Annotated in this window: 60 protein-coding genes (2 of these 60 only partly in view); 44 read left to right on the forward strand and 16 right to left on the reverse strand. The window is 72.2% G+C overall.

Annotation, left to right across the window (positions count from 1 at the left end; genetic code table 11):
• The 10 genes from H4J02_RS03985 to H4J02_RS04030 form a co-directional block, all read left to right on the forward strand.
• On the forward strand, positions 1-543 hold the 3' portion of the coding sequence (locus H4J02_RS03985) for an ABC transporter permease (RefSeq protein WP_187675820.1). 402 nt of this gene lie to the left of the window's left edge; the window shows 543 of its 945 coding nt (coding positions 403-945); its start codon lies off the left edge, out of view; it ends in the stop codon at positions 541-543.
• A complete protein-coding gene (locus H4J02_RS03990; protein ID WP_187675821.1) occupies positions 540-1,334 on the forward strand; it encodes an ABC transporter ATP-binding protein in 795 nt (264 codons plus the stop codon). Before H4J02_RS03985 ends, H4J02_RS03990 begins: the two co-directional genes overlap by 4 nt.
• Positions 1,331-2,110, forward strand: a complete 780-nt coding sequence (locus tag H4J02_RS03995; protein WP_187675822.1) for an ABC transporter permease — start codon at positions 1,331-1,333, stop codon at positions 2,108-2,110. The genes H4J02_RS03990 and H4J02_RS03995 overlap by 4 nt, the downstream gene beginning before the upstream one ends.
• Positions 2,111-2,231: 121 nt before the next feature.
• Positions 2,232-3,404, forward strand: a complete 1,173-nt coding sequence (locus H4J02_RS04000; RefSeq protein WP_187675823.1) for an ABC transporter substrate-binding protein — start codon at positions 2,232-2,234, stop codon at positions 3,402-3,404.
• Between the two features lie 85 nt (positions 3,405-3,489).
• On the forward strand, positions 3,490-4,806 hold the full coding sequence (locus tag H4J02_RS04005; protein WP_187675824.1) for an aspartate aminotransferase family protein: 1,317 nt from the start codon (positions 3,490-3,492) through the stop codon (positions 4,804-4,806).
• 105 nt (positions 4,807-4,911) lie between these two features.
• On the forward strand, positions 4,912-5,442 hold the full coding sequence (locus tag H4J02_RS04010; protein WP_262406210.1) for a DUF177 domain-containing protein: 531 nt from the start codon (positions 4,912-4,914) through the stop codon (positions 5,440-5,442).
• A gap of 49 nt (positions 5,443-5,491) precedes the next feature.
• Complete coding sequence (rpmF, locus tag H4J02_RS04015) at positions 5,492-5,695, forward strand: 50S ribosomal protein L32 (RefSeq protein ID WP_187675825.1); 204 nt, start codon at positions 5,492-5,494, stop codon at positions 5,693-5,695.
• 49 nt (positions 5,696-5,744) lie between these two features.
• Positions 5,745-6,413 (forward strand): ribonuclease III, encoded by a 669-nt coding sequence (gene rnc, locus H4J02_RS04020; protein ID WP_262406296.1) that lies wholly within the window; start codon positions 5,745-5,747, stop codon positions 6,411-6,413.
• A 12-nt stretch (positions 6,414-6,425) separates the two neighbouring features.
• A complete protein-coding gene (gene mutM, locus H4J02_RS04025) occupies positions 6,426-7,370 on the forward strand; it encodes a bifunctional DNA-formamidopyrimidine glycosylase/DNA-(apurinic or apyrimidinic site) lyase (RefSeq protein WP_187675827.1) in 945 nt (314 codons plus the stop codon).
• 147 nt (positions 7,371-7,517) lie between these two features.
• Complete coding sequence (locus H4J02_RS04030; protein WP_187675828.1) at positions 7,518-8,321, forward strand: Bax inhibitor-1/YccA family protein; 804 nt, start codon at positions 7,518-7,520, stop codon at positions 8,319-8,321.
• A 60-nt stretch (positions 8,322-8,381) separates the two neighbouring features.
• On the opposite strand, the gene H4J02_RS04035 is transcribed toward H4J02_RS04030, so the two are convergent.
• On the reverse strand, positions 8,382-9,458 hold the full coding sequence (locus tag H4J02_RS04035; RefSeq protein WP_187675829.1) for a GNAT family N-acetyltransferase: 1,077 nt from the start codon (positions 9,456-9,458) through the stop codon (positions 8,382-8,384).
• A 241-nt stretch (positions 9,459-9,699) separates the two neighbouring features.
• Here H4J02_RS04035 and smc point away from each other — a divergent pair, with 241 nt between their 5' ends.
• The 3 genes from smc to H4J02_RS04050 all read left to right on the forward strand — a co-directional run bounded on the left by smc (position 9,700) and on the right by H4J02_RS04050 (position 15,412).
• Entirely contained in the window at positions 9,700-13,263 is a 3,564-nt protein-coding gene (gene smc / locus H4J02_RS04040) for a chromosome segregation protein SMC (protein WP_187675830.1), read from the forward strand.
• Between the two features lie 99 nt (positions 13,264-13,362).
• Positions 13,363-15,054: a hypothetical protein gene (locus tag H4J02_RS04045; protein ID WP_187675831.1), complete on the forward strand. Its 1,692-nt coding sequence runs from the start codon at positions 13,363-13,365 to the stop codon at positions 15,052-15,054.
• A gap of 73 nt (positions 15,055-15,127) precedes the next feature.
• Complete coding sequence (locus H4J02_RS04050; RefSeq protein ID WP_187675832.1) at positions 15,128-15,412, forward strand: hypothetical protein; 285 nt, start codon at positions 15,128-15,130, stop codon at positions 15,410-15,412.
• Here H4J02_RS04050 and H4J02_RS04055 read toward each other — a convergent pair.
• Positions 15,400-15,963: a histidine phosphatase family protein gene (locus tag H4J02_RS04055; RefSeq protein ID WP_262406211.1), complete on the reverse strand. Its 564-nt coding sequence runs from the start codon at positions 15,961-15,963 to the stop codon at positions 15,400-15,402. The genes H4J02_RS04050 and H4J02_RS04055 overlap by 13 nt on opposite strands.
• Positions 15,964-16,196: 233 nt before the next feature.
• Between H4J02_RS04055 and ftsY the strand changes: the two genes are divergently transcribed.
• Positions 16,197-17,066, forward strand: coding sequence for a signal recognition particle-docking protein FtsY (gene ftsY, locus H4J02_RS04060; RefSeq protein ID WP_187675834.1), 870 nt, complete (start codon positions 16,197-16,199; stop codon positions 17,064-17,066).
• Positions 17,067-17,156: 90 nt separating this feature from the next.
• Here the strand turns inward: ftsY and H4J02_RS04065 are convergent, their stop codons facing one another.
• Positions 17,157-18,809, reverse strand: coding sequence for an alpha-amylase family protein (locus H4J02_RS04065; protein ID WP_187675835.1), 1,653 nt, complete (start codon positions 18,807-18,809; stop codon positions 17,157-17,159).
• Complete coding sequence (locus H4J02_RS04070; RefSeq protein WP_187675836.1) at positions 18,806-19,771, reverse strand: TIGR03885 family FMN-dependent LLM class oxidoreductase; 966 nt, start codon at positions 19,769-19,771, stop codon at positions 18,806-18,808. Before H4J02_RS04070 ends, H4J02_RS04065 begins: the two co-directional genes overlap by 4 nt.
• A gap of 193 nt (positions 19,772-19,964) precedes the next feature.
• Between H4J02_RS04070 and H4J02_RS04075 the strand changes: the two genes are divergently transcribed.
• Positions 19,965-21,005, forward strand: coding sequence for a TIGR03617 family F420-dependent LLM class oxidoreductase (locus H4J02_RS04075; RefSeq protein WP_222942209.1), 1,041 nt, complete (start codon positions 19,965-19,967; stop codon positions 21,003-21,005).
• 7 nt (positions 21,006-21,012) lie between these two features.
• On the opposite strand, the gene H4J02_RS04080 is transcribed toward H4J02_RS04075, so the two are convergent.
• Both H4J02_RS04080 and H4J02_RS04085 read right to left on the reverse strand, forming a co-directional pair.
• Entirely contained in the window at positions 21,013-21,651 is a 639-nt protein-coding gene (locus tag H4J02_RS04080) for a hypothetical protein (protein ID WP_187675838.1), read from the reverse strand.
• Entirely contained in the window at positions 21,648-22,163 is a 516-nt protein-coding gene (locus H4J02_RS04085) for a gamma carbonic anhydrase family protein (protein ID WP_187675839.1), read from the reverse strand. Before H4J02_RS04085 ends, H4J02_RS04080 begins: the two co-directional genes overlap by 4 nt.
• Positions 22,164-22,272: 109 nt before the next feature.
• Here H4J02_RS04085 and ffh point away from each other — a divergent pair, with 109 nt between their 5' ends.
• From ffh to H4J02_RS04100, 3 genes are all read left to right on the forward strand, one after another.
• Positions 22,273-23,850: a signal recognition particle protein gene (ffh, locus tag H4J02_RS04090; RefSeq protein WP_187675840.1), complete on the forward strand. Its 1,578-nt coding sequence runs from the start codon at positions 22,273-22,275 to the stop codon at positions 23,848-23,850.
• A gap of 112 nt (positions 23,851-23,962) precedes the next feature.
• Positions 23,963-24,739 carry an LLM class F420-dependent oxidoreductase gene (locus H4J02_RS04095; protein ID WP_187675841.1) on the forward strand — a complete coding sequence of 259 codons (777 nt, stop codon included), beginning with the start codon at positions 23,963-23,965 and terminating at the stop codon, positions 24,737-24,739.
• A 17-nt stretch (positions 24,740-24,756) separates the two neighbouring features.
• Positions 24,757-25,563, forward strand: coding sequence for an LLM class F420-dependent oxidoreductase (locus tag H4J02_RS04100; protein ID WP_187675842.1), 807 nt, complete (start codon positions 24,757-24,759; stop codon positions 25,561-25,563).
• Positions 25,564-25,648: 85 nt separating this feature from the next.
• On the opposite strand, the gene H4J02_RS04105 is transcribed toward H4J02_RS04100, so the two are convergent.
• On the reverse strand, positions 25,649-26,131 hold the full coding sequence (locus H4J02_RS04105) for a hypothetical protein (RefSeq protein ID WP_187675843.1): 483 nt from the start codon (positions 26,129-26,131) through the stop codon (positions 25,649-25,651).
• 62 nt (positions 26,132-26,193) lie between these two features.
• On the reverse strand, positions 26,194-27,327 hold the full coding sequence (locus H4J02_RS04110) for a glutamate--cysteine ligase (RefSeq protein ID WP_187675844.1): 1,134 nt from the start codon (positions 27,325-27,327) through the stop codon (positions 26,194-26,196).
• A gap of 99 nt (positions 27,328-27,426) precedes the next feature.
• Between H4J02_RS04110 and H4J02_RS04115 the strand changes: the two genes are divergently transcribed.
• From H4J02_RS04115 to rimM, 4 genes are all read left to right on the forward strand, one after another.
• Positions 27,427-28,401 carry a DMT family transporter gene (locus H4J02_RS04115; protein ID WP_262406212.1) on the forward strand — a complete coding sequence of 325 codons (975 nt, stop codon included), beginning with the start codon at positions 27,427-27,429 and terminating at the stop codon, positions 28,399-28,401.
• Positions 28,402-28,574: 173 nt separating this feature from the next.
• The gene (rpsP, locus tag H4J02_RS04120) at positions 28,575-29,063 is read left to right on the forward strand and encodes a 30S ribosomal protein S16 (protein WP_187675846.1); all 489 of its coding nucleotides are present in this window, start codon (positions 28,575-28,577) and stop codon (positions 29,061-29,063) included.
• A 3-nt stretch (positions 29,064-29,066) separates the two neighbouring features.
• A complete protein-coding gene (locus H4J02_RS04125; RefSeq protein WP_187675847.1) occupies positions 29,067-29,306 on the forward strand; it encodes an RNA-binding protein in 240 nt (79 codons plus the stop codon).
• On the forward strand, positions 29,303-29,884 hold the full coding sequence (rimM, locus tag H4J02_RS04130) for a ribosome maturation factor RimM (RefSeq protein ID WP_187675848.1): 582 nt from the start codon (positions 29,303-29,305) through the stop codon (positions 29,882-29,884). The genes H4J02_RS04125 and rimM overlap by 4 nt, the downstream gene beginning before the upstream one ends.
• Before the next feature lie 511 nt (positions 29,885-30,395).
• Here rimM and H4J02_RS04135 read toward each other — a convergent pair.
• The 3 genes from H4J02_RS04135 to nirB are packed head-to-tail and all read right to left on the reverse strand — an operon-like array spanning position 30,396 to position 34,907.
• Positions 30,396-31,532 carry a uroporphyrinogen-III synthase gene (locus H4J02_RS04135; RefSeq protein WP_262406213.1) on the reverse strand — a complete coding sequence of 379 codons (1,137 nt, stop codon included), beginning with the start codon at positions 31,530-31,532 and terminating at the stop codon, positions 30,396-30,398.
• Positions 31,529-32,311 (reverse strand): uroporphyrinogen-III C-methyltransferase, encoded by a 783-nt coding sequence (cobA, locus tag H4J02_RS04140; protein WP_187675849.1) that lies wholly within the window; start codon positions 32,309-32,311, stop codon positions 31,529-31,531. Before cobA ends, H4J02_RS04135 begins: the two co-directional genes overlap by 4 nt.
• A complete protein-coding gene (gene nirB, locus H4J02_RS04145) occupies positions 32,304-34,907 on the reverse strand; it encodes a nitrite reductase large subunit NirB (RefSeq protein WP_187675850.1) in 2,604 nt (867 codons plus the stop codon). The genes cobA and nirB overlap by 8 nt, the downstream gene beginning before the upstream one ends.
• Before the next feature lie 211 nt (positions 34,908-35,118).
• Here nirB and nirD point away from each other — a divergent pair, with 211 nt between their 5' ends.
• From nirD to H4J02_RS04165, 4 genes are all read left to right on the forward strand, one after another.
• The gene (gene nirD / locus H4J02_RS04150) at positions 35,119-35,556 is read left to right on the forward strand and encodes a nitrite reductase small subunit NirD (RefSeq protein WP_187675851.1); all 438 of its coding nucleotides are present in this window, start codon (positions 35,119-35,121) and stop codon (positions 35,554-35,556) included.
• Complete coding sequence (locus H4J02_RS04155) at positions 35,553-36,287, forward strand: sirohydrochlorin chelatase (protein ID WP_262406214.1); 735 nt, start codon at positions 35,553-35,555, stop codon at positions 36,285-36,287. The genes nirD and H4J02_RS04155 overlap by 4 nt, the downstream gene beginning before the upstream one ends.
• A 25-nt stretch (positions 36,288-36,312) precedes the next feature.
• Entirely contained in the window at positions 36,313-37,020 is a 708-nt protein-coding gene (gene trmD, locus H4J02_RS04160) for a tRNA (guanosine(37)-N1)-methyltransferase TrmD (RefSeq protein ID WP_187675852.1), read from the forward strand.
• 156 nt (positions 37,021-37,176) lie between these two features.
• Positions 37,177-38,076: a formate/nitrite transporter family protein gene (locus tag H4J02_RS04165; RefSeq protein ID WP_187675853.1), complete on the forward strand. Its 900-nt coding sequence runs from the start codon at positions 37,177-37,179 to the stop codon at positions 38,074-38,076.
• Positions 38,077-38,196: 120 nt separating this feature from the next.
• On the opposite strand, the gene map is transcribed toward H4J02_RS04165, so the two are convergent.
• A complete protein-coding gene (gene map / locus H4J02_RS04170) occupies positions 38,197-38,967 on the reverse strand; it encodes a type I methionyl aminopeptidase (protein WP_187675854.1) in 771 nt (256 codons plus the stop codon).
• Positions 38,968-38,989: 22 nt separating this feature from the next.
• Here map and H4J02_RS04175 point away from each other — a divergent pair, with 22 nt between their 5' ends.
• The 10 genes from H4J02_RS04175 to H4J02_RS04220 all read left to right on the forward strand — a co-directional run bounded on the left by H4J02_RS04175 (position 38,990) and on the right by H4J02_RS04220 (position 45,580).
• Complete coding sequence (locus H4J02_RS04175; RefSeq protein WP_187675855.1) at positions 38,990-39,547, forward strand: hypothetical protein; 558 nt, start codon at positions 38,990-38,992, stop codon at positions 39,545-39,547.
• Positions 39,544-40,647, forward strand: a complete 1,104-nt coding sequence (locus tag H4J02_RS04180; RefSeq protein WP_187675856.1) for a type III polyketide synthase — start codon at positions 39,544-39,546, stop codon at positions 40,645-40,647. Before H4J02_RS04175 ends, H4J02_RS04180 begins: the two co-directional genes overlap by 4 nt.
• Complete coding sequence (locus H4J02_RS04185) at positions 40,644-41,333, forward strand: methyltransferase domain-containing protein (RefSeq protein WP_187675857.1); 690 nt, start codon at positions 40,644-40,646, stop codon at positions 41,331-41,333. Before H4J02_RS04180 ends, H4J02_RS04185 begins: the two co-directional genes overlap by 4 nt.
• Entirely contained in the window at positions 41,330-41,707 is a 378-nt protein-coding gene (locus H4J02_RS04190; protein WP_187675858.1) for a hypothetical protein, read from the forward strand. Before H4J02_RS04185 ends, H4J02_RS04190 begins: the two co-directional genes overlap by 4 nt.
• Positions 41,707-42,540, forward strand: a complete 834-nt coding sequence (locus H4J02_RS04195) for a nitroreductase family protein (RefSeq protein ID WP_187675859.1) — start codon at positions 41,707-41,709, stop codon at positions 42,538-42,540. The genes H4J02_RS04190 and H4J02_RS04195 overlap by 1 nt, the downstream gene beginning before the upstream one ends.
• 159 nt (positions 42,541-42,699) lie before the next feature.
• Positions 42,700-43,047, forward strand: a complete 348-nt coding sequence (gene rplS / locus H4J02_RS04200) for a 50S ribosomal protein L19 (RefSeq protein WP_187675860.1) — start codon at positions 42,700-42,702, stop codon at positions 43,045-43,047.
• A gap of 147 nt (positions 43,048-43,194) precedes the next feature.
• A complete protein-coding gene (gene lepB, locus H4J02_RS04205; RefSeq protein WP_187675861.1) occupies positions 43,195-44,043 on the forward strand; it encodes a signal peptidase I in 849 nt (282 codons plus the stop codon).
• Complete coding sequence (locus tag H4J02_RS04210) at positions 44,040-44,705, forward strand: ribonuclease HII (protein WP_187675862.1); 666 nt, start codon at positions 44,040-44,042, stop codon at positions 44,703-44,705. The genes lepB and H4J02_RS04210 overlap by 4 nt, the downstream gene beginning before the upstream one ends.
• A 163-nt stretch (positions 44,706-44,868) precedes the next feature.
• Entirely contained in the window at positions 44,869-45,192 is a 324-nt protein-coding gene (locus H4J02_RS04215; protein WP_187675863.1) for a DUF2469 family protein, read from the forward strand.
• 4 nt (positions 45,193-45,196) lie between these two features.
• A complete protein-coding gene (locus H4J02_RS04220) occupies positions 45,197-45,580 on the forward strand; it encodes a YchJ family protein (RefSeq protein ID WP_187675864.1) in 384 nt (127 codons plus the stop codon).
• On the opposite strand, the gene H4J02_RS04225 is transcribed toward H4J02_RS04220, so the two are convergent.
• The gene (locus H4J02_RS04225; protein WP_187675865.1) at positions 45,573-45,788 is read right to left on the reverse strand and encodes an SCO4848 family membrane protein; all 216 of its coding nucleotides are present in this window, start codon (positions 45,786-45,788) and stop codon (positions 45,573-45,575) included. The two genes, H4J02_RS04220 and H4J02_RS04225, sit on opposite strands and share 8 nt — an antisense overlap.
• Positions 45,789-45,930: 142 nt before the next feature.
• Between H4J02_RS04225 and H4J02_RS04230 the strand changes: the two genes are divergently transcribed.
• The 7 genes from H4J02_RS04230 (at position 45,931) to H4J02_RS04260 (ending at position 52,654) form a co-directional block, all read left to right on the forward strand.
• Positions 45,931-46,326: a VOC family protein gene (locus tag H4J02_RS04230; RefSeq protein WP_187675866.1), complete on the forward strand. Its 396-nt coding sequence runs from the start codon at positions 45,931-45,933 to the stop codon at positions 46,324-46,326.
• An 8-nt stretch (positions 46,327-46,334) separates the two neighbouring features.
• Positions 46,335-47,423, forward strand: coding sequence for a hypothetical protein (locus H4J02_RS04235; RefSeq protein WP_187675867.1), 1,089 nt, complete (start codon positions 46,335-46,337; stop codon positions 47,421-47,423).
• 71 nt (positions 47,424-47,494) lie between these two features.
• Positions 47,495-47,851, forward strand: coding sequence for a YraN family protein (locus tag H4J02_RS04240; protein WP_187675868.1), 357 nt, complete (start codon positions 47,495-47,497; stop codon positions 47,849-47,851).
• Complete coding sequence (locus tag H4J02_RS04245; protein WP_187675869.1) at positions 47,851-49,380, forward strand: YifB family Mg chelatase-like AAA ATPase; 1,530 nt, start codon at positions 47,851-47,853, stop codon at positions 49,378-49,380. The genes H4J02_RS04240 and H4J02_RS04245 overlap by 1 nt, the downstream gene beginning before the upstream one ends.
• Positions 49,377-50,660 carry a DNA-processing protein DprA gene (dprA, locus tag H4J02_RS04250; protein ID WP_187675870.1) on the forward strand — a complete coding sequence of 428 codons (1,284 nt, stop codon included), beginning with the start codon at positions 49,377-49,379 and terminating at the stop codon, positions 50,658-50,660. Before H4J02_RS04245 ends, dprA begins: the two co-directional genes overlap by 4 nt.
• Positions 50,661-50,765: 105 nt before the next feature.
• On the forward strand, positions 50,766-51,713 hold the full coding sequence (locus tag H4J02_RS04255; RefSeq protein ID WP_187675871.1) for a phosphodiesterase: 948 nt from the start codon (positions 50,766-50,768) through the stop codon (positions 51,711-51,713).
• Positions 51,714-51,748: 35 nt separating this feature from the next.
• Positions 51,749-52,654 (forward strand): tyrosine recombinase XerC, encoded by a 906-nt coding sequence (locus H4J02_RS04260; RefSeq protein WP_187675872.1) that lies wholly within the window; start codon positions 51,749-51,751, stop codon positions 52,652-52,654.
• Between the two features lie 19 nt (positions 52,655-52,673).
• Here H4J02_RS04260 and H4J02_RS04265 read toward each other — a convergent pair whose 3' ends face one another.
• From H4J02_RS04265 to H4J02_RS04275, 3 genes are all read right to left on the reverse strand, one after another.
• Positions 52,674-52,985, reverse strand: a complete 312-nt coding sequence (locus H4J02_RS04265; protein WP_187675873.1) for an SHOCT domain-containing protein — start codon at positions 52,983-52,985, stop codon at positions 52,674-52,676.
• Between the two features lie 104 nt (positions 52,986-53,089).
• On the reverse strand, positions 53,090-53,539 hold the full coding sequence (locus tag H4J02_RS04270; protein WP_187675874.1) for a M23 family metallopeptidase: 450 nt from the start codon (positions 53,537-53,539) through the stop codon (positions 53,090-53,092).
• 457 nt (positions 53,540-53,996) lie between these two features.
• Positions 53,997-54,830, reverse strand: coding sequence for an RIO1 family regulatory kinase/ATPase (locus H4J02_RS04275; RefSeq protein WP_316250702.1), 834 nt, complete (start codon positions 54,828-54,830; stop codon positions 53,997-53,999).
• Positions 54,831-55,217: 387 nt separating this feature from the next.
• On the opposite strand from H4J02_RS04275, the gene rpsB reads away from it, so the two are divergent.
• Positions 55,218-55,610: the 5' end (the start) of a 30S ribosomal protein S2 gene (gene rpsB, locus H4J02_RS04280; protein WP_187675875.1), read on the forward strand. The gene runs 594 nt beyond the window's last position; only the first 393 of its 987 coding nucleotides appear in the window; its start codon is at positions 55,218-55,220; its stop codon lies off the right edge, out of view.

Here is a 55,610-nt window from a genome sequence, read left to right on the forward strand (position 1 = left end):
CTGCTCGAGTGGGGCCTGCTTCCGTGGGTCGTCGTGAGCCAGATCGTGCCGCTCATCGCGTTCGCACCCGTCGTCAACGCGATCGGCAACCAGATCGACCGCTCGGGCACGCCGTGGCCGCAGTGGCTCTCGGTCGCCGTCATCGCGTCGTACCTCGCCTTCTTCCCCGTCGCCGTCGGCGTGCTGCGCGGGCTCGAGGCGCCCGACCGCATCCACGTCGACCTCATGCGCAGCTACGCCGCCGGGTACTGGGCGACGCTCTTCGGGCTGCGGCTGCCCGCATCCGTGCCCCACCTGCTCCCGGCCCTGCGCCTCGCGGCCGCGAACGCCGTGCTCGGCGCCGTCGTCGCCGAGGTGTCGATCGGCATGCGCGGCGGCATCGGGCGCATGCTCATCCAGCTCGCGGGCCAGGCCTCGAGTGACCCGGCCGCGCCGTGGGGGCCGATGTTCGGCTCCATCGCGCTCGGTCTCATCGCGGCGGGATCCGTCGCGCTCATCGGACTCGGACTCAAGAACTACCGCAGAGGAGAGGCGACGGCATGAGTGCTGATCTCGCAGTCAAGGCCGCCGGCGTCGGCAAGGTCTTCGACACCAAGGACGGCGACGTCGTCGCGCTCACGGGTGTCGACCTCGAGGTGCGGGCGGGCGAGTTCGTCTCGCTCATCGGTCCGTCCGGATGCGGCAAGTCGACGCTCCTGCGCCTCATCGCCGACCTCGACGAGGCGACGAGCGGCGAGCTCACGATCTTCGGCAAGCCCGCCCGCCGCGCGCGCATCGACCAGGACTACGGCATCGCCTTCCAGCAGGCGGGGCTGCTGCCGTGGCGCACGGTCGGCGCGAACATCGCGCTGCCGCTCGAGCTGCACAAGGTGGCGAAGGGGGAGCGCGAGGCTCGCGTCGCGCAGCTCGCCGAGCTCGTGGGCCTCACGGAGTTCGTCGACCGCTACCCCGATCAGCTCTCGGGCGGCATGCAGCAGCGCGTCGCGATCGCGCGCGCCCTCGCCGCGAGCCCCAAGCTCCTGCTCATGGACGAGCCGTTCGGAGCCCTCGACGAGATGACGCGCGAGTATCTCCAGAGCGAGCTCACGCGCATCGCCGCCGAGACGGGCGCCGCCGTCGTCTTCGTGACCCACTCGATCCCCGAGGCCGTGTTCCTCTCCGACCGCGTCGTCGTCATGAGCCCCCGTCCCGGACGGATCACCGACGTCATCGAGACGGGCCTCGGCGAGGCGCGCGACGAGTCGCTGCGCGAGAACCCCGCCTACTTCGAGAAGGTCACCGCGGTGCGCGAGGCGCTCCACGGCACCAAGGTCGAGAGGGCGAACGAGCGATGAGCTCGGCGGGCGTCGACACGCGCCTCCCGCAGTGGCTGCGGGTGGTCGCGCCGATCGGCGTGGGCGTGCTCCTGCTCGTCGTGTGGGCCCTCTACGTCGAGTTCGGCGACGCGCCCCGGATGCTGCCCAGCCCGATCGCGATCGGCGAGGAGTTCGCGCTCCGCTGGAACATCATCTGGGACGACATGGTCATCACGGCCACGAACGCCCTCATCGGCCTCACGGTCGGGTCGGTGCTCGCCGTCGTGCTCGCGGGCTCGGCCGCCGCGTGGCGCCCCGTCGACGGCATGCTCGCGCCCCTCGTCGCGGCGCTCGCCGTCATCCCGATCGTCGCGATCACGCCCATCCTCAACACGATGTTCGGGGCGTCGAGCCAGTTCGGCCGCCAGGCCGTCGCGATGATCGCCGCGTTCATCCCCGTCTTCATCAACGTGCTGCGCGGGCTGCGCCAGACGAAGCCCGTCCATCGCGACCTCATGCGCGCATCCGCCGCCACGAGCGGGCAGACGTTCCGGATGCTGACGCTCCCGACCGCCATGCCCTACCTCATGACGGGTCTGCGGGTCGCGAGCTCGCTCGCCGTCATCGCGGCCCTCGTCGCCGAGTACTTCGGCGGACCGTCCGACGGCATCGGCACGTCGATCGCCACCTACGCCAAGTCCGGCCGCGCCGCTCTCGCGTGGGCCTACGTGGGCGGCGGCATCCTCATCGGACTCGTGTTCTTCCTCATCACCGCGTTCCTCGAACGACTCGTGACGAGGCGCGCGCCGGGGTGACCCGGCACAGGCTCCACCGAAACACCCGCACCAGAAGCTCCACCTGCACCAGAAGCTCCACCCGCACCATCCCGAACACCAGGATCCCCGGATCCGCCACCACAGAACGAAAGGGAACAGCATGAGACTCAGCAAGAGGCACGGACTCGGGCTCGCGTCCGCGGCCGCCGTCACGGCGCTCGCTCTCTCCGCGTGCGCGGGTCCGACGGACTCCGACTCCGACGGCGCCGACGGCGACTTCACCCCGCTCACCTCCATCAAGCTGCAGCTGCAGTGGCTGCCGCAGGCCCAGTTCGCCGGTTACTACGTCGCTCTCGAGAAGGGCTACTTCGAGGAGGAGGGCTTCGACTCGGTCGAGATCGTCCCCTCGGGCGGCGACATCGTGCCGCAGGACGCGCTCGTCGCGGGCGACGTCGACTTCGCCGTCGCGTGGGTGCCGAAGGTGCTCGGCAGCATCGAGGCCACGGGCGTCGAGCTGACCGACATCGCGCAGGTCTTCCAGACCTCCGGCACGCTGCAGGTCTCCTGGAAGGGCGACGGCATCACCGAGGTCGCCGACTTCGAGGGCAAGCGCATCGGCTCGTGGGGCTTCGGCAACGAGTGGGAGATCTTCGCCGCCATGGCGGCCGAGGGCCTCGACTCGACGACCGTGTCGATCACGACGCAGGACTTCTCGATGAACGCCCTGCTCGACGGCGACGTCGACGCCGCCCAGGCGATGACCTACAACGAGCTCGCGCAGGTGCTCGAGACGGTCAACCCGGCCACGGGCGAGCTCTACACGCTCGACGACCTCGACATCGTCTCCTACGAGGACACCGAGGGTGCGATGCTGCAGGACGCCCTGTGGGCCGATACGCAGCGCCTCGAGGACGACCCGGCGTACGCGGATGCCGCGGTGCGCTTCCTGAAGGCCGTCGCGAAGGGCTGGCTCTTCGCGCGCGACAACCCCGAGGAGGCCGCCACGATCGTCTACGACATCGCGTCGAACGCCGAGGCCGCCTTCCCGGTCGGACCCGTGCACCAGCTCTGGATGATGAACGAGACCAACAAGCTCATCTGGACGGGCGCCGACTTCGGCGTCATCGACTCGGCCGCGTGGGACAAGACGGTCGCGGGCGCGCTCGCGGCGGTCAACCAGGACGGCCTCAACCTCATCACGGAGGAGCCGCCGGCATCCGCGTACTCGAACGAGTACATCGAGAAGGCGCTCGCCGAGCTCGCCGAGGAGGGCATCGACCTCTCGGGCTCCTACACTCCCATCGACGTCGTCCTCACCGAGGGCGGCCAGTAACACCCATCACCCGTCGGGGCGGGCGGCTTCCGGGCCGTCCGCCCCGTCACCCCGCCATCCGGCGGCCCAGCCAGGGAACAGATACATGAGCACCAACCAGCACACCCTCGACCTCGACCGCGCCCACGTGTTCCACTCGTGGTCGGCCCAGGGAGCGCTCGCGCCCTTCGTGATCGCCGGCGCATCCGGCACCGAGGTGTGGGACTACGACGGCAACCGCTACCTCGACTTCTCGAGCCAGCTCGTCAACGTCAACATCGGGCACTCGCACCCGAAGGTCGTCGCCGCGATCCAGGAGCAGGCCGCCAACCTCGCGACCGTCGCCCCCGCGCACGCCAACCTGCAGCGCGGCGAGGCCGCGGCGCGCATCCTCGCGAAGGCGGGCCCCGGTTTCGACAAGGTCTTCTTCACGAACGGCGGTGCGGATGCGAACGAGAACGCCATCCGCATGGCCCGCCTGTTCACGGGCCGCGACAAGGTGCTCTCCACCTACCGCAGCTACCACGGCAACACCGGCGCGGCCGTCGTCGCGACGGGCGACTGGCGTCGCGTGCCCAACGAGTACGCGCGCGGCCACGTGCACTTCTTCGGCCCCTTCCCGTACCGCTCCGAGTTCTGGTCGGACTCGCCCGAGCAGGAGACGGAGCGCGCCCTGCAGCACCTCGAGCGCGTCATCGTCTCCGAGGGTGCGAGCTCGATCGCCGCGCTCCTCCTCGAGGGCGTGCCCGGCACCGCGGGCGTCATCATGCCCCCGCCCGGCTGGTACGCGGGCGTGCGCGCGCTGTGCGACAAGTACGGCATCCTGTGGATCGCCGACGAGGTCATGTCGGGCTTCGGCCGCACGGGCGACTGGTTCGCGTGGCAGAACGCCGAGGTCAACCCCGACGGCGTCGTGCCCGACCTCATCACCTTCGCGAAGGGCGTCAACTCGGGCTACGTGCCCGTCGGCGGCGTCGTCATCTCCGACCCCGTCTCGCACACCTTCGACGACCAGGTGTTCCCCGGCGGCCTCACCTACTCGGGCCACCCGCTCGCCGCAGCGTCGATCGTCGCGTCGATCGACGCGATGGAGGAGGAGGGCATCCTCGAGAACGCAGCCGCGATCGGCCGCGACGTGCTGGGCCCGGGCCTGCGCGCGCTCGCGGAGTCGCATCCGATGATCGGCGAGGTGCGCGGCGTCGGCGTCTTCTGGGCGCTCGACCTCGTGACCTCGCGCGAGACGCGCGAGCCCGTCCCGGCCTCGACGATCGGCGCGCTCAAGAAGGAGCTCATGGCCCGCGGCCTGCTGCCCTTCGCAGCCGACAACCGCATCCACGTCGTGCCGCCGTGCACCGTGACCGCGGAGGAGTGCCTGCGAGCCCTCGCGATCCTCGACGAGGCGTTCACCGCCGTCGAGAACTGATCTCCGCCAAACGCTGCAGCGGTGGGCCAACCGCGGCGGACATCTCCGCCGCCTGACGCCCATCGCTGCAGCGTTTGCCATCACTCACGCGTAGAATCGGCGACCGTGCCTGCACACAAGAACCCCTACCTCGTGCCCGTGCACGACCTCATGCACCGCCCCGGCGAGATGCGTGAGCGCGTGCTCGAGTTCGACGCGCCCGAGCGCCTCGGAGAGGCCGTCGCCTTCGTGAAGGAGGGCACGCGCATCCGCATCGACCTGCGTCTCGAGGGCCTGCACGACGGCATCCTCGTCACGGGCGACGTCGACACGACGGCCGACGGCGAGTGCGTGCGCTGCCTCGACCCCGTCGAGCTCCCGCTCGAAGTCGAATTCCAGGAGCTTTTCGCGTATTCTGAGGACGAAGCTTTCGACTTCGCGATTCGAGACGACCACGTGGATCTCGAATCCGTCGTGCGGGATGCGGTGGTGCTGGCACTGCCGTTCCAGCCGGTCTGCCGACCGGACTGCCCCGGTCTCGACCCCACCACGGGGGAGAAGCTGGAGGACGGTGCCGTGACGCAGGACCGCGAGGTGACCGACCCCCGGTGGGCCGCGCTCGAGGGCTTCCGCCCCAGCACCACCGACACCGAATAGACCTCCGGCGCGCGCGCGAGCGCCGCCGAACACGAAAGAAGAGACAGCCATGGCCGTTCCCAAGCGCCGCCAGTCGCGTGCCAACACGCACGCCCGCCGTTCGCAGTGGAAGGCGTCCGTGCCGACCCTCGTGAAGACCGTCGAGAACGGCAAGGTCACCTACAGCCTCCCGCACCGTGCCAAGGTCGTCGAGGACTCGGTCGGCACCCCCCTGTACCTCGAGTACAAGGGCCGGAAGGTCGCCGACGTCTGAGGCCGTGCCGTCCGCACCCCTCCCGGACGGTGACGCAGACCACGCCGAGCTGAACTCGGTGCTGCAGCTCGAGATCGAACCCGAGCTGCTCACACTCGCGCTCACGCACCGCTCGTTCGCGTACGAGAACGGCGGCATCGGGCACAACGAGCGCCTCGAGTTCCTCGGAGACTCGATCCTCGGGCAGGCCGTCACGGTCATGCTCTACCTCGAGAACCCCGACGTCGACGAGGGCGAGCTCGCCAAGCGCCGCGCGAGCCTCGTGAGCTCCGCTGCGCTCGCGGAGATCGCCGGCAACATCGGCCTCGGCAAGTACCTGCTGCTCGGCCGCGGCGAGGAGCTCACGGGCGGACGCGAGAAGCAGTCGATCCTCGCCGACGCCGTCGAGGCGATCATCGGCGCCGCCTACCTCTCGGTGGGTCCCGAAGCCGCGACGGCGCTCGTCATGCGCCTCATCGCGCCGCTGCTCGCCGACCCCGACCGCTTCGGTGCCGCCATGGACCCGAAGACGAGCCTCCAGGAGCTCTCGACGCGCCTCGGCAAGGGACTCCCGCAGTACACGGTCACCGACTCCGGCCCCGACCACTCGAAGCGTTTCTCCGCGACGGTCGCCCTCGCGGGCGAGCCGATCGCGACGGGCGACGGCACGAGCAAGAAGCAGGCCGAGATGGCCGCGGCGCTCACCGCCTGGTCGATCCTGCAGCGCACCAAGCGCTGACCGGGAGCCGTCGTGCCCGAGCTGCCCGAGGTCGAGGTCGTCCGCGGCGGCCTCATCCCCGCCGTGACGGATGCCGTGGTCACCCGCGTGCGCGTGCTCGACGAGCGCTCGCTGCGCCGGCATCCGGGCCCCTCCGAGGATTTCATCGACCGCCTGACGGGCGTCTGCCTCGCCTACCCCTCGCGTCGTGGCAAGTACCTGTGGCTGCCGTTCCATGGCGCAGCGGGAGCTACGACCGCGCGGCGGGAGGCGTTTCTCCCGCCGTCGGGTCACGCCTCCAGCCGCGCCACGACCCCCGAGGCGCTTGTCGTGCACCTCGGGATGAGCGGGCAGGTGCTGCTGCGGGATCCGGATGCGGGGGTCGCGAAGCTCACGCGCATCGTGCTCGACCTCGCGCAGCCGGGCTACGGCCCCCTGCGGCTCGACTTCGTCGATCAGCGCATCTTCGGGTCGATGGCGATCGACGCCCTCGTGCCGACGCCCGACGAACCGGGGGAGCGGGTGCCCGCATCCGTCTCGCACATCGCACGCGACCCGCTCGACCCGCACTTCGACGACCGCGCGTTCCTCGACCGGCTCGCCCGCCGCGACACGACGATCAAGCGCGCCCTGCTCGACCAGACTCTCGTGTCGGGCATCGGCAACATCTACTCCGACGAGGCGCTGTGGGCCGCGCGCATCCACTACGACCAGCCGACGCGCACGCTCAGCCGAGCGCGCGCCCGCACGCTGCTCGCCGAGGTGCGCGTCGTGTTGCAGAAAGCGCTCGGGGAGGGCGGCACGAGCTTCGACGCGCAGTACGTCAACGTCAACGGCGCCTCGGGCTACTTCTCGCACTCGCTCAACGCCTACGGGCAGCACGGCAAGCCGTGCCCGCGGTGCGGCACGGGCATCGTGCGTGAGACCTTCATGAACCGCGGCTCCCACTTCTGCCCGCGCTGCCAGCGCATCCGCTGATCCGAGATCGTGGCGCAGCGGGAGCTACGACATCGCGGCGGGAGGCGTTTCTCCCGCCGCACGGTCACGGATCCAGCTGCGCCACGTTCAGCGGGGACGCGGGTTGCGCCGGTAATCTGGGGACAGGACCCGACGTAAGGACACGCCATGGCCAACCCTGCTTTCTCGACGAATCCCGCGTTCAACGGCAAGGGGGTGCCCGCGATCCCGACGCCGACCCCCGAGCAGCTGCAGCAGCAGTTCGAGCTGCCCTCGGCTCCGGATCCCGCTGCCGCGGCCCCGATGACCGTCGACGGCACCGTGCGCGTCTCGCTCGGCACCTTCGGCGTGCTGCTCGTGGGCGCGGCGATCGGCTGGGTCACCGTCGAGCTGATCCCGTTCCTGTTCATCGGGGCCGCGCTCGTCGGCTTCGTGCTCGCGCTCGTCAACATCTTCAAGCGCGAGCCCTCGCCCGCGCTCATCCTCGGCTACGCCGGCGCGCAGGGCATCTTCCTCGGCGGCATCTCGGCGTTCTACGAGGCGATGCTCCCGGGCATCGTCACGCAGGCGGTGCTCGCGACGTTCTGCGTCGTGGGCGTCACGCTCTTCCTCTTCGCGAGCGGCCGAATCCGCGCCTCGGCGAAGGCCACGAAGATCTTCCTCATCGTGACGGTCGGCTACCTCGTGTTCTCGCTCGTCAACGTCGGCCTCATGGTGTTCGGCGTCAACGACGACCCGTGGGGTCTCCGCAGCAGCGTCGTGATCGCCGGCATCCCGCTCGGCGTCATCCTCGGCGTGCTCGCGGTGCTGCTCGGCGCCTACTCGCTCGTGCTCGACTTCGACTTCATCCAGAAGGGCGTGCAGAACCGCATCCCGAAGAAGTACCAGTGGACGGGCGCATTCGGCGTCATGGTCACGGTCATCTGGCTCTACCTCGAGATCCTGCGCCTCATCGCCATCGCGCGACGCTGACGTACGACAGACGGACGAGCGGCCGCGGGGCTATCCCCGCGGCCGTTCTCGTCCGCCCGCTCACCTGAGGTCGAGCCGCCACGCCCCCTCGTACGCCATGGGCTCGAAGCCGAGCGCCTCGTTGACGGCGAGCATGTGCCGGTTCTCGTCGGCGTTCCACGTGATGACCGACGGCCGCGCCGGGAAGTCCTCCTCGAGCTGCTCGAGGTTCTCGAGCTTGAGCAGCATCCCAAGCGTGTGGCCGCGGTGCTCGCGCAGCACGAGCGTGTCGTCCTGCGTGGCGGCGCGCGTGGCATCCGTCGGCACGTTGAGCTGCGTGAAGCCCACGAGCCGGCCCGAGCCGACGTGCTCGACGGCGGCCGTGATCGTGACGGACTCGTCGCTCTCGTTGCGCTCCTCGTGGTCGACGACGCGCTCGGCCGTCCACACGTCCTCGGGCTCCTCGAGCCCCGCCTGCGGCGCATCCGTGCTCATGCGCGTGAAGAGCACGGCCATGTCGCCGAGGAAACGCTCGGGGGAGCGACCCACCCAGCGGTGCACACGGTACTCGTCGCCCGTGCGCTCGCGGGCGAGGCGGATGCGGGCGCGCAGCTCGTCGGGGTCGAAGGGCAGTCCCAGCCGGCTCGCCCGCACGACCTGCTCGAGGCGGTAGCCGCGCTGGAGGAGGAAGCGCACCTCGCGGTTGCCGGCGGGCAGCGAGCCCTGCCCGGTCGGCGGCACGAGACGCTCGCCGGGGCCGTCGGGGGAGACGACGTAGACGATCGCGTGCGAGTGACCGTCGTCGCGGGCGGCGGTCTCCACGTGGTCGGAGAGGGCGCGCCCGATGCCGCGACCCTCCGCATCCGGGTGCACGCGCACGTCGACCCAGCACGCGCCCGTGGGGTCGTCGAGCACACCCTCGATCATGCCGCGCGCGACGATCCTCCCCTCCGAGCGCACGACGAAGAGCCGGTGCGGTGCGTGCGGGTCGCTCCAGCTCGCGAGCAGCCGGTCGGCGTCGACGCGCACATCCGGTGTGCCGTAGCCGCGCTCCTCGGCGGCGTTGCGCACCTCGACCGTGGCGAGGAAGTCGGCGGCGGCCGGGCTCCCGTCGAGCGCGGCGGGGATCGGGACCTCCTCGACGACGATGTCGTTCATGCCCCCAGCATGCGCTATCCATGGTCGCGCTGCACCCTTCCACCTCCCGCGCCTGTCATCACTGCCGCCAGGGGCCTAACGCTGCCGCGTTTGGCACAGGGAGGCAGTGATACGTGGTGCGCGAGGCGGAACGGTGCAGCGGCTCGGGCGCGCTAGCGTAGAGCGGATAGTCGCGCGGCACGGCAGAGGCCGTCGCGCGGCACGAGCGACGCCGCGACACAGCACGAAAGGAGGTGGCCGGGTGCATCTGAAGAGCTTGACCCTCAAGGGTTTCAAGTCGTTCGCCCAGCCCACCACCTTCGCCTTCGAGAAGGGCGTCACGTGCGTCGTCGGGCCGAACGGCTCCGGCAAGTCGAACGTCGTCGACGGCCTCGCCTGGGTCATGGGCGAGCAGGGCGCGAAGACCCTCCGCGGCGGCAAGATGGAGGACGTCATCTTCGCGGGCACCGCGACGCGCGGACCGCTCGGCCGCGCCGAGGTGCAGCTGACGATCGACAACTCCGACGGCGCCCTGCCGATCGAGTACTCCGAGGTCACGATCTCGCGCACCCTGTTCCGCAACGGCGGCAGCGAGTACGCGATCAACGGCGAGCAGTGCCGCCTCCTCGACGTTCAGGAGCTGCTCTCCGACTCGGGCCTCGGCCGCGAGATGCACGTCATCGTGGGCCAGGGTCAGCTCGACCAGGTGCTGCACGCGACCCCCGAGGACCGCCGCGGCTTCATCGAGGAGGCGGCCGGCATCCTCAAGCACCGCCGCCGCAAGGAGAAGACGCTCCGCAAGCTCGACGCGATGCAGGCCAACCTCACGCGTCTCTCGGATCTCGCGGGCGAGATCCGCCGCCAGCTCAAGCCGCTCGGGCAGCAGGCCCAGATCGCGCGCGAGGCGCAGACGATCGCGGCGATCGTGCGCGACGCCCGCGCCCGCCTGCTCGCCGACGAGGTCGTCGAGCTGCGCAAGGCGATCACGGATGTCACCCGCAGCGAGTCGGAACGCAAGACCGAGCGCGTGGTGCTGCAGGAGCAGCTCGACCAGTCGAAGCTGCGCCAGGCGCGCATCGAGCAGTCGTCGAGCTCGGAGGCGGTCGACGAGGCCCGTCGCGTCGCGTTCGGCCTCGAGCAGGTGCAGGACCACCTGCGCTCGCTCTACACGCTCGCCAATCAGCGTCTGTCGCTGCTGTCGCAGCAGTCCGAGCTGCCGGGCATGGGCTCGACGCTCTCGGAGTCGCAGGTGCAGGACGCGTACGCCGAGGCCGAGCGCCTGCAGGGCGGCATCGCCGAGGCGGAGGCCGTGCTCGGCCGCGCGACGGCGGCAACCGCCACCGCGCGCGCGAGCCTCGACTCGCTCGACGAGGAGATCAGCGCCCAGTCGGCGCTCGTGAGCCAGCACGACCTCGAGCAGGGGCGCCTCGCGGGCGCCGTGCGCGCGGCCGAGGAGCGCCTCGGCGCCCTGCGTGCGCAGCTCGAGCGCCAGCGCACCGCGTTCGCGGCCGCCGAGGAGCGCCGCGAGACGGCACGCGCCGAGCTCGTGGCGCTCGAGGGCGATGAGGAGGGCGCCGCGGAGGACACCGAGCTCGCGGGCGCGGTCGAGTCGGCCGAGCAGGCCGTGAAGCAGCTGCAGGAGCGTGTCGACGCGCTCCGCGAGGAGCTCCACACGGCCGAGCGCGAGCGCGACGCCCTCGCCGCCCGCACGAGCGCCCTCACGATGGCGACCGACCAGCAGGACGGCTCGCAGCAGATCATCGGCCTGGGCGGCATCCGGGGTCTCGTCGCCGAGCACATCAAGGTCGAGGCGGGCTACGAGGCGGCGATCGCCGCGGCGCTCGGCTCGCTCGCGGATGCCGTGCTCGCCGACACGTGGGAGACGGGCGTCGCGGCGCTCGGCCACGCGCGCGAGGCCTCCGCGGGCCGCGTCGAGATCGTCGTCGCGGATGCCGCGGCACCCGCCGACCCGACGGGCCTGCCCGCGGGAGTGCGCTCGGCCGCATCCCTCGTGACGGGCCCGAACGGCATCCGAGGCGTGCTCGCGGGCGTCGTCGTGGCCGACGACATCGAGGCCGCGCGCGCGGCGTGGCCCGCGCTCGCGAAGCTCGGCGGCATCACCGTCATCACGCGCGACGGCGACGTGCTCGCCGAGCACGTGCTGCGCGGCGGCTCCGGCGCGGGCCGCAGCCGCATCGAGCTGCTCGCCGAGCGCGATGCCGCCGAGCAGAGGCTCGTGGGCGTCACGACGACGATCGAGCGCCTCGCGCACGAGCTCGCCGAGCACCGCGAGAAGCTCGACCTCGCCCGCATCGACCTCGTGCAGGCGCAGACGGCCCTCAAGGAGTTCGAGACCCGCCTCGCGGAGCGCAGCGAGGCTCTCGGGCGCTCGCGCGTGCAGCTCGAGGCCGCCGCCGCCGAGAGCGAGCGTCTCGCGGAGGCCATGGGCGGCCTCGGCGAGCAGGTCGCCGCCGCGGAGGCCGGACTCGAGAAGGCCGTCGCCGAACGCGACGCCCACGCCGCGACGCCGCGCCCCATGCTCGACGTCTCGGCCCGCGACGGCATGCTCGCCGATCTCGAGAACGCGCGCGCGATCGAGGTCGCGGCCCGCGTCGAGCTCGAGACCGCGCGCGAGCGTGTGCGCGCCGCGCGCGAGCAGGCCGATCAGCTGCAGCGCCGCCTCGACGCCGAGCGCGCCGCCGCGGAGGAGGCCGCGCGTCTCGCCGTCATCCGCCGCCACCAGATCGACGCCGCGCAGGGCGTCATCGAGGCCCTGCCCGCCGTGCTCGACACGGCCGACCGCTCGGTCGCCGAGGCGCGCGTCGCGCTCGCCGCGGCGGAGGCCGAGCGCGCCAAGCAGAACGAGGAGCTCAGCGAGCTGCGCCGCAACGAGGCCGTGCTGCGCGAGCGCCTCGCAGCCCTCAACGAGAACGTGCACGGCCTCGAGATGCAGGCCTACGAGAAGAAGCTGCACCTCTCGTCGCTGCTCGAGCGGGCCGCCGACGAGCTCGGCCTCGTCGAGGACGTGCTCGTGGCCGAATACGGACCGGAGGTGCCCGTCCCGGTCGACGAGCCCGTCGCATCCGCCGCCGCGAGCGATGGGGCCGAGGGCGAGGAGGGTGACGACGCCGAGCGCGAGGTGCGCACCGAGCCGTTCGACCGCGCGAAGCAGAAGACGCGCCTCGAGCGCGCCGAGCGCAAGTACGCGCAGCTCGGCCGCGTGAACCCGCTCGCCCTCGAGGAGTTCGCCGCGCTCGAGCAGCGCCACAAGTTCCTCACTGAGCAGCTCGCCGACCTCACGGCCACCCGCAAAGACCTCCTCACGATCATCGAGGAGATCGACGAGAAGATGCAGGACATCTTCGCCGCCGCCTTCGCCGACACGAAGGCCGCATTCGACGAGGTGTTCCCGCTGCTCTTCCCGGGCGGCACGGGCTCGCTGCACCTCACGAACCCGGATGACATGCTCACGACCGGCATCGAGGTGACGGTCAAGCCCGCGGGCAAGAAGATCGAGCGCCTCTCGCTGCTCTCGGGCGGCGAGCGCTCGCTCGCGGCGGTCGCGCTGCTGTTCGCGATCTTCACCGCCCGCCCGAGCCCGTTTTACATCCTCGACGAGGTGGAGGCGGCGCTCGACGACGCCAACCTCGGCCGCCTGCTGACGGTGATCGAGCGGTTGCGCGAGAACTCGCAGCTCATCGTCATCACGCACCAGAAGCGCACGATGGAGATCGCGGATGCGCTCTACGGCGTCTCGATGCGCCAGGACGGCGTGAGCGCGGTCGTCGGGCAGCGCGTCGCGACCGAGGCCGAGCGCGCGAGCTGACCCCCCCCGCATCCGGATGCCGCATCCGGATGCCGCGCCGCGGATCCGGGACACGCGCCCCTGATATCCGGGACGTGTGCACGCCTAGCCTCGTGCGACGTGAACCCCCGACGCATCCTCCACGCCTTCGCCGCGGGCGCCCTCGCGCTCGGCGGCGCGCTCGCGGTGGCCGCCCCCGCATCCGCCGACGACACCGCCGACCCCGCGAAGTGCGAGGGTGGCTACCGTACGAGCGGCGGCTACGAGCTCATCGACCTGCCCGAGCGCTACGTGCCCCCGCCGCTGCGCGGCACGGCGTGGGACTGCGCCGCCCACACGGCGAACTGGGAGCTCGGCGACCACGGCGACGCGCAGTACCTGCTCTACTGGATCGACATCGAGCCCGAGGCGGTGATCGACATCCTCGCGCGCTTCGAGCAGACCGGCTGGTACGACGACGAGGCGGTGATCGTCTCGAACTCCGAGGGCCGTTCGGAGAACGACCGCATGAGCGTCGCCGACCTCCGGGCCTGGGACCCCCTGCCCGGCTCGATCAACACGCGCTTCGGCGACCGCAACACGGGCAACGACATCATCCACTTCACCTACGGCGACGGCACGCTGTACCAGCCCGACCCCGGCTTCCCGGGGCAGTCGGTGCTCATGATCGACGTCATCGTCACGGGCGACTACGACCTCACGGGCGTCTCCGACCCGAGCGTGCTGAGCGGTCTGCGCACGATCGCGGAGGCCGCCCCGAGCCCGACGCAGGCGGCAGCGCTCGGTGGCACGGCCGTGTTCCTCACGCTCCTCGTGGCCCTGCCCGGCTACCTCGTCGACACCGTGCTCGACCGCCGCTGGGCGCAGCTGCGCGCGTGGTGGCGGCTGCGTCGGGCACGCGCCGCGGCGCGTAAGGGGCGACCGACGGATGCGGCTCCCGCGGCCTCCGCGGCATCCGTCCCGTCGCCCGGCAGCGCCGCCTCTGCGCCCTCGGCGCACGCCGCATCCGTCGCGCGCCCCGCCAGGCGCCAGCCGTCGTGGCTCGTGTGGCCCGGCTTCGCGGCGGCGTCGTTCATCGCGTGCTTCATCGACCCCTCGTTCGGGGTCAATCCGCTCTCGGTGCGCCTGTTCCTCACGATGTTCCTCTCGCTCTCGCTCGTGAACGTCGTGGGCTGGTACGCGGCGGCCGCGATCGTGCGCCGCATCGAGCCCGGGTCGCAGCCGCGCATCACCTTCCGTTGGGGCTCGCTGCCGCTCGTCGCGGGGGCCGTGCTCTTCGCGCGCCTGCTCGACTTCGAGCCCGGTGCCGTGTTCGGCATCGTCGCGGGCCTCACCTTCGTGACGGCGCTCGCGGCGTCGCGCGAGGCGCTCGTCGTGCTCGTCGGCGTCGGCATGGCGCTGCTCATCTCCGCCGTCGCGTGGGTCGGCTACAGCGCCTTCGCCCCGCTCGTCGAGGCGAGCCCGGATGCCGTGGTGCTGCGCGCGGCGACCGAGACCCTCAGCGCGGTCGTCGTGGAGGGCGTCTCGACGCTCCCGCTCGCGCTCCTGCCGCTCGCGGCCCTCGACGGGGCCGTCGTGTTCGGATGGCGCAAGCTCGTGTGGTTCCCCGTCTACCTCGTGGGGGTCGCGGCCTTCGGGCTTGTGACGTTCACGATCCCGGAGGCGTGGAGCGAGGTCGGCGACGACTACCTGCGCTGGGTGCTCGTGTTCGTCGTGTTCGCGGCGCTCGCGACCGGCGCGTGGGGCCTGGACCTGTGGCTCGAGCGGCGGAAGCGGGCCAAGGCGCAGCAGCAGGCGGTGCCGGTCGGCTAGTGTCCGGCTAGCGCTCGTCCGTGCCCGACGCAACCCCCGGGTAGCGCGGGCGGCGGAGTCGTAGCCTGCTGGCATGGGATACCCGGGACGCGGCGCGCTCGACACCGATGCCGTCCTCGCGCCGACGATGCCGACCGCGACAGCTGACCCCATGCGCCGCGTCGCCCTGCCGGAGCCGTTGCCGGCGGCGGCCGCTCGCAACGCGAGTCCGACCCGTCCCGTGCGCGACCCCCGCATCCGCGCGACGGTCATCGCCGCGGTCGGGTTCGTCGCGCTGGTGGTAGGCCTCGTGCTCGTCGCGCGCTGGCTGCGGGTGCTCGAGTCCGTGCAGGGTTTCCTCGGGTTCTACCCCGGGTGAGAGACGGGCTCGCCGTTGATCGTGAGCACGCGCCACGCATCCCCGGCGCGCTCGATCGCCGACACGGTTCCGTTCAGCACGACCTTCACGGGGTAGCCCGTCAGGCGGATGAGCGTGTACTTCATGATCGTGCCGTGGCACACGACGACGACGTTCTGGCCCGGGTAGTCGGCGTCGATGCGCGCGAGACCCTTGAGGCAGCGGTCGACGACCGAGTCGAGCGTCTCGGCGCCCGGGTAGTCGCGCTTCGGCCAGCGGGCGATGACGTCGCTCTCGAGCTGCCCCTCGAGCGGGCCGTAGTCGCGCTCGACGAGCTCCGCGTAGGCGGGTCCGAGCGGGAGGCCGAGGTCGTCGGCCACGATGCGCGCCGTCTCGCGGGCGCGCGCGAGCGGCGAGCTCACGACGGCGTCCCACGACCACTGCTCGAGCATCCGTCCCGCCTCCCGGGCCTGCTCGCGGCCGGTGTCGTTGAGCGGGATGTCGCTCGACCCCTGCATGCGGCCCTCGCGGTTCCACTCGGTCTGGCCGTGCCTGATGAATGCGAGCGTCACCCTCCCATCCTGCCCGACCCCATCTCCGCGCCTGCCCGCTGTTGTGCAGGAGTCTGCTGTTGTGCAGGAGTCTGCTGTTGTGCAGGAGTTCCGGCGTGCACCCGGCCGGCCGGCCACGAAAAGCCGGGCCTCCTGGGCGCGGTTCCTGCACAACAGCGGGCGTCTCCTGCACAACAGCAAGAGACAGCAAGAGACAGCAAGAGACAGCAGACCGCTGCCGGTAGCCTGGCTGCATGGCGGCATCCTGGTCCCTCGGCAGCGCCCTGCGCGGCATGTTCGCGAAGCCCACGATCGACGAGAGCACCTGGGACGACCTCGAGACCGCGCTCCTGAGCGCCGACTTCGGGCCCGACCTCACCGAGACGATCGTCGACGAGCTGCGGGCGAACGTCGCCCGCTACCGCACGACCGACCCGAAGGACCTCCAGCGGATGCTGCGGGAGACGATCGAGGAGCGGCTCGCGAAGCTCGACTCGACCCTCACGCTCAGCAACCGCCCGGCCGTCGTGCTCGTCGTGGGCGTCAACGGCGTCGGCAAGACGACGACGATCGGCAAGTTCGCGAAGTTCCTCGCCACTCACGGGCGCTCGGTCGTCGTGGGCGCGGCGGACACGTTCCGCGCGGCCGCCGTCGAGCAGCTCGCGACGTGGGCCGAGCGAGCGGGGGCGCGCATCGTGCGGCCGCAGCAGGCGGGGCAGGACCCGGCATCCGTCGCCTTCCAGACCGTCGAACTCGCGCAGCGCGAGGGCGTCGAGATCGTGCTCATCGACACCGCCGGCCGCCTGCAGACGAAGTCGGGCCTCATGGACGAGCTCAGCAAGGTGCGCCGGGTCGTCGAGAAGCTCGAGCCGGTGGCCGAGGTGCTGCTCGTGCTCGACGCGACGACGGGGCAGAACGGGCTCGCGCAGGCGGATGCGTTCGTGCAGCACGCGGGCGTCACCGGTCTCGTGCTCACGAAGCTCGACGGCTCCGCGAAGGGCGGCTTCGTGCTCGCCGTGCAGGAGAAGACCGGCATCCCCGTGAAGCTCGTCGGCCAGGGCGAGGGCATAGGCGACCTCACGGGTTTCACCCCCCACGTCTTCGCGCAGCAGCTCGTCGGCTGACGATCGAGGCGCAGCTGGAGCTACGCCGCCACGGCGGGAGTTGTTTCACCCGCCGCCGGGTCACGGCTCCAGCCGCGCCACGAACGGACGTCAGCTGAGGCGGCGGTCTCCGGGGCGCAGCACGCGCATCCAGCGGTAGCCGTACGGCTCGAGCTCCACCTCGACGCGGCCGCGCGCGCCGAGCGGCGTCGTCCCCTCGCGCAGCAGGTCCGAGAGCACGGAGTCGTCGGGCTCGCCCTTCACCGTGATCGACACCGTCGCGGCCTCCGGTGCCAGGTTATGCAGCGCGATCATGCGCCCCGTGTCGGAGCGCACCGAGTGCGCGAGCACCGAGGGCACGTCGTGCTCGAGCAGCTCGAGCTCACCCCAGCCGATCTCCGACGACGAGCGGTAGCGCGTGATGAGCAGCCGGATGTGCGCGAGCAGCGAGTCGGGGTCGTGGCGCTGCGAGATGACGTTGACGTGCTCGGGCGCGTAGCCGCCCTCGGGCGGCGCCGAGCACAGCCGCGACCGCGGCGCCGAGGAGAACCCGCCGTTCTTCTCGCTCGACCACTGCATGGGCGTGCGCACCGACTTGCGTCCCTCGATGTCGAGGTTCTCGGCCATGCCGATCTCCTCGCCGTAGAACAGCACGGGCGTACCGGGCAGCGAGAACATGAGGCTGTAGACCATGCGGATGCGGCGGGGGTCCCCGTCGAGCATCGTCGGAAGCCGGCGCACGATCCCGCGACCGTACACACGCATCCGCTCCTCGGGGGCGAACGCCTCGAACACCTCCTCGCGCTCCTCGTCGCTCAGCTTGTCGAGCGTGAGCTCGTCGTGGTTGCGCACGAAGTTCGCCCACTGGGTCTCGACTGGCAGCGCGGGGCGCGTGGCGAGCATCTCGGCGAGCGGGGTGGCGTCGTGCCGCGCGAGCGAGAGGTAGAGCGACTGCATGCCCATGAAGTCGAACTGCATCGTCAGCTGCGAGGCGCCGTCGCCGCCGCCGAAGAACTTCAACTGCTCGTCGTACGTGAGGTTCACCTCGCCGAGCAGCACGGCGTCGCTCGCGCGTCGCTGCAGGAACCGTCGCAGGTCGCGCAGGTGCTGGTGCGGGTCGCCTCCGACGCCAGCGAGGAAGAACGGCACCGCGTCGACCCGGAACCCCGACACCCCCAGCTCGAGCCAGAACCCCATGACGCGCGCGAGCTCGTCGCGCACGCGCGGGTTCCCGATGTTGAGGTCGGGCTGATGCCGGTAGAACGAATGCAGGTAGTAGCGGTCGACCTTCTCCTCGTACTCCCACACGCTCGTCTCCTCGCCGGGGAACACGTTGGCGGGCTCCGACTTCGGCTTCTCGTCGACCCACACGTAATAGTCGTGGTAGGCCGAGTCGCGGCTCCTGCGGGCTTCGCGGAACCAGGGGTGCTTGTCCGAGGTGTGGTTGACGACGAGGTCGATGATGACGCGCATGCCGCGGTCCTTCGCCATGCGCACGAACTCGACGAACCGCCCGAGGTCGCCGATGCGCGGATCGACGGCGAGGTAGTCGGTGATGTCGTAGCCGTCGTCGCGTCCGGGCGTCGGGTAGAACGGCATGAGCCACAGGCACGTCACGCCGAGGTCGGCGAGGTGGTCGATGCGGTGGGCGAGGCCCTCGAAGTCGCCGCATCCGTCGCCGTTCCAGTCCATGTACGTCTCGACGTCGAGGCAGTAGACGACGGCGGTCTTCCACCACAGGTCGCTCGTGTCGGTGATCTTCATCGGCCCTCCTTGAGCGCGGGCAGCACCTCGCGACCGAACACGGTGAGCATGGGCTCCTGCGCGCGCCCGACGTGGTGCAGGTAGAGCTCGTCGAAGCCGAGCTCGGCGAGCGACAGCAGCCGCTCGAGGTGCGCCTCGGGGTCGGATGACACGAAGACGTGCCCGGCGGTGTCGTCGGGGGCGGCGTGGTCGCTGCGGCGGTCGAACTCCTCGGGCGTCGCGATGTCCCACAGCGCGGGCGGGGTGAGGATGCCGTGGCGCCACTGGTCGTGCGCGATCGCGAGCGCCTCGTCGTCGGTCTCGGCCCAGCTGTAGTGCACCTGCAGGGCGACGGGCCCGCGTCCGCCCGCGTCGCGGTACGCGGCGATGACGGCTCGCAGCGCATCCGGCTCCTGCACGGCCGTGATGAGCCCGTCCGCCCAGCCCGCGAGGCGTGCGGCGGTCTGCGGCCCGATCGCCGCGCCGAACAGTCGCGGGGCGACCTCGGGCACGCTCCAGAGGCGCGCCTCGTGCACGCGCACCGTGCCGTCGGCGTCGACGGTCTCGCCGCCGAGCAGGCGCCGGATGATGTCGGCGCTCTCGTCGAGGCGCGCGTCGCGGAACGGCTTGTCGGGCCACGGGTCGCCCGTGATGTGCTCGTTGACGTTCTCGCCGCTGCCGAGCGCCGCCCAGAACCGGCCGGGGAACAGCTCGCCGAGGGTCGCGATCGCCTGCGCGACGATCGCCGGATGCGCGCGCTGGCCTGGCGCGGTCACGACGCCGAACGGCAGGCGCGTCGTCGCGAGCGCGGCGCCGAGCCAGCTCCACGAGTAGCCCGAGTGCCCCTGCCGTTCGCTCCACGGCGCCCAGTGGTCCGAGCACATGGCGGCGTCGAAGCCGACCTCCTCGGCGCGCTGCACGGCCTCCAGCAGCTCGGACGGCGGGGCCTGCTCATGCGAGGCGTGGAATCCGACGACGGTCACGGGCGCTCCTCTCGACCCTGTCGAGGCTCGCGTGACCCGGGCTGAGCGACAAGGGCGTTGCGGTGGTCCGCCTTGTCGGCTAAGGCGCAGCGGGAGCTACGACACCGCGGCGGGAGGCGTTTCTCCCGCCGCCGCGTCGCGGCTCCAGCCGCGCCATGACGGCCGACGGGCGGGGACAGGGCAGGATGGGGGCGTGAGCGATGACGCGACTGTCCCCTTCCTCATCGACGCGGGCGGAGACGCCGGCACCGACCCCCGCACCTTCGCGGGCGGCGCGGCCGACATCGAGGCCGCCGGCTACGACGGCATCTTCGCCGCGGAGACGAGCCACGACCCGTTCATCGCGCTCGCGGCCGCGGCCATGCGCACCGAGCGCGTGAGCCTCATGACGGGCATCGCCGTCGCGTTCGCCCGTAACCCCATGACGGTCGCCGAGACGGCCAACGACCTTCAGCTCGTGTCGGAGGGTCGCTTCATCCTGGGCCTCGGCTCGCAGATCAAGCCGCACATCGAGCACCGCTTCTCGATGCCGTGGTCGGCGCCCGCCGCCCGGATGCGCGAGTTCGTCGCCGCCGTGCGTGCCATCTGGTCGTCGTGGGAGACGGGCGAGAGGCTCGCGTTCGAGGGCGAGCACTACCGTCACACCCTCATGACGCCGTTCTTCTCGCCGGGCCCGAACCCCTTCGGCACCCCGCCCATCTGGATCGCCGCCGTCGGCGAGAAGATGACCGAGACGGCGGGCGCCGTCGCCGACGGCGTGCTCGCGCACACCTTCACGACCGAGCGCTATCTGCGCGAGGTGACGCGTCCCGCGCTCGAGCGGGGTGCCGCATCCGCGGGGCGCGACGCCTCGACCCTCGGCATCAGCATCCCGGCGTTCGTCGCGGTCGGGGAGACGGATGCCGAGCTCGCCGCCGCGATCCAGGCCACGAAGGCGCAGATCGCCTTCTACGGCTCGACGCCCGCGTACCTGCCCGTGCTCGCGTTGCACGGCTGGGAACACGTGCACGAGAAGCTCCACGCGGCGTCGAAGCGCGGCGAGTGGACGCAGATGGCCGAGCTCGTCGACGACGACATGCTGCGAGCGTTCTCGGCGGTCGGCTCGCCCGCCGAGGTCGCGTCGCAGCTGCGCGAGCGGTTCTCGGGCCTCGTGACGCGGCTGTCGTTCAGCGCGGGCTACCCCATCCGTCCCGAGGTGCAGGCGGCGATGCTCGCGGGCCTCCGCGGGGAGTGAACGGCGCCTAGCCTGCGGGCGTCGGCAGGGGCACCTGGCCCGTCGCGATCATGACGGCCGCCACGACGACCGACACGACGAGCGTCGCGAGCACCGTGCCGCCCACGACGAGCAGCACGAGCGCCCACGGGTGGGTCGTCGTCCAGCCGATCGTGCCGGGGAAGCGCTCCTTGATGTCGACGGCCGCGAGACCCGCGGGCGCGCGCACGACGGGCGCGCCGATCGCCTCGACGAGCTCGGTGAGGGTCTCCTGCTCCCACGTCTGCGCCGAGAGTGCGAACATGCGCTCGAGCGCGGGCGAGACGCCGTAGAGCGTCGCATCGCGCGTGCCGGGCAGCGGCAGCATGACGAGCGTGCCGATCGCGTGCACGGGCCAGCGGCGCGTGCGCAGCGGGCCCCGGATGCGCAGCTCGCCCGCCTCGACGACGACGCGGGTGCGCGCGAAGTAGACGAGCATCCCGATGCCGCCGAGCAGCATCGCGGAGCCGAGCGCGACGACGCCCGCGCCGAGGCTCGGCCACGTCGCGATGAGCAGCGTGAGCACGAGCAGGGGAGCGAACCACACGAGCCGCACGAGCATCCGACGGTGGAACGCGGGCCACGACGGACGGAACTCGCGCCGCTCGGGCGCGGGGGCATCCGTCACGCGAGCTCCCGGTGCTTGCGCGAGAGCTCGCGGTACGTCTCGGCGTTGCGACGGATGCCGGCGACCTCCTCGTCGGTGAGCTCACGTCGCACCTTCGCCGGCACGCCCGCGACGAGGGAGCGCGGCGGCACGACCGTGCCCTCGAGCACGAGGGCTCCCGCGGCGACGAGCGACTCGCGCCCGATGACGGCGCGATTGAGCACCGTGGCGTTCATGCCGATGAGGCAGTCGTCCTCGACCGTGCAGCCGTGCACGACGGCCCCGTGGCCGACCGAGACGCCCGAGCCGATCGTCGTCGGCACGCCCGCGTCGACGTGCACGACGACGTTGTCCTGCAGGTTGGAGCCCTCGCCGAGGGTGATGGTGTCGCTGTCGGCGCGCAGCACCGCGCCGTAGAAGACGGAGGAGCCCGGATGCAGCACGACGTCGCCGATGACCGTCGCGTTCGGCGCGGTCCACGCGGTCTCGTCGATGCGCGGCTCGCGGCCGCCGAAGGGCAGGATGACGCTCATGCCAGCACGCTACCGCGCGAGGGAAATGCGAGGTGGTCGAGGAGCGCCGCGAAGCGACGCGTCTCGAGACCGCCGCCCGGCCGGTCACGCCACGTAGGATGTGACCGTCATGGCAACCTTCGGCACGCTCTCCGACCGGCTCACCGACACCTTCCGCAACCTCCGCACCAAGGGCAAGCTCAGCCCCGCGGACGTCGACGGCACGGTGCGCGAGATCCGGCGCGCCCTCCTCGACGCCGACGTCGCGCTCGAGGTCGTCAAGGACTTCACGGGCCGGGTGCGCGAGCGCGCCCTCTCCGACGAGGTCAACAAGGCGCTCAACCCGGCGCAGCAGGTCGTGCAGATCGTCAACGACGAGCTCGTCGGCATCCTCGGCGGGCAGCAGCGCCGCCTCGAGTTCGCGAAGAAGCCGCCGACCGTCATCATGCTCGCGGGCCTCCAGGGCGCCGGCAAGACGACCCTCGCGGGCAAGCTCGCGAAGTGGCTCAAGAAGGAGGGGCACACGCCGCTCCTCGTCGCATCCGACCTCCAGCGCCCCAACGCCGTCACGCAGCTGCAGGTCGTGGGCGAGCAGGCGGGCGTTCCCGTCTTCGCGCCCGAGCCCGGCAACGGCGTCGGCGACCCCGTGAAGGTCGCCAAGGAGGGCGTCAAGGAGGCCGAGCGCAAGCAGTACGACACGGTCATCGTCGACACCGCCGGCCGCCTCGGCATCGACGCCGAGCTCATGAAGCAGGCGTCGAACATCCGCAAGGCCGTCGAGCCCGACGAGGTGCTCTTCGTCATCGACGCGATGATCGGTCAGGACGCCGTCAACACGGCCCGGGCCTTCCAGGAGGGCGTCGACTTCACGGGCGTCGTGCTCACGAAGCTCGACGGCGACGCGCGCGGTGGCGCCGCGCTCTCGGTCGCATCCGTCACGGGCCGCCCCATCATCTTCGCCTCCACGGGCGAGGGCCTCGACGACTTCGAGCCCTTCCACCCCGACCGCATGGCGAGCCGCATCCTCGACCTCGGCGACATCCTGACCCTCGTCGAGCAGGCGCAGGCCGCGTTCGACGAGGAGGAGGCCGCGAAGGTCGCGGAGAAGTTCCGCACCGACTCCTTCACGCTCGACGACTTCCTGCAGCAGATGCAGCAGCTCAAGAAGATGGGCTCGCTCAAGGGCATGCTCGGGATGTTGCCCGGCGCCCGCGGCATGAAGGACCAGCTCGAGAACTTCGACGAGCGCGAGCTCACGCGCACCGAGGCGATCATCCAGTCGATGACGCCCGCCGAGCGCCAGAACACGAAGCTCCTCAACGGCTCGCGCCGTCTCCGCATCGCGAAGGGTGCGGGTGTCACGGTCACCGACGTCAACCAGCTCGTCGCCCGCTTCGAGCAGGCCGCGAAGATGATGAAGACCGTCGCGAAGGGCGGGATGCCGCAGGTTCCCGGAATGGGGCCCATGCCCGGTATGCCCGGCATGCACGGCGGCAAGAAGGCGAACAGCAAGGGCAAGAAGAAGGGCTCGAAGTCGGGCAACCCGGCCAAGCGCGCGGCCGAGAACGCCGCGCTCGCGCAGGGCATCAAGCCGGGCGGGTCGACCGCGGGCGGCGGCTCGGGCTTCGGCCTCGGCGGAGGTGCGGCCAAGCAGGCCCCCACCGAGGAGGAGCTCGCCGCCCTCCAGAAGCTCCTCGGCCGCCGCTGAGTTCCATGGCGCGGCTGGAGCCGCGCCATGACGGCGGGAGAAACGCCTCCCGCCGCGAGGTCGTTTCTCCCGCCGCCAGCGCCCGCGGGTGCGCGCGATCTAGCGTGGAGGCATGACCTCTCGCCCAATCCGCATCGCCGTCCAGCTCGCCCCGCAGCACGCCGACTACTCCCAGATCCGGGATGCCGTGCGCCGTGCCGAGGACCTCGGCGTCGACGTCGTCTTCAACTGGGACCACTTCTTCCCCCTCTCGGGAGACCCCGACGGCAAGCACTTCGAGTCGTGGACGATGCTCGGGGCGATCGCCGAGCAGACGAGCCGCGTCGAGTTCGGCGCCCTCGTGAACTGCAACTCGTACCGCAACCCCGACCTGCAGGCCGACATGGCCCGCACGCTCGACCACATCTCGGGCGGCCGCTTCATCTTCGGCACGGGCGCCGGCTGGTTCGAGCGCGACTACGACGAGTACGGCTACGAGTTCGGCACGCCCGGTTCGCGCATCGCGGCGCTCGGTGAGGCCCTGCCGCGCATCGAGGCGCGCTGGGCGAAGCTCAACCCGGCGCCCGTGCGCGACATCCCGATCCTCATCGGGGGCGGCGGCGAGAAGAAGACGCTGCGCCTCGTGGCCCGCCACGCCGACATCTGGCACTCCTTCGGCAGCCCCGAGACGCTGCAGCGCAAGCTCGGCATCCTCGCAGAGCACTGCGCGGCGGAGGGCCGCGACCTGGGCGAGATCGAGGTGTCGGTCGAGAGCCGCGGTGGCGACGAGCGCGCCGCCGACGCCTTCGTCGAGGTCGGCGCGACGCTCTTCACGATCGGGCTCACGGGCCCCGACTACGACATGGATGCCGCCAAACGCCTCGTGGCCTGGCGCGACGCGAACTCCTGACGGTTAGCGTGGGCGGCATGCACCGCCCCATCCGCATCGGCGTCCAGATCGCACCCCAGCATGCGTCGTACCCCGTCCTGAGGGATGCCGTGCGGCGCATGGAGGACCTCGGCGTCGACCTCGTCATGGGCTGGGACCACTTCTTCCCGCTCACGGGCGACCGCGATGGCGCGCACTTCGAGGCTTTCACGGTGCTCGCCGCGATGGCCGAGCAGACGAGCCGCGTCGAGTTCGGCCCCCTCGTCTCGGCGACGGCGTTCCGCAACCCCGACCTCGTGGCCGACATGGCGCGCACGATCGACCACATCTCGGCCCACGACACCGGCACGGGGCGGTTCATCCTCGGCCTCGGCGCGGGCTGGAACGAGAAGGACTTCGTCGAGTACGGCTACCCGTTCGGCACGGTGGGCTCGCGGCTCAGCGCATTCGAGGCCGCGGTGCCGCGCATCCGCGAGCGGCTCGCACGGCTCAACCCCGCGCCGACGCGGCACGTCCCGATCCTCATCGGCGGGGGAGGCGAGCGTCGCACGCTGCGCGTCGTCGCCGAGCACGCCGACATGTGGCACGCATTCGGCGACGTCGAGACGCTCACCCACAAGACGCGCGTGCTCGCGGAGCACTGTCGCGCGGTGGGCCGTGACGTCTCGGAGATCGAGTTCTCGACCGGCACGAGCGTGCGGGGGCTCGGCGTCGGCGATCCCGAGACGGCCGAGCGCTTCGTCGAGCTCGGGTTCACGACGTTCATTCTCGCGATCACGCCGCCCGAGCTCGACGACACGGCGCTGCGGGCCCTCCTGCGCTGGCGCGACGAGCGCGCGGGCTGACGCGCGCGGGACCCGCACACGCGCGGCGGATGCGGAGCGCGAGGCCGCCCCGCATCCGCCGAGTCCGTGCCGTCGGGTCCGTCCGTCAGCCGCGGAACGAGCCCGCGACGTCGTCGAGGGCCGCCCCGAGCTGCTTCTGGAAGTCGGGCGAGCCCGCGCCCTCCAGGAACGTGCGCGCGCGGTCGATCGTCGCGACGGCGAGCGGGTCGACGAACTCGTTGCGGAGCGCCTCACGCAGCAGCTCGTCCCAGTTCGGGCGCGGCCACGGGAACGGCCAGCGCCAGCGGCCGGTGCCGCACCAGTCGTCGAACTCGGTGAACGCGACGAGCGCCCGCTTCGTCGTCTCGCCGTCGACCTCGTCGAACGCGGACTTCGCGGCGGCGGCGGTCGCGACCTGCGCGAAGCGCGCCACCGACTTCGCCGGCAGCACCTCGGCGAGGGCGCGCGTGATGCGCGACGCGACGACCGCGTCGAGCTCGCGCACGAAACGCGCACGGATGAGGAGCTCCCACGGCACGTTGTCGGCGCCGGGGAAGTGCTCGGGGTCCCACATGGTCTCTTCTCCCAACCGGCCCCGCTCGGGACCGTCGGAAAGGAAGAGCGGATGCGCGCCCCGCTGATACCTCGCCGCTAGAACGAGGTGCGGAACTCGCGGATGAGGTGGGCCGCGACCGCGCGCAGGTCGCCGCCCGCGTCATCCGCCACACGCAGCTGCCGCTGGTAGCTCGCTCCCGACGCGAGGGTCCTGCGGATCCCGTCGAGCTCGGCACGGCATCCGAGCTCCGCGGCGATCGGCTGGAGGTCGTCGAGGGTCTCCTCGAGGTGCGCGACGACGGGTCGCTCGAGGCCCGTGCGGTCGACGATGAGCTCGGCGTCGAGGCCGTAGCGGGCGGCGCGCCACTTGTTCTCGCGGTGGTACCAGGGCTGCAGGGCCGGGAGGGCACGACCGGCGTCCATCTCGCGCGAGAAGAACTCGACGAGGCACTGGGTGAGCGCCGCCATCGAGGCGAGCTCGGCGAGGTTCGAGATGCCGTCGCACGCACGCACCTCGATCGTGCCCCAGCGGGGTGCCGGACGGATGTCCCACCGCACCTCGGTCGCGTCCTCCATGATGCCCGTGCGCACCATGTCGTCGAGGTAGCCCTCGTAGTCGGCCCAGGTGTCGAGCGGCCAGGGGAGCCCCGCGGTCGGCAGCTGCTGGAACACGAGCGCGCGGTTCGACGCGTAGCCGGTGCGCTCGCCCGCCCAGAACGGGCTCGACGCGCTGAGCGCCTGCAGGTGCGGGAGGTAGCTCGAGAGGGCGCGGATGAGGGGCATGACCTTGCGCACGTCCTCGACGCCCACGTGCACGTGCACGCCCCAGATCATCATGTTGCGACCCCACCACTGGGTGCGGTCGATGAGCGTGTGGTAGCGCGTCTTGTCGGTCACCGCCTGGTCGTACCACTGCGCGAAGGGGTGGCTGCCGGCGCACATGAGCTCGACGCCGAGCGGCTCGCTCACGGCCCGCACGGCGGCGATCGCGTCGGAGATGTCGGCCACCGCCTCCGCGACGTCGCGGCCGACGCCGCTCGTGAGCTCGACGGTGTTGGTGAGCAGCTCGGCGGTCGCCGTGAAGCGCGTCGAGGGGTCGTCGTCGGTGCCGAGTTCCTCGATGATCTGCGGGCCGCGGCCCACGAGGTCGCCCGTCGCCGGGTCGACGAGCATGAGCTCCCACTCGATGCCGACGGTGCTGCGCTGCGACGACGCGAACTCGACCTGCATGCCGCGAGTCTGGCATCCGGTCCGTGCTGGCGGGAACCGCTTGCGAGGTGTCCGTTGTGCGGCTATCGGATGTCGGATGCCGCGCGTAGCGTGAGAGAGGTGTCCACCACCACATCGACCACCGCATCCGCACGGCTCAGCCCCGCCGTGCTCGCCGCGATCGGGTTCACGATCCTCGCGTGGGCGAGCGCGTTCATCGTCATCCGCGGCGTCGCGCCCGAGATCGGGGGAGGGGCGCTCGCGCTCGGCCGGCTCGTCGTGGGCACCCTCGCGCTCGGCGTGCTGCTCATCGTGCAGCGCAGCTGGATCCGCCCGACGGGGCGCGAGTGGGCGCTCCTGCTCGTCTACGGCGTCGCATGGTTCGGCGCCTACAACGTGACGCTCAACATCGCCGAGCACACGCTCGACGCCGGCACGACCGCCATGATCGTCGGCATCGGGCCCATCCTCATCGCGCTCGGCGCGGGCATCATGCTCGGCGAGGGCGTGCCCAAGTGGCTCGTCATCGGCACGGCCGTCGCGTTCGCCGGCGTCGTGCTCATCGGGCTCTCCACGAGCGTCTTCGGCGGCGGCCGCGTCGACCTCGCGGGCGTGCTGTGGGCGCTCGCCTCCGCCGTCACCTACGCGATCGGCGTGCTCGCCCAGAAGCCCATCGTGCGGCGCATCCCCTCCGTGCAGGTGACGTTCCTCGGATGCGCGATCGGCATGGTCGCATGCGTCCCGTTCGCGGGGCAGCTCGTGGCCGAGACCTCGCAGGCGTCCGCCCTCGGGTGGATCGGCATGATCTACCTCGGCGTCGTGCCGACGGCCCTCGCCTTCACGACGTGGGGCTACGCCCTCGCGCGCGTGCCCGCGGGGCAGCTCGGCATCTCGACCTACGTCGTGCCGCCGCTCGCGCTCCTCGCCGGATGGCTCGTGCTGGGCGAGGTGCCCGCCCTGCTCGCCGTGCTCGGGGGCGTGCTGTGCCTCACGGGCGTCGGCCTCTCGCGGCGGCGTTCGGCCCCCGCGAAGGTCGCCTCGGGACCCGCCGACGGTGTCGCGGTGACGGCCGCCGACGTCGACGCGGAGGCCTGACGCGCCGGGCGAGTGGCACCGCATCCGGGGACGTGCCAGAATAGGACGTTGGGTCCGCGCCGCCCGACCCTCTATCAGGCGCGACGGACCCCCTCATCAGAGCTTTCTGCCGAGTGTGCCCCCACGCGCACGGGAGCAGTTCGACCCCGCATACACACGTTTTCAGGAGAATTGTGGCTGTCAAGATCCGCCTCAAGCGGCTCGGCAAGATCCGTGCCCCGTACTACCGCATCGTCGTCGCCGACTCGCGCACCAAGCGCGACGGTCGCGTCATCGAGGAGATCGGCAAGTACCACCCCACCGAGGAGCCCTCGTTCATCGAGGTCGACTCGGACCGCGCCCAGTACTGGCTCTCCGTCGGCGCCCAGCCGACCGAGCAGGTGCTCGCGATCCTCAAGCTGACCGGCGACTGGGGCAAGTTCAAGGGCGACAAGAACGCCACGAGCACGGTCAAGACGAAGGAGGCGCCCGTCGCCTTCGTCGCCGACGAGAAGAAGAAGCCGGTGCTCAAGCCCAAGGCGGAGAAGCCCGCCAAGGCCGAGGAGACCCCCGCCGCCGAGGACGACGTCGTCACCGAGGCCGAGGCCGCGGTCGACGAGGCCGCCGGCTCGGAGGCCACCGAGGCCGAGGCCCCGGCCGACGCCGACGCCGACAAGGAGTAACCCGTGCTCGCATCCGCCCTCGAGCACCTCGTGAAGGGGATCGTGGATCACCCGGACGACGTGCAGGTGGATTCGTCAAGCACCCCGCGCGGCGAGGTCCTCGAGGTGCGTGTGCACCCCGAGGACCTCGGCCGCGTCATCGGCCGCTCGGGACGCACCGCTAAGGCCCTCCGCACCCTCGTGACGGCGCTCGCCGACGGCCGCCGCGTGCGCGTCGACGTCGTCGACACCGACGCGGCGTGAGCGGGGCGAAGCGTCCCGGCACCACCCAGCTGCGCGTCGGGCGGCTGCTGAAGGCGCACGGACTCAAGGGCGCCCTCAAGCTCGAGCTCTACACCGACGACCCCGCGAAGCGCTTCGTGCCCGGGGCAACGTTCTCGCTGCAGGTGCCGACGTCCTCGCCGTGGCACGGCAAGACCCTCGAGCTCACCGAGCTGCGCTGGTACAACGGGCATCCGGTCGCCTTCTTCGTGGGCGTCGACGACCGCACGGTGGCCGAGTCGCTCGTGAAGGCGATCCTCTGGATCGACGCGGACGTCGCCGCCGACGATGAGCCCGACGCGTGGTACGACCACCAGCTCGTCGGCCTCCGCGCGCTGCGCGACGGCGTCGAGGTCGGCCGGGTCATGCGCGTCGACCACCTGCCCGCGCAGGACCTGCTCGTCATCAAGGCGGGCGATCGCGAAGTGCTCGTGCCGTTCGTGTCGGCCATCGTGCCGGCGGTCGACGTCGAGGCGGGCACCGTGACGCTCACCCCGCCCGCGGGCCTCTTCGAGGACCTCGCGGACGAGACGCCGGAGCCGCCTCGCCGCGCTGAGTAGCCGGCGCAGCCGCGTCCCCCCGCTGGTTGAGTAGCCGGCGCAGCCGCCTTCCCCCCCCGCTGGTTGAGTAGCCGGCCGAGCCGCCTCCCCCCCCCGCTGGTTGAGTAGCCGGCGGAGCCGGCGTATCGAAACCCCACCGGCGTCATACGTTCGTCGGGTCTCGATACACGCCGCTTCGCGGCGCACTCGACCAGCGGTGAGTGGGGCTGCCGGTGCCGCCTCACCCGCTGGTTGAGTAGTCGGCGGCCCGCCTCACCCGCTGGTTGAGTAGCCGGCGGAGCCGGCGTATCGAAACCCGCCCGGCGTCATACGTTCGTCGGGTCTCGATACACGCCGCTTCGCGGCGCACTCGACCAGCGGTGAATAGGGCTGCCGGTGCAGTAGGCGGCCGAACCGCCCCCCCGCTGGTTGAGTAGCCGGCGGAGCCGGCGTATCGAAACCCGCCCGGCGTCATACGTTCGTCGGGTCTCGATACACGCCGCTTCGCGGCGCACTCGACCAGCGGTCGGCGTCAGGCGGCGACGTCGACGCGGTAGCCGCGCTTGACGACGGTCGCGATGATGGGCGCCCCGAGGCTGCGCCGCAGGCGGCTGAGCGCCATCTCGAGCGCGTGCTCGTCGGCCGTGCCGACGGAGCGCAGCAGCTGCTCGCGCGAGACGACCGCGCCCTCCGCATCCAGCAGGGTGCGCAGGAGCGCGAGCGGCGTCGGGGTGAGCGGGATGCGGCGCCCGTCGAGCTCGACGATCGTGCCGCGCACGACGACGTCGCCGTGGGCCGTGCGCACGCGCGCGACCCGCAGCTCGGGCAACCGCTCGCACACGAGCCGGATGAGCGCGCCCATGCGGAACCGCTCCGGCTGCAGCGGCTGGATGCCGGCCGCCTGCAGCGGCGCCGCCGTCACGGGCCCGACCGCCGCCGCGACCACACCGCGCCGGAACGCCGCGACGAGCTCGTCGTACGCCCCGAGCCCCTCGGATGCCGCGTAGAGCGCATCGACCGCGGGCGCGCTCGTGAAGGTCACGCAGTCGAGCTGCCGCTGGCAGATCGCCTCGATGAGCCGCGGGATGCGCTCGTCGCTGTCGTCGAGCGACCGCCAGCGGTACGGCGCCACGAGCAGCACGCGGTGTCCGGCCGCGCGCAGCGGCTTCAGGTGGGCGGCGTCGAGGTAGCCGTGCGCCTGCACGGCGATCGTGAGCCCCGGCGGGAACTCCGCGAGCACCTTGTCGACGAGCGACGCCGTCGTCTCCTCCTCGCTCATGCCCGAGTCGTCGAGCCCGGCCGCCCGCACACCGCCGCGCGCCTTGGGTCCGCGCACGAGGATGCGGGCCGCGCCCATCGTGTCGATGAGCTCGTCGCCGACGCCCCCGGCATCCGCGACCTCGAGCCAGCGGCGGATGCCGAACGCGGTCGTCGCGAGCACGACATCCGGCCGGGCGTCGATGATGGCGTGCGTGTCGGCGATCACCTGGGCGTCGTCGCGCGCGTTCTCCATGCGCAGGGTCGGCGCGTGCATGACCTGCGCCCCGCGCCGCTCGAGGGCGTCGATGAGGTCGGCGGCGCGGCGCTCGCTCGTGACGCCGATGCGGAACCCCTCGAGCTGGTCGGGGCGGAATCCGGGCACGGCGTCGTCGAGCATCGCGTTCGTCACGGCGCGGCCACCGCCTCGCCCGCGCGCCGCAGAGCGGCCTCCGCCTCGGCGTCGCCGCCCGCAGCGAGCCGCACGACCTCGCCGATGACGATGACGGCGGGCGAGCGCACGCCCGCGACGGATGCCGCCTCGGGCAGCTCCGCGAGCGGCGCGAGCGTCGTGCGCTGGCCCGTGCGGTGCCCGCGCTCGATGACGGCCGCGGGGGTCGTGGCCGGCATCCCGGCCCGCACGAGCCCCGGCGCGAGCGCGGGAAGCGCGTTGACGCCCATGAGCACGACGATCGTGCCGTCGAGCCCGGCGAGGTGCTCGTACTCGGATGCGGTGAGCGGCGCATGCCCGGAGATGACGGTGAATGCGTGGCTGATGCCGCGGTGCGTGAGCGGGATCCCGGCGGCGGCGGGCACGGCGACGGAGCTCGTGACGCCCGGGATGACCTCGACGGGCACGCCCGCGCGTCGGCACGCGAGCACCTCCTCGCCGCCGCGGCCGAAGATGTACGGGTCGCCGCCCTTGAACCGCACGACGTGCGCGCCCGCGAGCGCGTGGCGCACGAGCATCGCCTCGATCTCCTCCTGCGGCACCGCGTGGTGGCCGGGCTGCTTGCCGACGTCGATGTGCACGGCGGCGGGGCAGAACTCGGCGAGCACCTCGTAGGGCGCGAGCCGGTCGAAGAGCACGACGTCGGCCGTGCGCAGGGCGTCGACGGCGCCGAGGGTCAGCAGCTCGCGCGCGCCCGGTCCGCCGCCGACGAGGGTGACCCGCCCCATCCGCTCAGTCATCGTCGTGCCCCTCTCCCGTCGCGTCGCGCACCGGGATGCGCGCTCCCGCGAGCACGACGCGCCCGTCGCGCAGCTCGGCGGCCGTCGCGGGCCGCGCCTGCCCGCGCTCGACGACGCGCGGGATGCCCGGCGCCGCGTCGCCCGGCGCGTTCACGAAGCTGCGGAACCGCGCGAGGCGCTCGGGGTCGCGCAGCGTCGCGGCCCACTCGTCCTCGTAGTTCTCGATGTGCCGCGCCATCGCCGACTCGAGCTCGGCGGCGAGGCCGAGCGAGTCCTCGACGACGACCGCGCGCACGTGGTCGAGCCCGCCGTCGATCTCCTCCATCCAGCGGGCGGTGCGCTGCAGCCGGTCGGCCGTGCGGATGTAGTACATGAGGTAGCGGTCGATGTAACGGATGAGGGTCTCGTCGTCGAGGTCGCTCGCGAGCAGCTGCGCGTGGGTCGGCTGGAAGCCGCCGTTGCCGCCGACGTAGAGGTTCCAGCCGGCGTCGGTCGCGATGACGCCGACGTCCTTGCCGCGCGCCTCGGCGCACTCGCGCGCGCATCCGGACACCCCGAACTTGAACTTGTGCGGCGCCCGCAGCCCCCGGTAGCGCAGCTCGAGCCGCACGGCCATGCCCACCGAGTCCTGCACGCCGAAGCGGCACCATGTCGAGCCGACGCAGCTCTTGACGTTGCGCAGCGCCTTGCCGTACGCCTGGCCCGACTCGAACCCGGCCTCGACGAGCTGCGCCCAGATGTCGGGCAGCTGGTCGAGCCGCGCGCCGAACATGTCGATGCGCTGCCCGCCCGTGATCTTCGTGTAGAGCCCGAACTCGGTCGCGACGCGTGCGATCACGCCGAGCTTCTCGGGCGTGATCTCGCCGCCCGGGATGCGGGGCACGACCGAGTAGGTGCCGTCGCGCTGCATGTTGGCGAGCGCGCGGTCGTTGGTGTCCTGCAGCGACCCGCGACCGTCGTCGAGCACGTAGGCGTCGTGCTGGCTCGCGAGGATGGATGCGACGGCGGGCTTGCAGATGTCGCACCCGCGGCCGGTGCCGAAGCGCGCGAGGGTGTCTTCCCACGAGGTGATGCCGAGCACGCGGATGAGCTCGAAGAGCTCCTGCCGGCTCTGCCCGAAGTGCTCGCACAGTGCGTGCGAGACGGTGAGCCCCGCCTTCGCGAGCTCCTGCTCGAGGATCTTCTTGACGAGCGGAACGCACGAGCCGCACTGCAGCCCGGCGCGCGTGCACGCCTTGAGCTCGGGAACCGTGCGGCACGGGCCGGCGTCGTCGGTGCCGTGGACGGCCGTGCGCACGGCGCCGACGGAGACGTTGTTGCACGAGCACAGCAGGGCGTCGTCGGGCAGCTCGTCGGCGCCCGCGGGCTCCGCGCCGGATGCCGTGAGGTACGCCGCGGGTTCGGACCCGAGCTCGCGCCCGAGCATGGGGCGCAGCGTGAGATAGGGCGCCGCGTCGCCCACGAAGACGCCGCCGAGCAGGGTGCGCGCGTCATCCGACACGACGACCTTCTGGTAGAGCCCGCGGGCGGGGTCCGCGTAGACGATCTCGAGAGCGCCCGGAGTGGCGCCCATCGCGTCGCCGAAGCTCGCGACCTCGACGCCCGCGAGCTTGAGCTTCGTGGCGTCGTCGATCGTCGTGAAGGTCGCGTCGCCGCCGAGCAGCCGGTCGGCCACGACCTCGGCCATCGCGTTCGCGGGGGCGACGAGGCCGACGCAGCGGCCCTGCACGCTCGCGACCTCGCCGATCGCCCAGACGCGGGGGTCGGATGCGCGGCACTCCTCGTCGACGACGATGCCGCCGCGCGGCGCGATCTCGATCGCGGCGGCCGCGGCGACCTCGTCCCGCGCCGAGATGCCGATCGCGAAGACGATGAGGTCGGCGGGGATCGTCTGCCCGTTCGTGAGCTTGACGGCCGTGACGGCGCCCTCGGTCTCGAGGATCTCGCGCGGCCGCGTGCCGAGGTGCATCGCGATGCCGCGTGCGCCGATGAGCCGGCCGAGCGACTGCCCGGCGCCCTCGTCGAGCTGCGCCGACATGAGCCAGCCGCCCGAGTGCACGATCGCCGAGTCGGCGCCGAGCTCGGCGAGCCCGCCCGCCGCCTCGAGGCCCAGCAGCCCGCCGCCCGCGACGACCGTGCGGGGCGGGCGACCGAGCACGGCCGCGAGCAGCTTCACCTCGGCCGCGAGGTCCTCGACGTCGGCGATCGTGCGGTAGACGCGGGCGTGCTCGGCGCCCGGGATGTCGGGCACGGGCGCGCGGGAGCCGGTCGCGAACACGACGTCGTCGTAGGAGAGCATGCGGCCCGCATCCGTCGTGACCGTTCGCGCGACGCGGTCGAGGGCCACGGCGCGCTCGCCCCGGATGAGGGTGATCGCCTCGTGGTCCCACACGCTCGCGTCGAGGGTGAGGTCGTCGCCGCCGAGGAAGCGGCGGCTGAGGGCGACGCGGTCGTAGGGGAGGTGCTCCTCCTCGCCGATGACGGTGAGGCGGATGCGGTCCTCGGTATCGCGGGTGCGGATCGCGTCGGCGAGGCGGTGCGCGGCGGGGCCTGCTCCGATCACGACGACGCGGCGTGGTGCAGTGGATTGCGTCATGTGCTGCCTCTCGTCGATGCTCCGAGGCTAGGAACGGGGGGTTGCCCTGCCGTTTCGCTCATGTAACAGACACCTCACATCTGCCGCACGCGTCGACCGCGCAGGTGTGAGCACAGCGTCACAGGAGCGAAACGGGGAGGACACGGCGGGCGTAACACGCGCGGCCTAGCGTCGACGGCATCCGCGACACTCGCGACACGAGGAGGACGGCATGACCCTCACGATCCCCGAGCGCACGGCGTCCGCCGCGACGGCGCCCACGAGCGCGACCGCGACCGCGACCACGACCGCGACCGAGACCGCGACCGCCGAGCCGGCAGCCGTCGGCTGGTTCCCGGTGTGCGAGGCCGACGCGCTCGAGCCGGAGTGGGGCGAGGCGGTGCTCGTGGAGGGGCGCCAGATCGCTCTCGTGCTCGCGGCGCCCGGCGAGCTGTACGCCGTCGACCACCGCGACCCCGTCATGGGCGCGTACGTCATGGCGCGCGGCATCGTGGGCTCGCGCGGCGAGCGTGCGACGATCGCCTCGCCGCTGCTCAAGCAGGTGTACGACCTGCAGACGGGCGCGTGCCTCGACGACCCCTCGCTCGCGCTCTCGACGTACCGCACGCGCGTCGTCGGCGGCATGATCGAGATCGAGATCGCCGCGTGACGCCCGCCGTGGCGACGCTCGCACCGCCCGCGCTCCTCGCGATCTCGCACGGCACGTCCTCGCCCTCGGGCGCCGCCGCGGTCTCCGCGCTCGTCGACGCCGTGACGGATGCGAGCCCCGGCGTCGCGGTCGCGGGCGGCTTCGTCGACGTGCAGCAGCCGGATGTGCCGACCGTGCTCGGCGGGCTCCCCGCGGGCGCGCAGGCGGTCGTCGTGCCGCTCCTGCTCTCCGCCGGGTACCACGTGCACGTCGACCTCGCGCAAGATGCCGCGGCGTTCGACGGCGTGACGGTCGCGGGCGCACTCGGCCCCGACGACCGGCTCGTGACGCTCCTCGGCCGCCGCCTCGCAGAGTCGGGGCTGCGTCCGGACGACGCCGTCGTGCTCGCGGCCGCCGGCTCGAGCGATGCGCGCGCGGTCGCCGACTGCGCCGAGACGGCGCTCCGCCTCGGCGACCTCCTCCGCCGCCATGTCACGGTCGGCTACATCTCCGCCGCGAGCCCGCGCCTCGCCGATGCCGTCGCCGCGACGCGCGCCGCGCATCCGTACTGCCGCGTCGTCGTCGCGAGCTACCTGCTCGCGCCCGGCTACTTCGCCGACCTCGCCGTCGCGGCGGGCGGCGACGTCACGAGCGCGCCGCTGCTCGCATCCGGCGCCCGCGTGCCGACCGAGCTCGTCGATATCGTGCTCGATCGCTACGCCGACGCGGCGGCGACCCGCGCATCCGCCTGACCCGCGGCCCGGCTACGCTCGACGGGTGCGTATCGACGTCGTCACGATCTTCCCCGAGTTCTTCTCGGTGCTCGACGTCTCCCTGCTCGGCAAGGCCCGCACGAGCGGCCTCATCGACGTGCGCGTGCACGATCTGCGCGACTTCACGCACGATCGGCACCGCACGGTCGACGACACCCCCGCGGGCGGCGGCGCGGGCATGGTCATGAAGCCCGAGCCGTGGGGCGAGGCGCTCGACACGATCCTCGAGGGGGCGACGGATGCCGTGGTCGTGTTCCCGACGCCCGCCGGCCGCCTCTTCCGCCAGCCGATCGCGCGCGAGCTCGCCGTGGCCCCGCACCTCGTGTTCTGCTGCGGTCGCTACGAGGGCATCGACCAGCGCGTCGTCGAGCACACCGCGACGCGGCCCGAGGTCGCCGAGGTGCGCGAGCTGAGCCTCGGCGACTACGTGCTCAACGGGGGAGAGGTCGCCGTGATGGCGATGATCGAGGCCGCCGGACGGCTCGTGCCGGGCGTCGTCGGCAACCCCGAGTCGCTCGTCGAGGAGAGCCACGAGGACGGCCTGCTCGAGTACCCGAGCTACACGAAGCCCGCCGAGTGGCGCGGCCTCGCGACGCCGCCCGTGCTGCTCTCGGGCAACCACGCCGCGATCAACGCGTGGCGTCACGAGCAGCAGCTCGAGCGCACGCGCCGCAACCGTCCCGAGCTGCTCGGCGAGCACTCCGCCGAGTAGCGCGCACCGCGCAGCGTCCCGACCTCACTCGGCGGCGTCGGCCATGTGACCGAATCGTTCGACGGTCGCAACAGCGCGCGCCGCCGCCCGAAACATCCCGCCTCCATGCTGGGGAACACGCTTCACACGTGTCCGCCCCGTTCCCCCGGAGGTCCCATGTCTTACGTCAAGCCGGCCGAACTCGTCACCCGCATGATCGATGCGGGCGAGTACAAGATCAAGCTCTCGACCCGCGACACGCTCATCCGCGCCTACATGGGGGCCGCGCTCCTCACGCTCGCCGCGGGCTTCGCCGTCACGGTGTCGGTGCAGACGGGCGAGCCGCTCCTCGGCGCGCTGCTCTTCCCGGTCGGCTTCGTGCTGCTCTACCTGCTCGGCTACGACCTTCTGACGGGCGTCTTCACGCTCGGGCCGCTCGCCGTGCTCGATCGGCGCCCCGGCATCCGGGTGCGCGGGATGCTGCGCAACTGGGGTCTCGTGTTCCTCGGCAACTTCCTGGGGGCGTTCACGGTCGCCGTGCTCATGGCGATCTACTTCACCTACGGGTTCTCGGCGGAGCCGTCTGCGGTGGGTCAGGCGATCGGCGAGATCGGGCACGGACGCACCGTCGGCTACGCCGAGCACGGCGCCGCGGGCATGGTCACGCTCATCGTGCGCGGCATCCTGTGCAACTGGATGGTGTCGACGGGCGTCGTCGCGTCGATGATGTCCGACAACCTGCTCGGCAAGCTCGTCGCGATGTGGCTGCCGATCATGCTGTTCTTCTACATGGGCTTCGAGCACTCGATCGTGAACATGTTCCTGTTCCCGTCGGGCCTGCTGCTCGGCGCCGACTTCACGCTCCTCGACTACCTGCTCTGGAACGAGATCCCGACGATCGTCGGCAACCTCATCGGCGGGCTCGCGTTCGTGGGCATCCCGCTCTACCTGACCTACCGCGCCCGGTCGAAGGATGCGGCGCTCGGCGGCAGCACCTCCCGGGCCGTGCGCACCCGGCGCCCCGCCGCGGCTCCCGCGCCCGCGCCGGCCGTCGCATCCGTCGCAGCGGAGGCCTGAGCACCGGGCAGCGCAGCCCGTTCGGGAGGATGGCGCGCCGCAGCGGCCCCGGCCTCGGGGTGTGCACGGCGCGTCATCCTCCCGAACGCTCGCCTGCCGCGGGAGGAGACGGATGCGGGGTCAGCTCGAGCGCGCCGTGAGCACGATCGGGCCATCAGCCGTGATCGCGACGGTGTGCTCGGCGTGGGCGCCGCGGGAGCCGTCGCGCGAACGCAGCGTCCAGCCGTCGCGGTCGGTGTAGATCTCGTCGGTACCGCGCATGAACCACGGCTCGAGCGCGAGCACGAGGCCGTCGCGCAGAGGCAGGCCGCGCTTGCGGCGGCCGTCGTTCGGCACGTGCGGGTCGCCGTGCATCGTGCGGCCGACGCCGTGCCCGCCGAAGTCGAGGTTGACGGGCAGACCCGCGGCCTCGGCGACGTCGCCGATCGCCGCCGAGATGTCGCCGATGCGGTGGCCGACCGTCGCGGCGGCGATCGCGGCGTCGAGCGCGCGCTCGGTCGTGGCGATGAGCTCGAGGTCGGCCGGGTCGGGCTCGCCGACGACGATCGAGAGCGCCGAGTCGCACACCCAGCCGTCGACGGATGCCGCGAAGTCGAGCGAGAGCAGGTCGCCGTCGCGCAGGCGGTAGTCGTGCGGGAGGCCGTGCAGCACGGCGTCATTGACCGAGGTGCAGATGACCTTGCCGAACGGGGAGGCGCCGAAGCTCGGGTGGTAGTCGATGTAGCAGGACTCCGCGCCCGCCTTGCGGATCATCTCGTGCGCGAGGGCGTCGAGGTCGAGCAGGTTGACCCCGACGTCGGCGGCGTCGCGCGTCGCCTCGAGCACGCTCGCCACGAAGCGGCCGGCGGGTCTCATCTGCTCGATCTCAGCGGGCGTCCGGAGTTCAATCACCTTTCGAGCGTAGCCTTGGCAGATGGTCGTCCGCCGCGTCGTCTACCGCCTGCTCTTCCCGCTCGCGGTCGCGCTCCCCGTGTGGGTGCTCGTCACGCGCGGCGTCCTGCTCGACGGCATCGGCTGGAGCTTCCTCGGCTACCTCGTCGTGAGCCCCATCCTCTTCTTCGCGCTTCTCGTCATCGGGGGGCTCATCGTGTGGCGCCCGGGCGTGCGGCAGGAGCGTGCCGTGTCGCTGTGGGATGCCGTCGTGCTCGGCGCGCTGTGGCTCGTGCTGCTCGCGGCGGGCTTCGTCGCGCATCCGGCGATCGTCGCTGCCGCCGTGCTGCTCGTGCTCGGCGCCTTCTGGTTCGCGGCGTGGGAGCTCGTCACCGAGAGCAGGCGGCGGCTCAAGGCGGCCATGGACGACATCGACGCGACCCTCGCGGGCGCGCGCGCATCCGTGCCGCCGCCGCAGCAGCCGCGCCCGCCGCAGCCGCCGCGCCCGCCGCAGCAGCCGCAGTCGGTCGACATCGGAGAGGTCATCGTGGTGACGTCGAAAGACGTGACCCCGCCCGCCCCGGACGGCCGCGCTTCGTGACGGCGCGCATCCTGGCGATCGAGACGGCGACACCGCCCGCCGTCCTCTCCCAGGAGCGCGCCCGCGACGTGCTGCTCGCCCAGCCGGGGCTCTCGCGCCTCGGCTCCCGTCTCATCGCGACTGCCTTCGACTCCTCGGGCATCGACACCCGCGCGACGGTCGTCGAGTCTCTCGTCACGGGAGGCGACGACGAGCTGCTCGAGGAGGGAGGCCGCATCCGCCCCGCGTCGACGGGGGAGCGCAACGCCCTCTACGCGCGTCACGCCGCCCCGCTCGCGGTCGAGGCCGGCGGGCGTGCGCTCGCGGCCGCGGGCGTCGACCCCTCGGAGGTCACCCATGTCGTGACGGCGTCGTGCACGGGCTTCGTCTCGCCCGGCCCCGACCTCGCGCTCGTGCAGGAGCTCGGCCTCCGCACGGGCACCGCGCGCCTGCATGTGGGCTTCATGGGATGCTCGGCCGCGTTCCCCGCGCTGCGCACGGCCGACGCGATCTGCCGTGCCGATCCGGATGCGGTCGTGCTCATCGTGTGCGTCGAGCTCTGCACGCTCCACCTCAAGGCCACCGACGACCCCGAGCAGATCGTGGCGATGTCGCTCTTCGCCGACGGCGCCGCCGCGGCGGTCGTCGCCGCGCGGCCCGCGACGAGGCGGTCGCTCGCGATCGAGGGCTTCCTCACGGGTGTGCTGCCCGACTCCATCGACGAGATGCGCTGGACGATCGGCGACGGCGGCTTCCTCATGCGCCTCTCGAGCAGGGTGCCCGGCATCATCGGCCGCAGCATCCGCGAGGCGATCGCGCCGCTCGTGCCCGAGGGGGCGGATGCCGTGGGCGGCTGGGCCGTGCACCCCGGCGGCCGCAGCATCGTCGACCACGTGCAGGACGCCCTCGAGCTGCCGGATGCCGCGATGCGGCACTCGCGCGGCGTGCTCGCCGACCACGGCAACATGTCGAGCCCGACGGTGCTCTTCGTGCTGCGACGGCTGCTCGCCGAGCAGTCGGACGGCTCGGTGTGCGCGATGGCGTTCGGACCGGGCCTCACGCTCGAGGCGGCGCGGCTGCGCGTCGAGCCCCCTTCCCGCGCAGACGGGGAGGCCGCATGACGGCCCTCCGCGAGCGCGAGACGGAGGCGCGCGAGTGGATGGACGACCCCGCGTGCGACCTGCGGCTGCTCGAGAACACCTACCGGCAGTTCCGCGTCGTCAACCGCGCGCTCGCGGGCTGGGGCGGTATCTACCGGCGCCGCATCCGTCCGCTGCTCTCGGCCGAGCGTCCCTTCCGGCTGCTCGACATCGGCTCGGGCGGCGGCGACGTCGCACGTGCGCTCGCCGGGTGGGCGCGGCGCGACGGCGTGCGGCTCGAGGTCACGGCGACCGACCCCGACCCGCGCGCGCACGACTTCGCATCCCGCACCCCCGATCCGGATGTCGTGCTGCTCGCCGAGTCGACCTCCGAGCTCGTCGCGCGCGGCGAGCGCTTCGACCTCGCCGTCTCGAACCACGTGCTGCACCACCTCGACGACGAGCTGCCGGGCTTCCTCGCCGACAGCGAGGCGCTCGCTCCGCGCGCGCTGCACAACGACATCCGCCGCTCCCGCGCGGCGCTCGCGCTCTACACGATCGCGACGCGGCCCATCGCCTCGCGGTCGTTCCTCTACGACGACGGGCGGCTCTCGATCCGGCGCAGCTACACGGCCGACGAGCTGCGGGCCGTCGCCCCGGGCGGATGGCGGGTCGAGCCCGCGGAGCCGTTCCGCCTGCTGCTCCTGCGCGGGATGGGCGAGGCATGATCGCGCGCGCGCTCACGATCGCCGCCGCGTGCTCCTACGTCGCGAGCTGCACGCTCGGGCTCGGCGTGGCCACCGGCCGGCTTCGCACAGGCCGCGCGCGCTGGGTGCACCACGCGCTCTACATCTCCACCGCCGGCACGACGACCGCCGCGACGGTCGCGCTCGTCGCCGAGCGGGGCGCGCGCGGCACCGTGCTCGCGCCCGCGCTCGTGCCGCTCGCCGCGATCCCGTACGCGGGCACCCGCGGATGGCGGCATCCGGCGCTCGCGGCCTCCGTGGGGCCGTTCATCGCCGCGGCGCTCGCCCTCGTGGCGCGCCCCGCGCCCCGGAAGACGAGGGGCGGGCGCCGAGCCCGCCCGAGGAGAGGAGCCTGATGGACTTCCTGGACGTGGTGCGCCGCCGCAAGACGACGAACGGACCGCTCGACCCACGGCCCGTCTCCGAGGAGCACCAGCGGCTGCTCATGGAGGTCGCGAGCCGCGCGCCCTCCCAGCTCAACAGCCAGCCGTGGCGCTTCGTGCTCGTCGAGGAGCGCGAGACGATCGAGACGATCGCGCGCATCAGCGGCGAGTCGATGACCGAGGCGATGTCGAACGGCACCTTCTTCGAGCGCTACAAGCCGTACTTCCGGTTCAGCAAGGAGGAGATGGCCGAGAAGCGCAGCGGGATGCTGTTCGACAAGCTCCCCGCGCCGCTGCGGCCCTTCACGAGCCAGGTGTTCACGAAGCGCGGGCAGAAGCTCATGAACACGATGCGCGTGCCGCAGCTGCTCGGCGAGGAGAACCGCAAGCTCGTCGCGGGCGCGCCCCTCCTGCTCGGGGTCATGCTCGACCGCTCCGAGTACCGGCCGGGGGAGCTGTCGTCGTTCTACTCGGTGTTCTCGATGGGCGCCGCGATGGAGAACGTGTGGCTCACGACGACGATGCTCGGCATGGGCATCCAGTTCATCTCCTTCCCCATGGAGGTGCCCGGTCGCTGGGACGAGATCGTGCGCCTGCTCGAGGTGCCCGACGAGCTCGAGCTCATGGCCGTCTACCGGCTCGGCTACCTGCCCGAGTCGGACAAGCGGCCCGCGATCGACTGGACGAGCCACGAACGCAAGCTGCCGTCGCAGTACGTCTTCCGGGGCACGTGCAGCACGCCCGAGACGCGCTGGGACGAGCCGCCGGCGGATGCGGCCCAGACGGATGCGGCGCCCGCCGGCTGAGGCCGCGGTCGCCCGTCGGGTCGCCGATGTGGCAGAATTGACGATTGTGCTTCCGCACGGCCCTGCCACAGGGGGACCGCTGCAGCGAGGAGCACGACCCACACTCTTGTTTCCGTATACCCGCGTTCGACCTGTGGCGGGCGCAGAGAGCGAAAAATCATGCACATCCTCGACGACGTCGACGCCGCCTCGCTGCGTTCCGACATCCCCGAGTTCCGCCCCGGCGACACCGTCAAGGTGCACGTCAACATCATCGAGGGCAGCCGCTCGCGTATCCAGGTGTTCCAGGGCGTCGTGATCGCCCGTGCCAACGAGGGCGTGCGCGAGACCTTCACGGTCCGCAAGGTCAGCTTCCAGGTCGGCGTCGAGCGCACCTTCCCGGTGCACTCGCCGGTCATCGACCACATCGAGGTCGTCACCCGCGGTGACGTCCGTCGCGCCAAGCTCTACTACCTCCGCGAGCTCCGCGGCAAGAAGGCGAAGATCAAGGAGCGTCGCGAGGCCTGAGCCTCAGCGGCATCCGCTTCCGGAGCCCGGCACCCGCATCCGCGGGCCGGGCTCCGACGCATTTCGGGGCCCGTCGGTGCGAGCGGGTGTCGCATGCCCGGAGGCGCCGGGGGCGGCGCATATGCTTGCAGGGATCTCAGGGGAGTGATGAGCGAGGACACCCAGGCGCGCGCGGACGAGACGCCCGCGGACGACGCGGAGAAGGCCGTCGGCGAGTCGGCCGAGAAGGACGCCTCCGACAAGCGCAAGAAGGGCTTCGCGCTCTTCCTCCGCGACGTCGTCGTCATCGTGCTCGCGGCGATCGTCATCTCCTTCCTCATCAAGACGTTCCTCATCCGGTCGTTCTACATTCCGTCGGAGTCGATGGAGAGCACGCTGCTCGTGAACGACCGCATCATCGTCAACCAGCTCGTGCCCGAGCTCACGCCCGTCTCGCGCGGCGACGTCGTCGTGTTCACCGACCCCGGCGGCTGGCTCGACCCCGTGTTCGAGCCCCCGAAGGACCCGGTCACGGGCTTCTTCGAGTGGCTGGGCTCGATCGTGGGCCTCACGGCGCCCGACTCGAACGACCACCTCATCAAGCGCGTCATCGGGCTGCCCGGCGACCACGTCGTGTGCTGCGACGACTTCGGGCGCATGTCGGTCAACGGCGTGCCGCTCGACGAGTCCGACTACGTGAAGCTGCCCGACGGCGTGACGCGCGTCTCGCGTGACGACTTCGACGTGACGGTGCCCGAGGGCTCGCTGTGGGTCATGGGCGACAACCGCTGGAACTCGCGCGACTCCCGCTACAACCGCGACAAGCCGGGCAACGGCTTCGTTCCGCGCGACAACGTCGTGGGCCGCGCGATCCTCATCTCGTGGCCCGTCGACCGCTGGACGTGGCTCGACAACTACCCCGTCGTTTTCGACGGCGTCGAGAGCGGCACGCCCGCCCCGACACCCGAGCCCGATGATGCGGACGAGGAGCCCGACACGGAGGGCGCGGACGGATGACGGCCGCCGATCCGACGCTGCGGATGGAGCGCGGGCTCTTCCGCGACGGAGCGGCGCTCGTGATCGGCGTCGACGAGGTGGGCCGCGGTGCCATCGCGGGTCCCGTCGCCGTCGGCCTCGGCGTCTTCCTGCCCGACGTGAAGCGGATGCCGAAGGGGCTCCGCGACTCGAAGCTGCTCTCGGAGCAGCGGCGTGAGGAGCTGCACCCCGAGGTGCTCGCGTGGGCGCCGCACTCGGCCGTCGGCCTCGCGAGCAACGCGGAGGTCGACACGCTCGGCATCATCGCGGGCCTCGGCCTCGCGGCCGTGCGCGGCATCGAGGCGCTCGTCGCGGCGGGGGTGCCCGTCGAGGCGGCCGTCGTCGTGCTCGACGGCTCGCACGACTGGCTCACGCCGGCCCTCGCCGACTGCCCCGACACCTCGCGGCCGCGCGTCGTGACCCGCGTCAAGGCCGACCGCGACTGCGCGAGCGTCGCAGCGGCATCCGTGCTCGCGAAGGTGCACCGCGACCGCCTCATGATCGACGCCGACGGGGTACACCCGGGCTACGAGTGGACGAGCAACAAGGGCTACGCCTCGGCGACCCACTACGCCGCGATCGACCGGCTCGGCGCATCCGCTCTGCACCGCTGGAGCTGGCTCAAGCAGCCCGCCCTCTTCTGACGCCGGGCTGTTGTGCAGGAGTTCGCTGTTGTGCAGGGACTCCCGCGCGCGGTGGGCGCGGGAGGCCTGGAAATTCAGGGGTGAGCGGATGCCAGGGGCCGGGATCTCCTGCACAACAGCACGAGCAGGACGAGTGCGCTCACCGGAACTAGACTCATCCCCGATGGACGAGGACGAGTTCGACGACTACGACCGCGAGATGGAGCTCTCGCTGTATCGCGAGTACCGCGATGTGGTGGGCCAGTTCAAGTACGTGATCGAGACGGAGCGGCGCTTCTACCTCGCCAACGACGTCACGCTCGAGCGGCACGACACCGAGCACGACTTCTACTTCGAGCTCACGATGAACGACGTGTGGGTGTGGGACGTGTACCGCGCCGACCGCTTCGTGAAGAGCGTTCGCGTGCTCACCTTCAAGGACGTCAACGTCGAGGTGCGCGGCGACAAGGACCTCGAGCTCCCCAAGGAGCTCGCGCTCGACGAGTAGCGCCGTGTCCGGCGACGCGGCCTGCCCGTGCGGCTCGGGCCGTGGCTATGCGGAGTGCTGCGGGCCCCTCCACGCGGGCGCGCCGGCCCTCACCGCCGAGGCGCTCATGCGCTCGCGGTTCTCGGCGTTCGCGCGCGGCGACGCCGCCTACCTGACAGCGTCGTGGCATCCGTCGACGCAGCCCGCCGAGGTCGACCTCGATGCGGATGTCGTGTGGCGGCGCCTGCAGATCGTCGACACGGTCGCGGGCGGGCCGGATGACGCGGAGGGCGTCGTGGAGTTCCGCGCCTCGTACCGTGCTCCGGATGGCGCGGGGCTCCTGCACGAGCGCTCGCGCTTCACGCGCGTCGACGGCCGCTGGGTCTACGTCGACGGCGACGTCAGCTGACGAGCAGCCACACCCCCGCGACGGCGGAGGCAGCCGCGAGCACCATCGCGATCGCGACGAGCACCTGGTGCACGCGCAGGAAACGCGTCGGGCGGCCCCGCTCGTCGCGGGCGCGCACGTCGCGCGCGACGCGCCCCAGGAACGTCGGCCAGCACGCGACGTTGACGAGGGCGTTGAGCAGCAGCAGGATGCCGGCGAAGACGGTCACCCGTCGAGCCTATGCATCCGCGGAGGCGCGCCAATCCATGCGATGGCACGGCACCGGGAGGGTGCTCCCGTCGGAGAGCGGGGGGTCGTACGGGAACTCGCCGCCCCGCCCCCGGACGGGGCAGGCGGAGTACCGTTGACGCATGGCCGGTCTGACCCCCTACCTCATGCTGCCCGGCACGGCGCGCGAGGCGCTCACGCGCTACCACGAGGTGTTCGGGGGAGAGCTCACGCTCAACACCTTCGCCGACTTCGGGCGCGACGACGGCCCGGGCGAGCTCATCGCCCACGGCGAGCTGAGCGGCCCCGTCTCCCTCTTCGCGGCGGATGCCGTGGGCGACGACGCCACCTTCCGGATGCGGGGCGGCATGTTCTCGCTGCTCGGCACCGCCGAGCCCGCGACGCTCGAGGCTTGGTTCGCGGCGCTCGCGGAGGACGGCGAGGTGCTCGAGCCCCTCGCCGCGCGCGCGTGGGGCGACCACGACGGCCAGGTGCGCGACCGCTTCGGCGTGCACTGGCTCATCGGCTACCAGGGCTGACCGTGCACGTGCCCTCGCCCTCCGAGCTGCTCGCGGCTCCCCGTGGGCGGAGGCTGTGCCTCGAGGTCGCGCTCGCGGCCGAGCCCGCGGTCGTGCCGGCGGTGTTCGACGCGGAGCGGGCGTTCCACGGGGAGGGCGTCGCCGTGCTGCGCTTCGGTGCGGGCGCCGACGAGCCCCTGCCGCCACCCACCGGGCTCGCGGATGCGGGCCGGGCGCTCGGCGGCATCCGGGCGGAGTCGATCGACGCCGTGGCCGCAGACGACACCCGCGTGCTCGAGTGCCTCGCGTCGACGGTCGACAGCGCGACGTACTGGCAGGCTCCGGATGCGCGCGACGAGCTCGCGGCGCAGCCCGAGGTCGCCGAGGCGCTCATCGCGGTCGCCGACCGCCTCGTGGCGCACCACCTGCTCGCGCGCTGGAGCGGGTCGTCGTTCGGCTCGGGCTGGCGCGTCGAGTTTGACGCCGACGCGAGCGCGACGCTCGCCTTCACGAACCCAGATGCTGTGCTCGAGCAGTGGCGCGGCGAGACGCACAGCGACGAGGCGCACGCGCGCGTCGCGGATGCACAGGGTCGCGCGGGCTCGATGACGAGCGGCACATGGTGGTCGTTCCCGACGTGCCTGCCGACCGCGAGCGACACCTTCGCCGATGTGCCGTGCGGGCTGACGCTCGTCGAGGACTCCCTCGGCTGGGAGCGTGCGCTCGTGTCGCCCACCCGCGGGGCCGGTCGCGTGCTCGACATCGACGAGGCGACGTGGGTCGAGCTGTGCAGGCGGCATCCGGTCGACGTGACCTCGTCGCGCCGGCACGACTGGGGCCGCGCGACGGGCCGCGAGGGCCGCTGGGTCATCCCCGACTGGTCGGCGGTCGCGCAGGAGTGGAACGCCGTGCGGCTCTCGATCGCGCAGTACCTCGTGCTCGCAGGGCGGCCGCTGCCTGTCGACGACGAGTGCGCGTCGCTCATCGCCGGCTGGGGCCCGGGCGTCACGCGGTGGCTCACGGATGGCGTGCGCGTCGTGGGGGAGCCCGAGGTGTGGGTGCGCTCCGACGCGTCCCAGGTGGCCGGGTGGGCGCGAGCCGGTCGTCCACAGGCGTGAGCTGCTGAGCTCATCCCCGATTCCGGCGTCCGCCGCTCCATGCCCGGCGCCGCTTCGCGAGGCTCGTGCGCATGGCGGCGAAGGACGAGCTCGGCAGACGCGGTGAACGGCTCGCGGAGAGGCATCTGCTCTCCCGCGGGTACCGGTTGGTGGAGAGGAACTGGCGGTGCCGCCACGGCGAGATCGACCTCGTCGTGCGCGACGGTGACGCGCTCGTCTTCGTCGAGGTGAAGACGCGCACCTCGACGGCCTTCGGGCATCCCTTCGAGGCGATCACGCCCGTGAAACTCGCCCGCCTGCGTCGGCTCGCGGGGGTGTGGTGTGAGGCGCACCCCCGCGAGCGCGGACGCATCCGCATCGACGCCGTCGCGGTGCTCGCGCCGCGCGGTGCCGAGCCGCGCATCGAGCATCTCGTGGGGGTGTTCTGATGGGGGTGGGGCGAGCCCACGCCGTCGCCCTGCTGGGCCTCGACGGCGCGCCCGTCGAGATCGAGGCCGACACCGCGAGCGGTCTGCCCGCGTTCGTGCTCGTCGGGCTCCCGGATGCGGCGCTCGGCGAGGCGAAGGCACGCGTGCGGTCGGCGGTCGGCAACAGCGGCTTCGACTTCCCGGGCGGTCGCGTCACGGTGAACCTGTCGCCGGCGTCCCTGCCGAAGACCGGATCGGCCTTCGACCTCGGCATCGCACTCGCGGTGCTCGCCGCGGAGGGCTGGGTCGCGCCCGAGTCCGTCACGGGCGTCGTGCACCTCGGCGAGCTGGGGCTCGACGGTCGTCTGCGGCCGTGCCGCGGCATCCTGCCGATGGTGCTCGCAGCCGAGCGGGCGGGCTTCGACACCGTGCTCGTGCCCGCGGGCAACGCCGACGAGGCCTCGTTCGTGCCCGGTGTGCGCGTCGTGCCCGTCGCGAGCCTGCGCGACGCCGCCATCTGGCACGGCGCCGAGATCGACCCCGTCGAGGTCGAGCCGCTGCTCCCGGCACCCGCGTCCGAGGCTGCCGACGACGCGGGCGACCTCGCCGACGTCGTCGGAAACCGGGATGCCGTCGAGGCCGTGCAGGTCGCCGCGGCGGGCGGACACCACATGTTCCTGCTCGGGCCGCCCGGCGCGGGCAAGACGATGATCGCGTCGCGGCTGCCGGGCATCCTGCCCGACCTCGACGACCGCGCCGCGATCGAGGTGAGTTCGATCCGCTCGCTCGCGGGGCTCCCCGTCGGGCGCTCGCTCGCGACGCGGCCGCCGCTCGAGGCTCCGCACCACTCCGCATCGCCCGCGGCGATCGTGGGCGGCGGCAGCGGCGTCATCCGGCCGGGCGCGGCGGCGCGGGCCGCCCACGGCATCCTCTTCCTCGACGAGGCGCCCGAGTTCGCGCCCTCCGCCCTCGACTGCCTGCGCCAGCCCCTCGAGTCGGGCGTCATCACGATCTCGCGCGCCGCCGCGACCGCGAGCTTCCCCGCCCGCTTCCAGCTCGTGCTCGCCGCCAACCCGTGCCCGTGCGGCAACGCGGGTGTGCGCGACGCCGAGTGCACGTGCACGCCGTTCGTGCGCCGCCGCTACCTCGGGCGGCTCTCGGGCCCCCTGCTCGACCGGGTCGACATCCGGCTCGACGTGCCGCGCGTCACGGCCGCTCAGCTGCGGGTGGGAGCGGATGCGCCCGCCACGACGAGCGAGGCGGCTCGCGCCCGCGTGATCGAGGCGCGCGCCCGTGCCACCCGGCGGCTCGCGGGCACGCCGTGGCGGCTCAACGCGCACGTCTCCGGCAGCTGGCTGCGTGCGCAGGGCGCGCCCGTGCCGGGCTCGACCGCAGGGCTCGACCGCGCGCTCGAACGCGGGGCGCTTACGATGCGCGGCTACGACCGCGTGCTCCGTCTCGCCTGGACCCTCGCCGACCTTGACGGCGTCGAACGTCCCGGGCTCGACCAGATCGGTCGTGCCCTCTACCTCCGGAAGGCCGCCGCATGACCATCCTCGGAATCGCCGACGCGACCGTCGCGTCGCTCGTGCGACCCGTCACCGACCCCGCCCACGATCGCGACGCCGTCGCCGAGCGCTTCGCCCGCGCCACCTGGACGGGCATCGCCGAACCGGGCGACCGGGTCGCGGGCATCGTCGTCGCCGCGCTCGGGGCGGAGGCCGCGCTCGCGGCCCTCATCGACGACAGGGAGGGCGGGGTGCTGCGACACGCGCTCGCCGACCACGACACCGAGCTCGACGACGACGAGCTCGACCAGGCCGTCGCACGGTGGACGCCGCGCATCTCGAAAGCCGACGCGCTGCTCTCCTTCCGACAGGCCGCGCGCTTCGCCGTGTCCCTGGTCGTGCCGGGCGACCCCGACTGGCCCGAGCGCCTCGACGACCTCGCGGCGTTCGCGCCCCTCGCCCTGTGGATGCGGGGGGATCGCGGGCGGCTGCCTTCGCTCGAACGGGGAGTCGCCATCGTCGGCGCGCGTGCCGCCACCGGCTACGGCGAGCACGTCACGGTCGAGCTCGCCGCGGGCCTCGCCGACCGCGGATACACGATCGTCTCGGGCGCCGCCTACGGCGTCGACGGTGCCGCCCACCGTTCGGCGCTCGCGAGCGGCGCCGACACCATCGCCTTCCTCGCAGGCGGGCTCGACCGCTTCTACCCGTCGGGCCACGAGGGCCTGCTCTCGCGCATCATCGAGCGCGGTGTCGCCATCTCCGAGGTGCCGTGCGGGGTCGCACCCACCAAATGGAGGTTCCTGCAGCGCAACAGGCTCATCGCGGCCTCGAGCCTCGCGACGGTCGTCGTCGAGGCGGGCGCCCGCTCGGGCTCTCTCAACACGGCGGGCCACGCCGCGGCACTCGGCCGCCCGCTCGGGGCGGTACCCGGTCCCATCACGAGCGCCGCATCCGCGGGATGCCACCGGCTGCTGCGCGAGTACGACGCGGTCTGCGTCACGAGCGCCGCCGAGATCGCCGAGCTCGCGCCGCTGCCCGATGCGCCCGAGCCCGACGCGCCCGGCGACGCGCGGCTCGCATCCGGCCGGGGCGCGCCCGAGACCGTCGAGGGGGCGGAGGCCCGGGGCCGCCCGGCCGCGGACCCCGCGGGTACCCGCATCCGCCTCCTCGACGCCCTCGCCCCGCGCAGCGCCCGCACGCCCGAGCAACTCGCGACGCTCTCGGGGCTCGCCGTCGACCGCGTGCGCGCCGAGCTCGGGCTGCTCGCGCTCGAGGGCATCGTCAAGGAACGGGGAGCGGGGTGGGTGAAGGTCACGTAGCACCAGGGCTCGTCGCGCGATGTGCCGTGGGCCGATGTGCCGTCGCCCGAGGTCCCGTGGCGCGATGTGCTGTGGCAAGACAGGGGTGCGGGTTACCCTCGCAGCATGGTCCAGCTCGGGCAGCACGCACCGCCGATCCACGTCATCGCCCACGTGAGCGACACGCACCTGCTCGGCGGGCGACGACCGCTCTACGGCGCGGTCGACACGGATGCCACGGTCGCCCGCGCGTTCGCGCAGCTCGAGCGCAGCGGCATGCGCCCCGAGGCCATCGTCATCACGGGCGACCTCACCGACCTCGGCGAGCCCGACGCGTACGAGCGGCTCAAAGGTCTCGTCGAGCCACCGGCCGAGCGGATGGGGTCGCGCGTCATCTGGGTCATGGGCAACCACGACGAGCGCGGGCCCTTCGCCGAGATCCTGCTCGGCGAACCGATCACGACCAAGCCGCAGGACCGCGTCTACGACGTGAACGGCCTCCGCATCATCGCCCTCGACACGACCGTGCCTGGCTACCATCACGGCGACCTCGAGCCCGAACAGCTCGAGTGGCTGCGCGCCGAGCTCGCCACCCCCGCGCCGCACGGAACCCTCATCGCCCTGCACCACCCGCCCATCCCGACCCCCGTCGAGCTCATGGCGATCCTCGAGCTCGACCACCAGGCCGAGCTCGCCGACGTCATCCGCGGCACCGACGTGCGCGCCGTGCTCGCGGGCCACCTGCACTACTCGACCACCGGCACCTTCGCGGGCGTCCCGGTCTCGGTCGCCGCAGCCACCTGCTACACGATCGACTCGAGCGCCGAGCCCGGCAGCCTCGCCGGCATCGACGGCGGGCAGACCTTCAACCTCGTGCACGTCTACGACGACCAGGTCGTGCACTCCATCGTGCCCATCACCGACGCCCCCCGCGTCGCCGGCTTCTCGGGCGCCTTCCTCGACGCGCTCACCGCCATGACGCATGAGGAACGCCGAGAGGCGTTCTCCAACAAGCGGTCCACCTTCAACCTCGAAGACCACCTCCGCTCGAGCGGCGCCGCGCCCGCCGAATAGGCCGCGCCGTCGGCGCCCGGTGCGAGCATGGCTGCATGCAGCTGCGCGCGGCCGTCGAGGCCTACCTCAACGAGCTCACGCTCGAGCGCGGCTACTCGCGGCACACCATCCGGGCCTACGGCAACGATCTCGCCGACCTCGTGGGGTTCGCCGAGGCGCTGGGCGAGACGGATGCCGCCTCCCTCGACCTCGAGACCCTCCGCGACTGGCTGTGGCGGGGCTCGCAGCAGGGTCTTGCCGCATCGACCCTCGGACGCCGTGTCTCATCCGCTCGCTCCTTCACGGCCTGGCTCACCCGCAGCGGCGTCACGAGCAACGACCCGGGGCTCCGGTTGCGCACCCCGCGCGCCGGGCGGCGGCTCCCGCGGGTGCTCACGCGCGGGCAGATGGACACCCTGCTCGACGGCCTCCACGCGCAGGCGGCCGAGGGCGACCCCGTCGCGCTGCGCGACGTCGCCATCATCGAGCTGCTCTACGCATCCGCTCTGCGCGTGAGCGAGCTCGTCGGCCTCGACATCGACGACATCGACCGCGGCGCCCGCACCGTCCGCGTGCTCGGAAAGGGTGCGAAGGAGCGCGTCGTGCCCTACGGAGGCCCCGCGGCATCCGCGATCGACGACTACCTCGTGCGCGCGCGCCCCGCGCTGCGCACCGAGCAGTCGGGTCACGCGCTCCTGCTGGGTGCGCGCGGCGGCCGCCTCAGCACGCGCACCGTCTACGAGCTCGTCGCGCGCGAGCTGCGCGAGCTCCCCGGCACGGGGCCCGCCGGTCCGCATGCGCTGCGGCACACGGCCGCGACGCACCTGCTCGACGGGGGAGCGGACCTGCGCATCGTGCAGGAGATGCTCGGCCATGCGAGCCTCGCCACCACCCAGCTCTACACGCACGTCTCCACGGAGCGTCTGCGCGAGACCTATCGCCTCGCCCACCCGCGCGCCTGACGGTTCGACCGGTCTCGCGTCAGATCGATCCGAGGATGCGCGCCCGCGCGGCCTCGTACTCGGCGTCGTCGACCGAGCCGCCCGCTCGGAGGCGCTCGAGCTCCTCGAGCCGGTCCTCGACCGTCCGCTCGGGCGCGAGAGCCTGCGAGTCGAGGATCTTCGCCTGCAGCTCCGTCTGCATCGTGAGTGGGTTGTGCCCCAGCTCCACCGCCTTCCGTGCGTTGAGCAGCGCCATCACCACCACGACGATCGCGCCGATGATGATGATCGCCGTGACGATCCCGAACAGCGCTGGGAAGCCCGCTTCGGGTACGGGGAACTCCGGGTCCATGCGCCCATCCTGGCCCCCGCCGCGCCCCCGGGGAAGCGCTCACACTCAACTCAGGACATCCGCCCCCCGCTGTCCCCTGAGCCCCGCGCCGATGCCCGACCGGCTCAGGGAGGCAGCAGCACTGCGCGGGGCTGGCCGCCGAGGAAGAGGAGCGGCGAGACGTACTCGCCGTGGATCCGCACGCCGAAGTGGAGGCAGGCGCCAGAGGAGCAGTGCCCCGCGAGCAGCGTGCCCACCACCTCGCCGCGGCGCACCGGATCGCCCTTCTGCAGCGCCGTCTCGATGGGCTCGTAGCTCGAGAGCACACCGCCGCCGTGATCGATCGACAGCACGGGGCGGTCGACGACGACGCCCGCGAAGTGTACGACCCCGTCGGCGGGAGCGCGCACCTCGGCGCCGGCTCCCGAGCGGATGTCGATGCCGCGGTGCCCCGACGCGTACGGTGTCGCGGGCGCCAGATACGGGCGAGCGATCGGATGCGGCGCCGCGAGCGGCCACGCCCACAGCGCCGCGGCGGCGGCGAGGGCGGCGAGACGGCGGACGGGGACGCGCATCCGTCCATGCTGGGCGCTGCAGCCCCCGCCAACGCCGCTTCGCGCCCCTTCTGCGCAGAAGACCGCCCCCTGCACTCTGCGGAGGAGCGGATGTTGCCCACCGCCGCGCCAGCAGTGAGCCGCGGACCACGGCATCGATTCCGCCGCGGGAGCAATCGGCGGGAGCAAGCGCGCCAGCGGACGCCGATCCCATCACGCGGCGGGAGCAACATCTCCCGCCGCACGCACGCAGTGCCGGCCGCTTCGCCCACGCAGCCGCCTCATCCGCTCCACCTGCTGTTGTGCAGGAACCGTTCGCTGTTGTGCAGGAGAGCGTCTCCCGGGACCCCCGGATGCGGGAGCGGGCGGGAGGCGGGCTCCGGGAACTCCTGCACAACAGCGGAACTCCTGCACAACAGCGGAACTCCGGCACAACAGCAGCAACGACAGGGGCAGCACAGACGGCACCCGCCGCCCCTCAGAACAGCTCCGCCACCGCCCGCGCGAAGAGCTCCTCCGCGTCGCACTCGTGTCCGCGGCGCGAGAACCACGTGCACACGTTGCGGCAGTCGCGCTCGAGCAGCTCCATGCCGTTCGGGTTGGCGATGACATCGACGAGCTGAGGCAGATCGATGACGACGACGCGTCCTCGATGCACGAGCAGGTTGTACGGCGAGAGGTCGCCGTGCGCCCAGCCCGCCCGCGCGAAGCCGAGCACGATCGACTCGACCTGGGCGAAGAGCTCCGCGAGCTCCGCGCCCGCCGCGTCCGACTGCGCGAGCCGCGGGGCCGCGACCGTGTCCTCGCCGATGAACTCGAGCAGCAGCTCGGTGCCGTTGACCTGCACGGGATAGGGGACCGGGATGCCGAGCTCCCATGCGCGCGACAGCGCCGCGAACTCGGCGTTCGACCACGCGACGGCCGCGACCGAGCGCCCGTAGGCCGTGCCGCGCTCGACAGCCCGCTGATCGCGGGAGCGTCGCTCGCGGCGCCCCTCGCGGTAGACCTCGGACCGCGTGAAGTCGGTGTGCTCGGCCGAGCGGTACCGCTTCGCGGCGAGCAGGCAGCTCTCCGACCCGTCGGGCACGGCGCGCTCGATGAGGAACACGTCGGCCTCCTTGCCCGTCTTGAGGATGCCGAGCTCGGTGTCGAGCGCGGCGGCTGAGGTGACGACCCAGTCCGGCCACGGCTTGGGGCCGCGCTCGGACGGGGTGACCGCCGGCCACGTGGACCAGCGCTGGCCGGCGTCGGGCTCGACGTCGGCGAAGGTGAAGGTGGGGACGACGAAGTCGTCGCCGAAGATGTGCGTCAATTCGGTGGTCTTCCGGATGGGAGGCCACCGCGCCGGCGGTTCTGCTAGCGGGCGATGACCTCGGTGATGAGGGTCGTGGAAACGGGCACGACGAAGACGGTGCGCATCGTTCACTCCTCTCGCTCACATGCCTCGGGCCATCCGGGCGGCCTCAGCATAGACCCGTGGCCGCGGGCTGTACACCCTCGCTGCTACACTGACTTCAGCACCCGCTCCGGCGGGTGACTTCGCGTGCCCATCGCACACGGCTCAATTCCTTCAGTCCGACCCGCAGGGGTCGGCGGATGCGCGCCAGGGCACCAGGGATCGCGGCCGACCGGTCGCGGCAGACAACTGAGAAACCGCAGAGTCGGCATGGCCGTGCCCTGCGAGGAAAGGAATGCGGCCATGGCCGTCGTCACCATCCGCCAGCTGCTCGACAGCGGCGTCCACTTCGGACACCAGACCCGTCGCTGGAACCCGAAGGTCAAGCGCTTCATCCTCACGGAGCGCTCGGGCATCCACATCATCGACCTCCAGCAGTCGCTCGCCTACATCGACAAGGCGTACGAGTTCGTCAAGGAGACGGTCGCCCACGGCGGCACCGTGCTCTTCGTCGGCACCAAGAAGCAGGCCCAGGAGGCCATCGCCGAGCAGGCGACGCGCGTCGGCCAGCCCTACGTGAACCAGCGTTGGCTCGGCGGTCTGCTCACCAACTTCCAGACGGTCTCCAAGCGTCTCGCGCGCATGAAGGAGCTCGAGGAGATCGACTTCGACGACACGACGAAGGGCTTCACCAAG

This window comes from Protaetiibacter sp. SSC-01, assembly GCF_014483895.1.
In the GTDB taxonomy this organism is placed as follows: domain Bacteria; phylum Actinomycetota; class Actinomycetes; order Actinomycetales; family Microbacteriaceae; genus Homoserinibacter.

Coding starts and splice junctions, on each gene's coding strand:
- H4J02_RS04195 (WP_187675859.1), top strand. CDS start 41,707: ATGGACTTCCTGGACGTGGTGCGCCGCCGCAAGACGACGAACGGACCG.
- dprA (WP_187675870.1), top strand. CDS start 49,377: ATGACCATCCTCGGAATCGCCGACGCGACCGTCGCGTCGCTCGTGCGA.
- lepB (WP_187675861.1), top strand. CDS start 43,195: ATGAGCGAGGACACCCAGGCGCGCGCGGACGAGACGCCCGCGGACGAC.
- cobA (WP_187675849.1), bottom strand. CDS start 32,311: ATGACTGAGCGGATGGGGCGGGTCACCCTCGTCGGCGGCGGACCGGGC.
- H4J02_RS04100 (WP_187675842.1), top strand. CDS start 24,757: ATGCACCGCCCCATCCGCATCGGCGTCCAGATCGCACCCCAGCATGCG.
- H4J02_RS04110 (WP_187675844.1), bottom strand. CDS start 27,327: ATGCAGGTCGAGTTCGCGTCGTCGCAGCGCAGCACCGTCGGCATCGAG.
- H4J02_RS04265 (WP_187675873.1), bottom strand. CDS start 52,985: ATGGACCCGGAGTTCCCCGTACCCGAAGCGGGCTTCCCAGCGCTGTTC.
- H4J02_RS04185 (WP_187675857.1), top strand. CDS start 40,644: ATGACGGCCCTCCGCGAGCGCGAGACGGAGGCGCGCGAGTGGATGGAC.
- H4J02_RS04165 (WP_187675853.1), top strand. CDS start 37,177: ATGTCTTACGTCAAGCCGGCCGAACTCGTCACCCGCATGATCGATGCG.
- H4J02_RS04175 (WP_187675855.1), top strand. CDS start 38,990: ATGGTCGTCCGCCGCGTCGTCTACCGCCTGCTCTTCCCGCTCGCGGTC.
- H4J02_RS04085 (WP_187675839.1), bottom strand. CDS start 22,163: ATGAGCGTCATCCTGCCCTTCGGCGGCCGCGAGCCGCGCATCGACGAG.
- H4J02_RS04035 (WP_187675829.1), bottom strand. CDS start 9,458: ATGAACGACATCGTCGTCGAGGAGGTCCCGATCCCCGCCGCGCTCGAC.
- H4J02_RS04065 (WP_187675835.1), bottom strand. CDS start 18,809: ATGAAGATCACCGACACGAGCGACCTGTGGTGGAAGACCGCCGTCGTC.
- H4J02_RS04005 (WP_187675824.1), top strand. CDS start 3,490: ATGAGCACCAACCAGCACACCCTCGACCTCGACCGCGCCCACGTGTTC.
- H4J02_RS04255 (WP_187675871.1), top strand. CDS start 50,766: ATGGTCCAGCTCGGGCAGCACGCACCGCCGATCCACGTCATCGCCCAC.
- rplS (WP_187675860.1), top strand. CDS start 42,700: ATGCACATCCTCGACGACGTCGACGCCGCCTCGCTGCGTTCCGACATC.
- H4J02_RS04190 (WP_187675858.1), top strand. CDS start 41,330: ATGATCGCGCGCGCGCTCACGATCGCCGCCGCGTGCTCCTACGTCGCG.
- H4J02_RS03990 (WP_187675821.1), top strand. CDS start 540: ATGAGTGCTGATCTCGCAGTCAAGGCCGCCGGCGTCGGCAAGGTCTTC.
- nirB (WP_187675850.1), bottom strand. CDS start 34,907: ATGACGCAATCCACTGCACCACGCCGCGTCGTCGTGATCGGAGCAGGC.
- H4J02_RS04215 (WP_187675863.1), top strand. CDS start 44,869: ATGGACGAGGACGAGTTCGACGACTACGACCGCGAGATGGAGCTCTCG.
- H4J02_RS04030 (WP_187675828.1), top strand. CDS start 7,518: ATGGCCAACCCTGCTTTCTCGACGAATCCCGCGTTCAACGGCAAGGGG.
- ffh (WP_187675840.1), top strand. CDS start 22,273: ATGGCAACCTTCGGCACGCTCTCCGACCGGCTCACCGACACCTTCCGC.
- nirD (WP_187675851.1), top strand. CDS start 35,119: ATGACCCTCACGATCCCCGAGCGCACGGCGTCCGCCGCGACGGCGCCC.
- ftsY (WP_187675834.1), top strand. CDS start 16,197: ATGGCGGCATCCTGGTCCCTCGGCAGCGCCCTGCGCGGCATGTTCGCG.
- H4J02_RS04210 (WP_187675862.1), top strand. CDS start 44,040: ATGACGGCCGCCGATCCGACGCTGCGGATGGAGCGCGGGCTCTTCCGC.
- H4J02_RS04095 (WP_187675841.1), top strand. CDS start 23,963: ATGACCTCTCGCCCAATCCGCATCGCCGTCCAGCTCGCCCCGCAGCAC.
- H4J02_RS04245 (WP_187675869.1), top strand. CDS start 47,851: ATGGGGGTGGGGCGAGCCCACGCCGTCGCCCTGCTGGGCCTCGACGGC.
- H4J02_RS04230 (WP_187675866.1), top strand. CDS start 45,931: ATGGCCGGTCTGACCCCCTACCTCATGCTGCCCGGCACGGCGCGCGAG.
- H4J02_RS04240 (WP_187675868.1), top strand. CDS start 47,495: ATGGCGGCGAAGGACGAGCTCGGCAGACGCGGTGAACGGCTCGCGGAG.
- H4J02_RS03995 (WP_187675822.1), top strand. CDS start 1,331: ATGAGCTCGGCGGGCGTCGACACGCGCCTCCCGCAGTGGCTGCGGGTG.
- rpmF (WP_187675825.1), top strand. CDS start 5,492: ATGGCCGTTCCCAAGCGCCGCCAGTCGCGTGCCAACACGCACGCCCGC.
- H4J02_RS04260 (WP_187675872.1), top strand. CDS start 51,749: ATGCAGCTGCGCGCGGCCGTCGAGGCCTACCTCAACGAGCTCACGCTC.
- H4J02_RS04050 (WP_187675832.1), top strand. CDS start 15,128: ATGGGATACCCGGGACGCGGCGCGCTCGACACCGATGCCGTCCTCGCG.
- H4J02_RS04000 (WP_187675823.1), top strand. CDS start 2,232: ATGAGACTCAGCAAGAGGCACGGACTCGGGCTCGCGTCCGCGGCCGCC.
- H4J02_RS04270 (WP_187675874.1), bottom strand. CDS start 53,539: ATGCGCGTCCCCGTCCGCCGTCTCGCCGCCCTCGCCGCCGCCGCGGCG.